Annotated in this window: 57 protein-coding genes and 6 pseudogenes (1 of these 63 running past the window's edge); 51 read left to right on the top strand and 12 right to left on the bottom strand. The window is 72.2% G+C overall.

Features of this window, described 5'->3' with window-relative positions; all coding sequences use genetic code 11:
• A protein-coding gene (locus tag ASG83_RS00305; RefSeq protein ID WP_055855700.1) for an aldo/keto reductase crosses the window boundary here: on the top strand, nucleotides 1–616 show its 3' portion. The gene continues 443 nt to the left of window position 1, outside the view; the window shows 616 of its 1,059 coding nt (coding positions 444–1,059); its start codon lies beyond the left edge, outside the window; it ends in the stop codon at nucleotides 614–616.
• Nucleotides 617–666: 50 nt separating this feature from the next.
• Here the strand turns inward: ASG83_RS00305 and ASG83_RS00300 are convergent, their stop codons facing one another.
• Nucleotides 667–1,260, bottom strand: coding sequence for a TetR/AcrR family transcriptional regulator (locus ASG83_RS00300; protein ID WP_055855697.1), 594 nt, complete (start codon nucleotides 1,258–1,260; stop codon nucleotides 667–669).
• Nucleotides 1,261–1,521: 261 nt separating this feature from the next.
• Between ASG83_RS00300 and ASG83_RS00295 the strand changes: the two genes are divergently transcribed.
• Nucleotides 1,522–2,124, top strand: coding sequence for a histidine phosphatase family protein (locus ASG83_RS00295; RefSeq protein ID WP_055855695.1), 603 nt, complete (start codon nucleotides 1,522–1,524; stop codon nucleotides 2,122–2,124).
• Nucleotides 2,125–2,148: 24 nt separating this feature from the next.
• Here the strand turns inward: ASG83_RS00295 and ASG83_RS00290 are convergent, their stop codons facing one another.
• Nucleotides 2,149–3,048 (bottom strand): oxygenase MpaB family protein, encoded by a 900-nt coding sequence (locus tag ASG83_RS00290; RefSeq protein WP_055855693.1) that lies wholly within the window; start codon nucleotides 3,046–3,048, stop codon nucleotides 2,149–2,151.
• A 91-nt stretch (nucleotides 3,049–3,139) separates the two neighbouring features.
• Between ASG83_RS00290 and ASG83_RS00285 the strand changes: the two genes are divergently transcribed.
• The 3 genes from ASG83_RS00285 to ASG83_RS00275 are packed head-to-tail and all read left to right on the top strand — an operon-like array spanning nucleotide 3,140 to nucleotide 5,383.
• Entirely contained in the window at nucleotides 3,140–4,804 is a 1,665-nt protein-coding gene (locus ASG83_RS00285) for an FAD-dependent oxidoreductase (RefSeq protein WP_055855690.1), read from the top strand.
• Nucleotides 4,797–5,117: a rhodanese-like domain-containing protein gene (locus ASG83_RS00280; RefSeq protein ID WP_055855687.1), complete on the top strand. Its 321-nt coding sequence runs from the start codon at nucleotides 4,797–4,799 to the stop codon at nucleotides 5,115–5,117. Before ASG83_RS00285 ends, ASG83_RS00280 begins: the two co-directional genes overlap by 8 nt.
• Nucleotides 5,114–5,383 carry a metal-sensitive transcriptional regulator gene (locus tag ASG83_RS00275; protein ID WP_055855684.1) on the top strand — a complete coding sequence of 90 codons (270 nt, stop codon included), beginning with the start codon at nucleotides 5,114–5,116 and terminating at the stop codon, nucleotides 5,381–5,383. The genes ASG83_RS00280 and ASG83_RS00275 overlap by 4 nt, the downstream gene beginning before the upstream one ends.
• A gap of 32 nt (nucleotides 5,384–5,415) precedes the next feature.
• Here the strand turns inward: ASG83_RS00275 and ASG83_RS00270 are convergent, their stop codons facing one another.
• Entirely contained in the window at nucleotides 5,416–5,910 is a 495-nt protein-coding gene (locus ASG83_RS00270) for a GNAT family N-acetyltransferase (protein WP_055855681.1), read from the bottom strand.
• Between the two features lie 60 nt (nucleotides 5,911–5,970).
• Here ASG83_RS00270 and dapB point away from each other — a divergent pair, with 60 nt between their 5' ends.
• Nucleotides 5,971–6,768: a 4-hydroxy-tetrahydrodipicolinate reductase gene (dapB, locus tag ASG83_RS00265; RefSeq protein WP_055855678.1), complete on the top strand. Its 798-nt coding sequence runs from the start codon at nucleotides 5,971–5,973 to the stop codon at nucleotides 6,766–6,768.
• Entirely contained in the window at nucleotides 6,765–7,220 is a 456-nt protein-coding gene (locus tag ASG83_RS00260; RefSeq protein ID WP_235451406.1) for a hypothetical protein, read from the top strand. The genes dapB and ASG83_RS00260 overlap by 4 nt, the downstream gene beginning before the upstream one ends.
• Here the strand turns inward: ASG83_RS00260 and ASG83_RS00255 are convergent.
• The 4 genes from ASG83_RS00255 to ASG83_RS12960 form a co-directional block, all read right to left on the bottom strand.
• A complete protein-coding gene (locus ASG83_RS00255) occupies nucleotides 7,217–8,221 on the bottom strand; it encodes a TIGR01777 family oxidoreductase (protein ID WP_255358241.1) in 1,005 nt (334 codons plus the stop codon). The two genes, ASG83_RS00260 and ASG83_RS00255, sit on opposite strands and share 4 nt — an antisense overlap.
• On the bottom strand, nucleotides 8,221–8,646 hold the full coding sequence (locus tag ASG83_RS00250; protein WP_055855673.1) for an OsmC family peroxiredoxin: 426 nt from the start codon (nucleotides 8,644–8,646) through the stop codon (nucleotides 8,221–8,223). The genes ASG83_RS00255 and ASG83_RS00250 overlap by 1 nt, the downstream gene beginning before the upstream one ends.
• A 96-nt stretch (nucleotides 8,647–8,742) precedes the next feature.
• Entirely contained in the window at nucleotides 8,743–9,228 is a 486-nt protein-coding gene (locus ASG83_RS12965) for a DUF4395 domain-containing protein (protein WP_055855671.1), read from the bottom strand.
• Nucleotides 9,225–9,653 carry a thioredoxin family protein gene (locus tag ASG83_RS12960; protein ID WP_055855666.1) on the bottom strand — a complete coding sequence of 143 codons (429 nt, stop codon included), beginning with the start codon at nucleotides 9,651–9,653 and terminating at the stop codon, nucleotides 9,225–9,227. Before ASG83_RS12960 ends, ASG83_RS12965 begins: the two co-directional genes overlap by 4 nt.
• 119 nt (nucleotides 9,654–9,772) lie before the next feature.
• On the opposite strand from ASG83_RS12960, the gene thyX reads away from it, so the two are divergent.
• From thyX to dapF, 15 genes and pseudogenes are all read left to right on the top strand, one after another.
• Nucleotides 9,773–10,507 carry an FAD-dependent thymidylate synthase gene (thyX, locus tag ASG83_RS00235; protein WP_369813364.1) on the top strand — a complete coding sequence of 245 codons (735 nt, stop codon included), beginning with the start codon at nucleotides 9,773–9,775 and terminating at the stop codon, nucleotides 10,505–10,507.
• Between the two features lie 50 nt (nucleotides 10,508–10,557).
• Complete coding sequence (gene dapA / locus ASG83_RS00230; RefSeq protein ID WP_082598955.1) at nucleotides 10,558–11,532, top strand: 4-hydroxy-tetrahydrodipicolinate synthase; 975 nt, start codon at nucleotides 10,558–10,560, stop codon at nucleotides 11,530–11,532.
• A 78-nt stretch (nucleotides 11,533–11,610) separates the two neighbouring features.
• Nucleotides 11,611–13,287 carry a ribonuclease J gene (locus ASG83_RS00225; protein WP_055855665.1) on the top strand — a complete coding sequence of 559 codons (1,677 nt, stop codon included), beginning with the start codon at nucleotides 11,611–11,613 and terminating at the stop codon, nucleotides 13,285–13,287.
• 63 nt (nucleotides 13,288–13,350) lie between these two features.
• On the top strand, nucleotides 13,351–14,094 hold the full coding sequence (locus tag ASG83_RS00220) for a hypothetical protein (RefSeq protein ID WP_156710887.1): 744 nt from the start codon (nucleotides 13,351–13,353) through the stop codon (nucleotides 14,092–14,094).
• Between the two features lie 68 nt (nucleotides 14,095–14,162).
• A complete protein-coding gene (locus ASG83_RS00215) occupies nucleotides 14,163–16,898 on the top strand; it encodes a DNA translocase FtsK (RefSeq protein ID WP_055855659.1) in 2,736 nt (911 codons plus the stop codon).
• Nucleotides 16,899–17,008: 110 nt separating this feature from the next.
• On the top strand, nucleotides 17,009–17,605 hold the full coding sequence (gene pgsA, locus ASG83_RS00210) for a CDP-diacylglycerol--glycerol-3-phosphate 3-phosphatidyltransferase (RefSeq protein ID WP_055858920.1): 597 nt from the start codon (nucleotides 17,009–17,011) through the stop codon (nucleotides 17,603–17,605).
• The gene (locus ASG83_RS00205) at nucleotides 17,602–18,123 is read left to right on the top strand and encodes a CinA family protein (protein ID WP_055855656.1); all 522 of its coding nucleotides are present in this window, start codon (nucleotides 17,602–17,604) and stop codon (nucleotides 18,121–18,123) included. The genes pgsA and ASG83_RS00205 overlap by 4 nt, the downstream gene beginning before the upstream one ends.
• Nucleotides 18,124–18,306: 183 nt before the next feature.
• Nucleotides 18,307–18,535 (top strand): annotated as a pseudogene (locus ASG83_RS00200) (helix-turn-helix domain-containing protein); the annotation flags it as partial.
• A gap of 119 nt (nucleotides 18,536–18,654) precedes the next feature.
• Nucleotides 18,655–18,879: a DUF3046 domain-containing protein gene (locus ASG83_RS00195; protein ID WP_055855653.1), complete on the top strand. Its 225-nt coding sequence runs from the start codon at nucleotides 18,655–18,657 to the stop codon at nucleotides 18,877–18,879.
• Nucleotides 18,880–19,175: 296 nt separating this feature from the next.
• Nucleotides 19,176–20,104: pseudogene (gene recA / locus ASG83_RS00190) on the top strand (recombinase RecA); the annotation flags it as partial.
• Between the two features lie 84 nt (nucleotides 20,105–20,188).
• Nucleotides 20,189–20,944, top strand: coding sequence for a regulatory protein RecX (locus ASG83_RS00185; RefSeq protein ID WP_055855651.1), 756 nt, complete (start codon nucleotides 20,189–20,191; stop codon nucleotides 20,942–20,944).
• Nucleotides 20,945–20,969: 25 nt separating this feature from the next.
• Nucleotides 20,970–22,278, top strand: a pseudogene (gene miaB, locus ASG83_RS00180) (tRNA (N6-isopentenyl adenosine(37)-C2)-methylthiotransferase MiaB); the annotation flags it as partial.
• A gap of 1 nt (nucleotide 22,279) precedes the next feature.
• A pseudogene (locus ASG83_RS12955) lies at nucleotides 22,280–22,511 on the top strand (hypothetical protein); the annotation flags it as partial.
• A complete protein-coding gene (gene miaA / locus ASG83_RS00175) occupies nucleotides 22,508–23,455 on the top strand; it encodes a tRNA (adenosine(37)-N6)-dimethylallyltransferase MiaA (RefSeq protein WP_200959248.1) in 948 nt (315 codons plus the stop codon). The pseudogene ASG83_RS12955 and the gene miaA, both read left to right, overlap by 4 nt.
• Nucleotides 23,456–23,475: 20 nt before the next feature.
• On the top strand, nucleotides 23,476–24,354 hold the full coding sequence (gene dapF, locus ASG83_RS00170; protein ID WP_055855644.1) for a diaminopimelate epimerase: 879 nt from the start codon (nucleotides 23,476–23,478) through the stop codon (nucleotides 24,352–24,354).
• Nucleotides 24,355–24,370: 16 nt separating this feature from the next.
• Here dapF and ASG83_RS00165 read toward each other — a convergent pair whose 3' ends face one another.
• A complete protein-coding gene (locus tag ASG83_RS00165; protein WP_055855641.1) occupies nucleotides 24,371–25,033 on the bottom strand; it encodes a class I SAM-dependent methyltransferase in 663 nt (220 codons plus the stop codon).
• A gap of 41 nt (nucleotides 25,034–25,074) precedes the next feature.
• Here ASG83_RS00165 and hflX point away from each other — a divergent pair, with 41 nt between their 5' ends.
• Entirely contained in the window at nucleotides 25,075–26,631 is a 1,557-nt protein-coding gene (gene hflX / locus ASG83_RS00160; RefSeq protein ID WP_055858912.1) for a GTPase HflX, read from the top strand.
• 18 nt (nucleotides 26,632–26,649) lie between these two features.
• Here the strand turns inward: hflX and lexA are convergent, their stop codons facing one another.
• Complete coding sequence (gene lexA / locus ASG83_RS00155) at nucleotides 26,650–27,339, bottom strand: transcriptional repressor LexA (protein ID WP_055855639.1); 690 nt, start codon at nucleotides 27,337–27,339, stop codon at nucleotides 26,650–26,652.
• 230 nt (nucleotides 27,340–27,569) lie between these two features.
• Between lexA and ASG83_RS00150 the strand changes: the two genes are divergently transcribed.
• From ASG83_RS00150 to ASG83_RS00125, 6 genes are all read left to right on the top strand, one after another.
• Complete coding sequence (locus tag ASG83_RS00150) at nucleotides 27,570–27,911, top strand: LysM peptidoglycan-binding domain-containing protein (RefSeq protein WP_055855636.1); 342 nt, start codon at nucleotides 27,570–27,572, stop codon at nucleotides 27,909–27,911.
• Between the two features lie 81 nt (nucleotides 27,912–27,992).
• A complete protein-coding gene (locus ASG83_RS00145; protein ID WP_055855631.1) occupies nucleotides 27,993–29,069 on the top strand; it encodes a histidinol-phosphate transaminase in 1,077 nt (358 codons plus the stop codon).
• Complete coding sequence (gene hisB, locus ASG83_RS00140; protein ID WP_055855628.1) at nucleotides 29,066–29,671, top strand: imidazoleglycerol-phosphate dehydratase HisB; 606 nt, start codon at nucleotides 29,066–29,068, stop codon at nucleotides 29,669–29,671. Before ASG83_RS00145 ends, hisB begins: the two co-directional genes overlap by 4 nt.
• A 2-nt stretch (nucleotides 29,672–29,673) precedes the next feature.
• Nucleotides 29,674–30,312, top strand: coding sequence for an imidazole glycerol phosphate synthase subunit HisH (gene hisH / locus ASG83_RS00135; RefSeq protein WP_055855625.1), 639 nt, complete (start codon nucleotides 29,674–29,676; stop codon nucleotides 30,310–30,312).
• A 99-nt stretch (nucleotides 30,313–30,411) separates the two neighbouring features.
• A complete protein-coding gene (gene priA / locus ASG83_RS00130) occupies nucleotides 30,412–31,161 on the top strand; it encodes a bifunctional 1-(5-phosphoribosyl)-5-((5-phosphoribosylamino)methylideneamino)imidazole-4-carboxamide isomerase/phosphoribosylanthranilate isomerase PriA (RefSeq protein WP_055855622.1) in 750 nt (249 codons plus the stop codon).
• 18 nt (nucleotides 31,162–31,179) lie between these two features.
• Nucleotides 31,180–31,944 carry an SseB family protein gene (locus ASG83_RS00125; protein WP_055855620.1) on the top strand — a complete coding sequence of 255 codons (765 nt, stop codon included), beginning with the start codon at nucleotides 31,180–31,182 and terminating at the stop codon, nucleotides 31,942–31,944.
• A 4-nt stretch (nucleotides 31,945–31,948) separates the two neighbouring features.
• On the opposite strand, the gene ASG83_RS00120 is transcribed toward ASG83_RS00125, so the two are convergent.
• Nucleotides 31,949–32,305, bottom strand: coding sequence for a DUF1844 domain-containing protein (locus ASG83_RS00120; RefSeq protein WP_055855614.1), 357 nt, complete (start codon nucleotides 32,303–32,305; stop codon nucleotides 31,949–31,951).
• Between the two features lie 186 nt (nucleotides 32,306–32,491).
• Between ASG83_RS00120 and infC the strand changes: the two genes are divergently transcribed.
• From infC to ASG83_RS00020, 21 genes and pseudogenes are all read left to right on the top strand, one after another.
• The gene (gene infC / locus ASG83_RS00115) at nucleotides 32,492–33,556 is read left to right on the top strand and encodes a translation initiation factor IF-3 (RefSeq protein ID WP_369813363.1); all 1,065 of its coding nucleotides are present in this window, start codon (nucleotides 32,492–32,494) and stop codon (nucleotides 33,554–33,556) included.
• A 26-nt stretch (nucleotides 33,557–33,582) separates the two neighbouring features.
• Complete coding sequence (rpmI, locus tag ASG83_RS00110) at nucleotides 33,583–33,780, top strand: 50S ribosomal protein L35 (protein WP_055855611.1); 198 nt, start codon at nucleotides 33,583–33,585, stop codon at nucleotides 33,778–33,780.
• Between the two features lie 30 nt (nucleotides 33,781–33,810).
• The gene (gene rplT, locus ASG83_RS00105) at nucleotides 33,811–34,197 is read left to right on the top strand and encodes a 50S ribosomal protein L20 (RefSeq protein ID WP_055855609.1); all 387 of its coding nucleotides are present in this window, start codon (nucleotides 33,811–33,813) and stop codon (nucleotides 34,195–34,197) included.
• Nucleotides 34,198–34,333: 136 nt separating this feature from the next.
• On the top strand, nucleotides 34,334–35,164 hold the full coding sequence (locus ASG83_RS00100; protein ID WP_055855606.1) for an RNA methyltransferase: 831 nt from the start codon (nucleotides 34,334–34,336) through the stop codon (nucleotides 35,162–35,164).
• 16 nt (nucleotides 35,165–35,180) lie between these two features.
• The gene (locus tag ASG83_RS00095) at nucleotides 35,181–35,852 is read left to right on the top strand and encodes a response regulator transcription factor (protein ID WP_055855603.1); all 672 of its coding nucleotides are present in this window, start codon (nucleotides 35,181–35,183) and stop codon (nucleotides 35,850–35,852) included.
• A gap of 2 nt (nucleotides 35,853–35,854) precedes the next feature.
• On the top strand, nucleotides 35,855–37,231 hold the full coding sequence (locus tag ASG83_RS12560) for a HAMP domain-containing sensor histidine kinase (protein WP_055855600.1): 1,377 nt from the start codon (nucleotides 35,855–35,857) through the stop codon (nucleotides 37,229–37,231).
• Nucleotides 37,228–38,184 carry a TAXI family TRAP transporter solute-binding subunit gene (locus ASG83_RS12555; RefSeq protein ID WP_055855596.1) on the top strand — a complete coding sequence of 319 codons (957 nt, stop codon included), beginning with the start codon at nucleotides 37,228–37,230 and terminating at the stop codon, nucleotides 38,182–38,184. Before ASG83_RS12560 ends, ASG83_RS12555 begins: the two co-directional genes overlap by 4 nt.
• Before the next feature lie 200 nt (nucleotides 38,185–38,384).
• Nucleotides 38,385–39,134: an amino acid ABC transporter ATP-binding protein gene (locus tag ASG83_RS00080; protein WP_055855593.1), complete on the top strand. Its 750-nt coding sequence runs from the start codon at nucleotides 38,385–38,387 to the stop codon at nucleotides 39,132–39,134.
• A gap of 62 nt (nucleotides 39,135–39,196) precedes the next feature.
• Nucleotides 39,197–40,129, top strand: a complete 933-nt coding sequence (locus ASG83_RS00075) for a glutamate ABC transporter substrate-binding protein (RefSeq protein WP_055855589.1) — start codon at nucleotides 39,197–39,199, stop codon at nucleotides 40,127–40,129.
• A gap of 81 nt (nucleotides 40,130–40,210) precedes the next feature.
• Nucleotides 40,211–40,858, top strand: coding sequence for an amino acid ABC transporter permease (locus ASG83_RS00070; protein WP_082598952.1), 648 nt, complete (start codon nucleotides 40,211–40,213; stop codon nucleotides 40,856–40,858).
• On the top strand, nucleotides 40,855–41,730 hold the full coding sequence (locus tag ASG83_RS00065; protein ID WP_082514921.1) for an amino acid ABC transporter permease: 876 nt from the start codon (nucleotides 40,855–40,857) through the stop codon (nucleotides 41,728–41,730). The genes ASG83_RS00070 and ASG83_RS00065 overlap by 4 nt, the downstream gene beginning before the upstream one ends.
• A 33-nt stretch (nucleotides 41,731–41,763) precedes the next feature.
• Entirely contained in the window at nucleotides 41,764–42,804 is a 1,041-nt protein-coding gene (gene pheS, locus ASG83_RS00060; protein WP_055855586.1) for a phenylalanine--tRNA ligase subunit alpha, read from the top strand.
• Entirely contained in the window at nucleotides 42,804–45,314 is a 2,511-nt protein-coding gene (gene pheT, locus ASG83_RS00055) for a phenylalanine--tRNA ligase subunit beta (RefSeq protein ID WP_055855580.1), read from the top strand. Before pheS ends, pheT begins: the two co-directional genes overlap by 1 nt.
• A 96-nt stretch (nucleotides 45,315–45,410) precedes the next feature.
• Complete coding sequence (gene argC / locus ASG83_RS00050) at nucleotides 45,411–46,457, top strand: N-acetyl-gamma-glutamyl-phosphate reductase (RefSeq protein WP_055855576.1); 1,047 nt, start codon at nucleotides 45,411–45,413, stop codon at nucleotides 46,455–46,457.
• Complete coding sequence (gene argJ / locus ASG83_RS00045; RefSeq protein ID WP_055855573.1) at nucleotides 46,454–47,605, top strand: bifunctional glutamate N-acetyltransferase/amino-acid acetyltransferase ArgJ; 1,152 nt, start codon at nucleotides 46,454–46,456, stop codon at nucleotides 47,603–47,605. The genes argC and argJ overlap by 4 nt, the downstream gene beginning before the upstream one ends.
• A 10-nt stretch (nucleotides 47,606–47,615) precedes the next feature.
• A pseudogene (argB, locus tag ASG83_RS12950) lies at nucleotides 47,616–48,057 on the top strand (acetylglutamate kinase); the annotation flags it as partial.
• A gap of 1 nt (nucleotide 48,058) precedes the next feature.
• Nucleotides 48,059–48,467 (top strand): annotated as a pseudogene (locus ASG83_RS12945) (acetylglutamate kinase); the annotation flags it as partial.
• On the top strand, nucleotides 48,464–49,687 hold the full coding sequence (locus ASG83_RS00035; RefSeq protein WP_255358240.1) for an acetylornithine transaminase: 1,224 nt from the start codon (nucleotides 48,464–48,466) through the stop codon (nucleotides 49,685–49,687). The pseudogene ASG83_RS12945 and the gene ASG83_RS00035, both read left to right, overlap by 4 nt.
• Entirely contained in the window at nucleotides 49,684–50,664 is a 981-nt protein-coding gene (gene argF, locus ASG83_RS00030; RefSeq protein WP_055855567.1) for an ornithine carbamoyltransferase, read from the top strand. Before ASG83_RS00035 ends, argF begins: the two co-directional genes overlap by 4 nt.
• Nucleotides 50,661–52,061, top strand: a complete 1,401-nt coding sequence (gene argH / locus ASG83_RS00025) for an argininosuccinate lyase (protein ID WP_055855563.1) — start codon at nucleotides 50,661–50,663, stop codon at nucleotides 52,059–52,061. Before argF ends, argH begins: the two co-directional genes overlap by 4 nt.
• Nucleotides 52,062–52,117: 56 nt before the next feature.
• A complete protein-coding gene (locus tag ASG83_RS00020) occupies nucleotides 52,118–52,774 on the top strand; it encodes a DNA-3-methyladenine glycosylase (protein ID WP_055858901.1) in 657 nt (218 codons plus the stop codon).
• A gap of 64 nt (nucleotides 52,775–52,838) precedes the next feature.
• On the opposite strand, the gene ASG83_RS12940 is transcribed toward ASG83_RS00020, so the two are convergent.
• Both ASG83_RS12940 and ASG83_RS00010 read right to left on the bottom strand, forming a co-directional pair.
• Nucleotides 52,839–53,408 carry a hypothetical protein gene (locus ASG83_RS12940; protein ID WP_055855560.1) on the bottom strand — a complete coding sequence of 190 codons (570 nt, stop codon included), beginning with the start codon at nucleotides 53,406–53,408 and terminating at the stop codon, nucleotides 52,839–52,841.
• Nucleotides 53,405–54,043 carry a SatD family protein gene (locus ASG83_RS00010; protein WP_055855556.1) on the bottom strand — a complete coding sequence of 213 codons (639 nt, stop codon included), beginning with the start codon at nucleotides 54,041–54,043 and terminating at the stop codon, nucleotides 53,405–53,407. The genes ASG83_RS12940 and ASG83_RS00010 overlap by 4 nt, the downstream gene beginning before the upstream one ends.
• Nucleotides 54,044–54,215: 172 nt before the next feature.
• Between ASG83_RS00010 and tyrS the strand changes: the two genes are divergently transcribed.
• On the top strand, nucleotides 54,216–55,526 hold the full coding sequence (gene tyrS / locus ASG83_RS00005) for a tyrosine--tRNA ligase (RefSeq protein WP_369813362.1): 1,311 nt from the start codon (nucleotides 54,216–54,218) through the stop codon (nucleotides 55,524–55,526).
• Nucleotides 55,527–55,898: the final 372 nt, after the last annotated feature.

Raw genomic sequence — 55,898 nt, 5'->3', positions numbered from 1 at the left:
GCTGGATCGGCTCGGCGTCAGCAGCATCGACGTGCTGTATCTGCACATCGACGACGAGTCGGTGCCCTTCGAGGAGACCCTGGCCGCGGTGGACGAGCTCATCCGTGACGGTCGGGTGCGCGCCTTCGGCGGCTCGCACCACACTCCCGACCGGCTGCTCGAGGCGCGGATCGCGGCCGGCCAGCTCGGGGTCGCGCCCATGATCGCGCTGCAGAACCACTACAACCTGCTGCACCGCACCGAGTTCGAGGGCGGCCTCGCGCGGGTCGCCGCCCAGCTCGACCTCGGCGTCATGCCGCGCTTCGCGCTCGAGGGCGGCTTCCTGACCGGGAAGTACCGCGGGCGCGCCGATCTCGAGCGGCACCGGCGCGGGTCGGCGGCGGCGAGGCACCTCACGCGCCGCGGGATCCGCATCCTCCACGCCCTGGATCGCGTCGCGGCCGACGTCGGAGCGCCCGTCGCGACCGTGTCGCTCGCCTGGCTGCTCAGTCGTCCGCGCGTCGTCGCCCCGGTCGTGTCGGTGAGCGGGGCGGAGCAGCTCGACGCGGTGATGGCCGCGCCGTCGCTCGTGCTCGGCCGGCACCATCTGACGGAGCTCGACCGCGCGAGCTCCTAGCCGCACGGTGTCCCGCTCGGCGGCCGCGACTGCCGGTGCGGAGGAGGCGGTCAGCGCGCGGTCTCGCCGATGACGCGGTCGAACACGCGGCGCAGGGCCGAGCTCGCGGCGATCACGTCGCCCACGTGGCTCCAGGCCATCGCGCCGTCGTAGGCGAGCATGAGCTCGTCGGCGGCCTCGCCCGGCAGCGGGTGGTCCATCCTCGAGAGCGTCGATTCGAAGATCTCGTGCAGCGACTCGTGGAACTCGGTGACGACGACGCGCACCGGGTGCGTCGGGTCGGGGAACTCCGCTGCGGCCTTCTGGAAGGGGCACCCGCGGTAGCCGGGGGCGTTCACCTGCGCGACCACGGCATCCGCCACCAGCCGGAGCCCGACGCGCGGGTCGGCGTGGGCGGCGACGAGGCCCTCGAACGACTCGATCGAAGCGTCGCGCCGCGTTGAGATGTACTCGAGCACGAGGCGGTCCTTCGAGCCGAAGTGCTTGTAGAACGTCGCCTTGGTGACCTTCGACTCCGAGATCAGCAGGTCGACGCCGACCTGGCGGATGCCGTCGTCGTAGAACCGGCGCATGGCGGTCTCGAGGATCCGGGCCTTCGCAGGGGCGACACGCCGTGCGGCCTCGAGGGGGGCGCTGACCGTCACGGTGTGTCTCCTCACTGCAGCGCTGCCGATGTCGTCGATCGGGGGTCGGGACGACAGGGGCGCTGCATCTGCTTCGCGAGGAGTGGGTAGCTCCTCCGACCGCTCCGGAGAACCGGCTCGATGCGATCACTGTAGCAGGGGACAGACCGGGTTGTCTGTCCGCATTTGAATTCCTTTCGTTCCCCAATCCGGGGGGTCGGCCGTTCACCGACCCGCACGAGCGCGATGACATAGGGTCGAGGGCGACGAAGGAGTGCGATCGTGTCCCGGTACGTGTACCTCGTGCGCCACGGCGAGCAGCAGGACGCCGAGCACGGGCTCCCCGACGGCCCGCTCAGCGGGCGCGGTCAGCGGCAGGCGACGGCGATCGCGGAGCGACTCAGCGGCGTGCCGTTCGCGAGCGTGCACACCTCGCCGCTCCAGCGGGCGGTCGAGACGGCGCGCACGATGACCGCGCGCATGCCCTCGATCGAACCCGTGCCGACCGCGCTGCTCATGGACTGCATCCCCTCAGGGCCCTCGCCCGACATGCCGCACGCCTTCGAGTCGTTCTTCGGGGGCGTGACCGAGGCCGAGATCGCGGCCGGTGAGGCGCAGATGGCCGACGCGACCGCCGAGTGGCTCTCGCCCTCGCGGGACGATCGCCACGACCTGCTCATCACCCACAACTTCGTCATCGCCTGGTTCGTGCGCGAGGTCTTCGACGCACCCGCCTGGCGATGGATGGGCGTCAACCAGGCCAACTGCGGCCTCACGATCATCCGCGTGCGCTCGGCGAAGCCGCCCGTGCTCGTCGCGCACAACGACCTGGGGCACCTGCCCGTGGAGCTGCGTACCGGACTCCCGGTCGACCAGCCCTTCTGAGCGGCCGCGAACGTCCGAGAGCGCTCAGGCGTTCTGGCCCGCGAGGCGCTCCAGACGCAGCTGGGTGAACCGCATGCTCGACGACTCGGTGCCGAGCACCGCGCGCATGACCGCGAGCATCAGGCGCGTGGCCGTGATCGCCGGCCACCACGGGCGACGCAGGCCGAGCATCCGCCGATAGCGATCGGGGAGGGAGGCGACCGCGCCGGCGAAGAGGATGCGGTACGCGGGCCCCACCGCGCGACCGAGCTGCGGCGACCGGAGCCAGCGCACGGCGTCGTCGACGCGCTCGTCGCGCCGCAGGACGGGGATGTAGGAGGCGATCGCGGCGTCGAGCTCGGCACGCGAGCGCGGCGGGTCGACCATGCCCATGAGCTCGCCCGCGATCGCCCACTCGCGCACGTACTGGTCGGAACCGCCGGGGATCGGTCCTCCCCAGGTCTCGTGCGAGCCGATGAAGGCGTCCGCGAAGACGCAGTGCACCCAGCCGATGAGGTCGGCGTCGTCGGCGCGGTAGGCGCGCGGGGCGCCGTCCGGGCCCGCGTACTCGCCGCGCACGCGCTCGTGGAGGCGCGACACCCATGCGCAGCCGGCCTCGGCCCGGGTGCGGTCGGCGAAGGTCGTCGTGAGCACCCAGCGCACCGTGCCGGCGAGGCGGCCGAGCGGGTCCTGCTGGTAGCGGCTGTGGTCGTGGACTCCGGCCATCGCGCCCGGGTGGAGGGTCTGCATGAGGAGGGCGCGGATCCCCGCCACGATGGTCGGGGTTCCGTTGTGCACGACCCACACCGCGGAGCCCGGCCCGAAGAAGCCCTCGTCGTCGCCGCTCTCGAGGGCGCTTACCCAGGCGGGGACGCCGTCGGGATCGCCCGAGAAGATGGTGAGGATGCGCGCCCTCGCACGACGGAGGACGGCGGGTCGCGGCATGAACGAGACTGTCGCACATCGCTCTGAGGGGCGATCGGGAGTCGGCTGGGAGCGCTTGCCAAAAATACCCCCGGGGGTATACTCTCGCACCATGACCCAGCCCCGAACCTATGTGATCGTCGGCGGAGTGGCGGGCGGCATGTCCGCCGCCACGCGCCTGCGCCGTCTGGACGAGACCGCCCGCATCATCGTCCTCGAGCGCGGCGAGCACGTCAGCTTCGCCAACTGCGGCCTGCCGTACCACGTGGGCGGCGTCATCGAGGATCGCTCCTCGCTCGTCCTGCAGACCCCCGCCGCCCTCGGAGCCCGGTTCGGGCTCGACGTGCGCGTGCGCACCGAGGCCGTCGCGATCGACCGCGAGGCCCGCACGGTGACCGCCCGATCGGTCGAGACCGGCGCGGAGGAGCGCATCGGCTACGACGCCCTCGTGCTGAGCACCGGCGCGAGCCCCGTGCGCATCCCCATCCCGGGCGTCGAGCGCGGTCTCGCGCTGCGCGACCTCGCCGACATGGACGCGATCATCGAGCGCGCCCGCGACGCGCGCCGCGTCGTCGTCGCCGGCGGCGGCTTCATCGGTCTCGAGCTCGCCGAGAACCTCCGCCACCGCGGCCTCGAGGTCACGGTCGTCGAGATGCTGCCGCAGCTGCTGCGCCCCTTCGACGTCGAGATGGCCCACCTGGTCGCTGAGCGGATGCGCGCCCACGGCGTCGACGTCCGTCTCGGAACCGCCCTGTCGGCCATCGAGCCCGACCTCGTGGTGCTCGACGGCGGCGCCGCGACCCTCGACGCCGACCTCGTCATCCTCTCCGTCGGCGTCCGCCCCGACACGGCGCTCGCCCGCGCGGCGGGGCTCGCGCTCGACGAGCGCGGCTACCTCGTCGTCGACGCGCAGCAGCGCACCTCAGACCCCTCCATCTGGGCCGTCGGCGACGCCGCGCTCAAGCAGCGCGCCGAGGGCGGCTCGGCTCCCGTCTGGCTCGCCGGGCTCGCGAACCGTCACGGCCGTCTCGCCGCCGACGCGATCGCCGGGCGCTCGCACGACGCGGTCCCCGCGTTCGGCACCGCCGTCATCGGCGTATTCGGCCTCACGGCCGCCGTCGTCGGCCGCACCGAGCGCGAGCTGCGCGAGGAGGGGCGGCGCATCCGCGTGATCCACACCCACCCGAGCGATCACGCCGGCTACTACCCGGGCGCGACCACGCTCTCGCTCAAGCTCATCGTCGACGCCGAGACCGACCGCATCCTCGGGGCGCAGGCGATCGGCGAGAACGGGGCGGACAAGCGCATCGACGTCATCGCCACGGCGATGGCGGGCGGCCTCACCGGTCGGCAGCTGGCCGACCTCGAGCTGGCCTACGCGCCGCAGTTCGCCTCGGCGAAGGACCCGATCAACATGCTCGGCTACGTCGACGACAACCTCATCGACGGGGAGGACAGCGTGCAGTGGCACGAGCTCGCCGACCGGCTCACCGAGGGCTGGCGTCTGATCGACGTGCGCACCACCGGCGAGAACGCGGCGGGCGCCATCCCCGGCGCCGAGCTCATGCCCCTCGATGAGCTGCGCGAGCACGCCGAGTCGCTGCGCGGCGAGCGCGTCATCGTGCACTGCAAGGTCGGGCAGCGCGGCCACACCGCGGCATCGCTCCTGCGGCAGTACGGTGTGACCGCGGCGAACCTCGACGGCGGCTACACGACGTGGCTCGCCGGCACGGCGGCGACCGCCGCCCCGACCCTGACTGGAGCATCCCGTGGCTGACGAGATCACCGTCGACGAGCTCGCGCAGCACCACGCGCAGGGCCCGATCGCCCTCATCGACGTGCGCGAGCCCGACGAGTACGCGGCGGCGCACGTGCCGGGAGCGCGGCTCGTCCCGCTCGGCACGGTGCCCGACGCGGTCGAGACGATGCCGCTCGACGAGCGCATCTACGTCATCTGCCACTCCGGCGCGCGCAGCCAGCGCGCCGCCGACTACCTGCTCGCGCGCGGCTTCGACGCCGTGTCCGTCGCGGGCGGGACCTCCGCGTGGGTGCAGCGCGGGCTCGACTACGAGACGGGGGCGCGACCGTGACGACCATCCCGGCGGCCGAGGCCAAGAAGATCTCCAATCGCCTGCGCCGCGCGCAGGGGCAGCTGACCGCGGTGCTCGCGATGATCGAGGAGGGGCGTGACTGCCGCGAGATCGTGACGCAGCTATCCGCGGCCTCGAGCGCGATCGACCGCGCCGGCTTCGCCCTCATCGCCTCGGCGATGAAGGAGTGCCTGCGCGACGACACCGGCGCCGACAACGACGTCGAGGTCGCCGACCTCGAGAAGCTCTTCCTCAGCCTCGCCTGACGACCCGGTCGTTCGCGCGCACCCGCTCGACGTCAGTCGGCGGGCGCGAGCGGCTTGCCGAGCCAGAGGGTCGCGTTCGGGTTGTCGTTGAACGGCTCCACCGGCGCGAACCCGAGGCTCGCGTAGAGCGCGCCCGCCGCCGTCTGAGCGTCGTGCGTGTCGAGCACGAGCTCGCGCGCGCCGCTCTCGCGAGCCCGGCGCTCGAGCTCGAGCATGAGCGAGCGCCCCGCGCCGATCCGCCGCGCGTGGGGCTGCACCCACACGTGCTTCACCTCGCGGCGCGACCCGAGGGGACCATCGGGGATCGTCCTGATGCCTCCGCAGCCCACATCGGCCGGCTCGCCCGCGAGATTCTCGCCCTCCAGGAGCAGGAACACCCCGCCCGGGGGCGCGAACTGCGCGGCGTCCACGGTCGGGCGCCGGTACGCGCGACCGGAGGGGAACCCGTCGGCGCGCGCGGCGAAGTACTGGTCGAGCAGCGCCGCCGCGGTCGGGTCGGTCGGCATCGCCTCGCGGAAGGTCACCATCCCTGAAGCCTACGAGCGCACGGCGGCGGACGCTCGGCATCCCGACAGTAGGCTGATCCCATGGTCATCCGGGTCGCCGTCGTGGGCGCGAGCGGGCGTCTGGGCTCCGTCGCGTGCCGCGTCATCGAGCAGCAGCCAGATCTCGAGCTCGTCGCGCGCCTCACCTCGCGCAGCTCCCTCGACGACATGCTCGGCGCTGACGTCGTGCTCGACGTCACCCACCCCGGCGTCTCGCCGACGGTCGTCGATCACGCGGTGCGCGCCGGCCTCGCGGTCGTCGTCGGAACGAGCGGCTGGAGCGAGGACCGCGTGCGGACGCTGCGCACCCTCCTCGCGGGCCGAGAGGATGCCGCGGTCGTCATCATCCCGAACTTCTCGGTCGGGTCGGTGCTCGCGACGCACTTCGCGACCATCGCCGCGCAGTTCTACGAGTCGGTCGAGATCGTCGAGGCGCACCACGCCGCCAAGGTCGACTCGCCGAGCGGCACGGCCGTGCGCACCGCGGAGCTCATCGGCCACGCGCGCGCCGAGCTCGGGCCCGTGGTCGCGCCGCACGTCGACCAGCGCGCGAGGGGTCAGCAGGTCGCGAGCGTGCCCATCCACTCGCTGCGACTGCAGGGCGTCGTCGCGAAGCAGGACGTCCACTTCGGCGGAACCGGCGAGGTGCTCACGCTCACCCACGAGACGCTGTCGCCCGCCGCGTACGAGCAGGGCATCGCGCTGTCGATCCGCGCCGCGGCGCACGTCCGCGGCCTCGTCGTCGGGCTCGACCGCCTCATCGGGCTCGGTGCTCCCGGTTCTCCGGGTGCGCCGGCGGATCCCTCCGCGCCGTCCGCGGCGACGGACGCTCCCGCGTGAGGAATCGCACGCGCTGGAGTGCGCTCGCGATGGGCGCACTCCTCCTCCTGTACCTGACGTTCACGGTCTTCTACGCCGTGCAGCTCATCACGGCTCCGCAGCCTCTCGCGCAGGTGATCGGCTGGGCGCTCCTCGCTCTGCCGCTGCTGGGAGCCGTGTTCGCCGTCGCCGAGTTCGTGTTCGGCTTCCGCACCGAGCGGCTGGGCCGTCGGCTCGAGGCCGATGGAGGGCTGCCGGCCGACGAGCTCCCGACGCGCGTGAGCGGTCGGGTCGAGCGCGCGGCGGCCGACGAGGTCTTCGCGCGCTACGCCGCCGAGGCCGAGGCGAACCCCGGCTCGTGGGCGCATTGGTTCCGCCTGTCGCTCGCGTACGACGGCGCGCGCGACCGTCGGCGCGCCCGGTGGGCGATGCGCGAGGCGATCCGGCTCGCGCGCGCGGACGGGATCCTCTAGGCCGCGGCGTCGGACGACGCGGCGGGGGAGCGCCCGCCCGTGACCGATGCGCGCGCCTCCGGATGCACGAGCTCCGCGATCGCCTGCTCGATCGTCTCGTGCCGGAACCGGAACCCGTCGGCGATCAGCTTGGCCGGCACCATCTTCTGGCTCGCGAGCAGCAGCTCGCGCCCCGCCTCGCCCATCCCGAGCGCGATGACCCTCTCCGGCAGCACGAGCGCGTTCGGGCGGTTCATCGCCGCCGCGAGCGCGCGCGTCACGCGGTCGCTCGTCGCGGGCGTCGGGCCGGCGAGGTTGACCGGTCCGCGGACGCCCGAGGTGAGCAGGTGCACGATCGCGCCCGCCTCGTCGTGCAGGCTGATCCACGGCCAGTGCTGGCCGCCGGAGGCGACGCGCGCGGCGAGTCCGAAGCGGGTCAGCAGGCGCAGCGGCGTCATCGCGCCGCCGGGGCCGATCACGAGGCCCGTGCGCGCCAGGACGACGCGCGTGCCCTCCGGCGCGAGCTGCGCGGCCTGCTCCCAGGCCTCGACGACGTCGGCGAGGAACCCTTCGCCCTTGCTCGACTCCTCCGTGAGCCGCACCGCGGGGCGGTCCCCGTAGTAGCCGACCGCGGATCCGCTGATGAACGTCGCGGGCGGCCGCTCGGCCATGCCCATCGCCTCGGCGAGGGCGCGCGTCGCGCCGATGCGCGAGTCGAGGATCTGCCTCTTCCAGCCCGGCGTCCACGGGATGCGGCTGATCGAGGCGCCCGACAGATTGACGACCGCATCCACCTCATCGAGGATGCGCGCGTCGAGAACGCGCGATTCCGGCGACCAGGCGAACTCGGTCTCCGATCGCGGCGGACGCCTCACGAGGGTGCGCACCGCGTGCCCCTGCGCGCGCAGCTGACGCTGCAGCTCCGAGCCGATCATGCCGGAGGCGCCGGCGATGAGCACCGTGAGCGGCCGGCCCGCTCCGTCGGAGCTCGCGCCGCGGCCGGTTCGGGGTGCGGGCGCCACTACGCGAGCGACGCTTCGAGCGTGATCCGCACGCCCGCGAGAGCGGCCGACACGGGGCAGTTCTTCTTCGCGTCCTCCGCGAAGGTCGCGAAGTCGTCGGCCGAGATGCCGGGGATCTTCGCGCTCACGAGCAGGTGGCTGCCCGTGATGCCCTCGCCGGGCACGAACGTGACGGCGGCGGTGACCTGCAGGCTCTCCGGGGCGTGCCCGGCACCGGTCAGCGCGTGCGAGAGCGCCATCGAGTAGCAGGCCGAGTGCGCGGCGCCCAGGAGCTCCTCCGGGTTCGTCTTGCCGGGGACGCCCTCGCTGCGGGCCGCCCACGTGACGGGGAACTCGGCCGCATCCGACGAGTCGAGGGATGTCGTGCCGTGCCCCTCGGTGAGGGATCCGAACCAGAGGGTGGTGGCTTCGCTCGTGACGGCCATGGGGGTCTCCTTCGTCCTGACGGGAGCTTCAGCCTACGGAAGTGATCCGACACGCGCGAGAGGCCGCCGCTCAGGCGCGTCGGCTACGGGAGCCCGCTACGCGCGTCGCGGCCGGATCGCTCCGGCGCGCACGAGCAGCACGTACAGCTGGCACCCGAGGCAGTAGTCGAAGACGGCGTTGAGGAAGGCCGCGACGAACGCCATGGAGGCGGCGACGACGAGGGCGCCCGGAACGCCGAGAAGGTGCAGCACGAGACCCGCTCCCGTGATGAGGAATCCGACGAGCTGCGCGAAGGTCGGCGCCGCCGGGTCCTCGCGGTGGGTCGGGGGAGCCAGGCGCGGAGCGACGAGCGTCGCGTACAGCCGACCCCACGGGTGGCGGCGGATGCCCGCGAACGCCCCCCAGGCGAAGATTGCGACGAGCGCGGCGAGAACCGCGGTCGCGGCGACGGCCGCGCCGCTGAGCGCGAGCCCCACGACCACGAGGAGCAGCACGGCGGTGATCGCGGCGCCGAACCGGGGGCCGCGCGGGTCGATCCCCGGCTGCGTGCCGGCCTCCGAGGACGTCCCGGCGGCGCTCACGCGGCGGCTCCGATGCTCTCGCGCACCGACTGCACGGCCGCGCGCACCTCGGCGGGCTTCGCCGCGCCGACGATGCGGCCGCGGACGATTCCGGCGGCGTCGATGAGCAGCGTGGTGGGCGTGCTCAGAACGTTGTGCGCGCTCGCGAGGTCGGGGTGCTCGGTCACGTCCAGCTCGCGGCGCGCGAGGCCGTCCTCCTGCGCGACGAGCTCCTCGCCCACGCGCCGCATGACCGCGCAGGCCGAGCAGACGGGGCTCGAGAGCTGGAGCAGGGTCACGTCGGCGCCCGCGACCGCGAGACGGGCATCCGCCGCCTGCGATGCATCGGCGACCACGACGCGAACCGACCGGGCGCGGATGACGAGACCGATCGCCGTGGCACCGATGATGAGCGCGGCGATCGCGAGGAGCGCGGGGGAGTCCATGAGATGAGGGAACCACGCACGGGGCTTCATCTATTCCCCGACCGGCCCGCATGTGACGTTCCATGACGCGCGAGCGCACCGGCGGTCGGATGCCCGCGGCCGCCGGTAGGGTTTCGAACGTGTCCGACGCAGCCGAGATCACCTTCCGCTCCGATGTGACCGTCGAGCTCGTGCGCGCGAGCGCCGCCGACTCCGACGTGCTCTTCGCCGCCCGCGTCTCGACGCAGGGGGAGCAGACGCTCGAGAGCGCGTCCTCCGGGCAGGACGCGACGGTGCGCGACCGCGGCCTCATCAACTACCTCATGCGCGACCGGCACGGCTCGCCGTTCGAGCACAACTCGATGACCTTCTACGTGCAGGCGCCGATCTTCGTGTTCCGCGAGTTCATGCGGCACCGCATCGCCTCCTACAACGAGGAGTCGGGCCGCTACCGCGAGCTGCGTCCCGTCTTCTACGTGCCCGGCGCCGACCGGAACCTCATCCAGGTCGGCAAGCCCGGCGCCTACGACTTCCTCCCCGGGACCCCCGAGCAGCACGCGATGGTCGATGCGGAGGTGCGCGGCGTCTGCGAGGCGGCGTACGCCTCCTATCAGCGGATGCTCGACGCGGGCATCGCGCGCGAGGTGGCCCGCACGGTCCTCCCGGTGACGATCTACAGCTCGATGTACGTGACGATGAACGCCCGCTCGCTCATGAACTTCCTGTCGCTGCGCACGAAGCGCGAGGGCACGCACTTCCCCTCCTTCCCGCAGCGCGAGATCGAGATGGTCGCCGAGCTCATGGAGCAGCGCTTCGCCGAGCTCATGCCCCTCACCTACGAGTCGTTCAACGCGAACGGCCGCGTCGCCCCGTAGCCGGGCGCACGGCGGCGCGGCGGCGGGCGCGAGCCGATACCCTGGGAGCTGTGAGCGAGCAGAACCCCTTCGGCCAGGTCCTGGTCGCCCTGGTGACCCCGATGACCGCCGACGGCGAGGTCGACTGGCCCGGGGTCGAGAAGCACATCGAGCACCTCATCACCCACGGCGCCGACGGCATCGTCGTCACCGGCACGACGGGCGAGACGAGCACCCTCACCGACGCCGAGAAGCTCAAGCTCGTCACGGTGGGCAAGGCGGTCAGCTCCGGCCGCGCGACGATCATCACGGGCGGCGGCTCGAACGAGACGGCGCACGCGATCGAGCTCTACAAGGCGAGCGAGAAGGCCGGCGCCGACGGCGTCATGATCGTCACGCCCTACTACAACAAGCCCACCCAGGCCGGTGTGCTCACGCACTTCCGCATGATCGCGGACGCGACCGATCTGCCGGTCATCCTCTACGACATCCCGGGACGTGCGGGCATCGAGATCAAGTACGAGACGATCCTCCGCGCCGCGAAGCACCCGAACATCCTCGCCGTGAAGGACGCCAAGGGCGACCTGAGCGAGGTCAGCCGCGTCATGAACCAGACCGACCTCATGTACTTCGCCGGCGACGACGCGAACGTCCTGCCGACGCTCGCGATCGGCGGAACGGGCCTGATCGGCGTCACCGCGAACGTCGCACCCGCGAGCTACCGCGCGATCGTCGACGCCGTCAACGCGAACGATCTCGCGTCGGCGACCGCCGAGCACCAGCGCCTCGAGCCGCTCGTGCGGGCGCTCATGACGCACGTCCCCGGCACGGTCGCGACGAAGTACGTGCTCCACGGGCTCGGCCGCATCGGGTCGCCCCGCGTGCGTCTGCCCCTCGTCGGCCCCGAGGACCACGAGGCGGCGATCATCGAGGACGAGATGGCGCTCGTGCACGACCTCGACGGCGTCGACCTGCGAACGTTCCGGCCCGATCGCAACGCCGCGGCCGGCGGTGCCCTGCCCAAGGTGGCCGGCACCACCCGATAACAGCCTCACCAGGGGGCACGAGGCCCCGCCATGATCAGGCCCGCCAGGGCCGAGCGAGACAGATACGAGGTTCCACCCGTGCCCCATGCCATCGAAGAGGCCCCCGCCCTCGAACCCGGAACCCTCCGCGTCACGCCGCTCGGCGGCCTCGGCGAGGTCGGCCGCAACATGGCCGTCTTCGAGATCGACGGCAAGCTGCTCATCGTCGACTGCGGCGTCCTCTTCCCCGAGGAGCATCAGCCCGGCGTCGACCTGATCCTCCCCGACTTCTCGCCCATCCGCGACCGTCTCGACGACGTCCTCGGCGTCGTCCTGACGCACGGCCACGAGGACCACATCGGAGCCGTCCCGTACCTGCTGCGACTCCGCAACGACATCCCCCTCATCGGCTCGACGCTCACGCTCGCCCTCATCGAGGCGAAGCTCAAGGAGCACCGCCTCCAGCCGTACACGCTCACCGTCACGGAGGGCCAGCAGGAGAAGCTCGGCCCCTTCGACCTCGAGTTCGTCGCCGTCAACCACTCCATCCCCGACGCTCTCGCCGTCGCCATCCGCACGGTCGCGGGCACCGTGCTGCACACGGGCGACTTCAAGATGGACCAGCTGCCGATGGATGGCCGCATCACCGACCTGCGGGCGTTCGCGCGCCTCGGCGAGGCAGGTGTCGACCTGTTCATGACCGACTCCACGAATGCGGATGTCCCCGGCTTCACCCCGAGGGAGCGCGACATCGGCGCGGTGCTCGAGACGGTCATCGCGAAGGCTCCCCGCCGGGTCATCGTCGCGAGCTTCTCCAGCCACGTGCACCGCGTCCAGCAGGTGCTCGACGCCGCGGCCGCGAACGGCCGCAAGGTGGCGCTCATGGGCCGGAGCATGGTCCGCAATATGGGCATCGCGGCCGAGCTCGGCTATCTGAAGGTGCCGGAGGGCATCCTCATCGACTACAAGAAGGCCGCCAACCTGCCCGACGACCAGATCGTCTACATGTCGACGGGGTCGCAGGGCGAGCCCATGGCGGTGCTCGCGCGCATGGCGAACCTCGACCACCAGGTCGAGGTCGGCAAGGGCGACACGGTCATCCTCGCCTCGAGCCTGATCCCGGGCAACGAGAACGCGGTCTACCGCGTCATCAACGGGCTCATCGCGCTCGGCGCGACGGTCGTGCACAAGGGCAACGCGAAGGTGCACGTGTCGGGGCACGCCGCCGCCGGCGAGCTGCTCTACTGCTACAACGTCGTCCGGCCTCGCAACGTCATGCCCGTGCACGGCGAGGCCCGCCACCTCGTCGCCAATCAGCAGCTCGCGATCGACACCGGAGTCCCGGAGGAGCGCACGATCCTGGCGGAGAACGGCACGATCGTCGACCTGCGCGACGGCGTAGCCCGCATCGTCGGTCAGCTCGATCTCGGCGAGGTGTACGTCGACGGCTCGACGGTCGGCCAGATCACCGACGCCGACCTGAAGGACCGCCGGATCCTCGCCGAGGAGGGCTTCATCTCCATCTTCGTGGCGGTGGATGCTCAGACCGGTCGTGTCGTCGTCGGCCCCGAGCTGCACGCTCGCGGGTTCGCCCCCGACGACAGCGTGTTCGACGCCGTCATCCCGCAGATCGAGAAGGCGCTCACGGAGGCGGCCGAGAACGGCACGCGCGACAGTCACGCCTTCAGCCAGGTCGTGCGCCGCGTCGTGGGCCGCTGGGTCAACACGCAGCACCGTCGTCGGCCGATGATCGTGCCGGTCGTCATCGTCGCCTGATCGATACCGGTTCGGGACCGACGACCCCTTATCGCGGCGAGGGGGCGGGAGTACGGTCTCCGCATGATCCGTCCTCAGTTCCGACGTCGGGCGATGGGCGGGGCGCTCGCAGGGGCGCTCCTCCTCGCCCTCGTGGGGTGCGGCCCGACCGCTGAGCCGGTCGCCTCGCCGAGCGCGAGCGTCGACGTCTCGCCGAGCGCCGAGCCCTCGGAGTCCCCGACTCCGACCCCGGACCCGACGCGACCGGCGCTCGCCGAGCTCGCCCTGAGCGCGGAGGGTCTCGGGCCACTAGCCCTGGGCGACCCGCCGGACGAGGACCCCGCCACGCGCATGGTGTCGTTCGAGCCGGATGCCTGCGTGAGCACCGAGGCCGAGATCGCCCCGGGAGGCCCCGGCGCCGACCTGTGGCGCACCGACCCGGCGTACGCGACGACGACCCCCGCGTACGGCCCAGGGACAGCGTTCGGCGTCGGCGTCGACCGCGACACCGGCATCGTCGATCGCATCGATCTGTACTCGGCCGACATCCCGACCGACGGGGGAGTCCGCATCGGCGACGCGGGGGCGAGCGTCGCCGCGGCGCACCCCGACGCGACTGTCGTCCCCGAGTACTTCACCGACATCCACGTGGTGACCGGCGCGATCGGCATCCTTCAGATCGAGGTCGCGAAGAACCCTCCCGACATGGAGGGCGACTACTGGGAGGGGCGCGCCGGGACCGTCGTCTACATCCACGCGGTGACGACCGACCTCGGCGTGTTCTCGGTGGCGGCGAGCGGCAACCTCGTCGGCGTCTGCGGCGCCTGAGCCGCGCCTCCCGCCCGCGCGAGCGTGTCGGGCCGGTCGGCGTCGGAGGTCGCGGGTACCGTGACTCCATGGCTTCGTCCAGTCGCACATCGTCGCGCCCGCGCACCTCGACGCCGCGCGGTTCTGCGGCGGCGAAGAAGCCGAGCGCCCGCACGCAGGCCACGAAGAGGCTGCCCGCTCCGCCGACCGAGCAGCCGGGCATCCTCTCGAGCGCCTGGATGGGTCTCGCGCACCTGACCGGCGGCGCCTTTCGAGTGCTCGGGAAGGAGACCCTCGCGAAGGAGGAGCGCCGCGACGGCGTGCCCTTCCTCATCGTCTTGCTCGCGGTCGTCGGAGCGATCGTCGAGTGGTTCACGCCCACCGATCCGGTCGCGCTCGCGCTCGACGCGTACACGTTCGGCGGGCTCGTCGGCCGCGTGGCCTACGCGCTCCCGGTGATCATGGTCCTGTTCGCGGCGTGGCTCTTCCGGCACCCGGCGAGCGTCCACGACAACACGCGCATCGGCATCGGGCTGGGCCTCCTGATCGCGAGCGTGAGCGGTCTCTGCCACATCGCCCTCGGCGCCCCTCAGCCCACGGAGGGCGCGCTCGTCCTCGCCCAGGCCGGCGGCGTCATCGGCTGGCTCCTCGGCGGGGCTCTGCTGCTCGCGACCGTCTGGGTGGCGATCCCCGCGCTCGTCGTGATCGCGTTCCTGTCGGTGCTGATCATGACGAAGACGCCGCCGAACCGCATCCGCGAGCGCCTCGGCGAGCTGTACGCCTACCTGTTCGGGGCCGAGCTGCCCGAGCGCGGCCGCGACAAGAGGCCCAGCGCCGACGACGCGATCGCCCCCGAGTTCGGCAGTTTCAGCGACCTCGGCCTCGACATGGAGGACACCTCCTCGATGCCGTGGTGGCGCAAGGGCCGCCCGCGGGCCGAGGTGCCCGCCTTCGACACGCCCGTCGAGCGCGACCAGCCCACCGATGTGATCGGGGCGGATGCCGTGGCCAGGGCCACGGGGGACCTCGCGGCCGTTCTCGACCAGGCCGAGCAGGCCATCCAGCGCGCGACGGGCGAGCAGCCGGCGCGCCCCTCCGGCGTCCGCGAGGACGCGGAGCCCGCGATCCTCCCGGGCTTCCCGACGACGGCGAGCGAGAAGGGCGAGGCCGGCGAGTTCGCGCCTCCGCCGATCGCGAAGACGAGCCCGCCCTACCGTCTGCCCGCGGCATCCGTGCTCGCCCCCGGCACGCCGCCGAAGGCGCGCAGCGCGGCGAACGACGCGGTCGTCGCGGCGATCACCGAGGTGCTCACGCAGTTCCAGGTCGACGCGCGCGTCACGGGGTTCAGCCGCGGCCCCTCGGTCACGCGCTACGAGATCGAGCTCGGTCCGGGCGTGAAGGTCGAGCGCTTCACGGCGCTCACGAAGAACATCTCGTACGCGGTCGCGAGCAACGAGGTCAACATCCTCTCGCCGATCCCGGGCAAGAGCGCGATCGGCGTCGAGATCCCGAACGTCGACCGCGAGGTCGTCTCCCTCGGTGACGTCCTGCGCTCGAGCGCGGCCGGCAAGGCCCTCCACCCCATGACGATCGGCGTCGGCAAGGACGTCGAGGGCGGCTACGTCGTGGCGAACCTCGCGAAGATGCCCCACCTCCTCGTGGCCGGATCGACCGGCTCGGGCAAGTCGAGCTTCATCAACTCGATGATCACGAGCCTCCTCATGCGCGCCAAGCCCGCCGAGGTGCGCATGGTCCTGATCGACCCGAAGCGCGTCGAGCTCGCGGCGTACCAGGGCGTGCCGCACCTCATCACTCCGATCATCACGAGCCCGAAGAAGGCGGCCGAAGCCCTGCAGTGGGTCGTGAAGGAGATGGACATGCGGTACGACGACCTCGCGTCGTTCGGCTTCCGCCACATCGACGACTTCAATCGCGCCGTGCTCGCCGACGAGATCGTCCTGCCGGAGGGCAGCAAGCGCCAGCTGCAGCCCTACCCGTACCTGCTCGTCGTCGTCGACGAGCTCGCCGACCTCATGATGGTCGCGCCGCGCGACGTCGAGGACTCGATCGTCCGCATCACCCAGCTCGCCCGCGCGAGCGGCATCCACCTCGTCCTCGCGACGCAGCGCCCGAGCGTCGACGTCGTCACGGGCCTCATCAAGGCGAACGTGCCGAGCCGTCTGGCCTTCGCGGTCTCGAGCATGACCGACAGTCGCGTGATCCTCGACCAGCCGGGCGCCGACAAGCTCATCGGCCAGGGCGACGGCCTGTTCCTGCCCATGGGGGCGAGCAAGGCGGTGCGCGTCCAGGGCGCGTGGGTCACCGAGCCTGAGATCGCCGCGGTCGTCGACCACGTCAAGAAGCAGGCCCGCCCCGAGTACCGCAACGACGTCGCCGTGGAGGCCGAGAAGAAGCAGATCGACGCCGACATCGGCGACGACCTCGAACTGCTGCTGGCCGCGACCGAGCTCATCGTCGGCACGCAGTTCGGCTCGACCTCGATGCTGCAGCGCAAGCTCCGCGTCGGGTTCGCGAAGGCCGGTCGTCTGATGGATCTCCTGGAGTCGCGCGACATCGTCGGCCCCTCCGAGGGGTCGAAGGCGCGCGACGTCCTCGTCAGCCCTGAGCAGCTGCCGGAGGTCCTCGCGCGGCTGCGCGGGGACGACGCGCCGAGCGGCTCCTCGGCCGCCGGCGGCTCGAGCGGCGCGGCGTCGGGCGCATCCGCCGCCCTCGGGAGCGATCCGGTCGACGAGATGACCCGGGGGTATCCTGAGGCCGAGGGCGATTCCGACGAGGACGCCTGGGGGCTCACCGGTCGCGACTGAGCCGCGCCCGGGCTCGACGAGAGGACACCATGCCGCGCTCCGACGCCGCAGGCGACGAGACGACCGCCGGCCCCGAGGCCGCCGCATCCGCCTCGAGCCGCTCGTTCCCGATGCGCGGGCGCGTCGTCAGCGCGGGGGAGACCCCCGCCTCGACCGGCAACGTGGCGAACATCATCACGGTCGTCCGCATCCTGCTCGCCCCGCTCTTCGTCGTCCTGCTCCTCCTCGACGGCGGTGCTGACGGGGCGTTCCGCGTGGCCGCTGCGCTGCTCTTCATCGTGGCGATCGCGACGGACAGCCTCGACGGCCATCTCGCGCGCAGCCGCAATCTCGTGACCGACCTGGGCGTGCTGCTCGATCCGATCGCCGACAAGGTGCTCACGGGCGCCGCCCTCGTCATGCTCGCGGTTCTCGCCGAGCTGCCGTGGTGGGTCGTCGCCGTGATCCTCGTGCGCGAGTGGGGCATCACGCTGTTCCGCTTCCTCATGCTGCGCGACCGCGTCATCCCGGCGTCGCGCGGCGGCAAGCTCAAGACCGTCGTGCAGTCGGTCGCCATCTCGTTCGCGCTTCTGCCGCTCTGGAACCTCCTCGGCGAGTGGGTGCACTGGCTCAACGGCGCTCTCATGACGGCGGCCGTCATCCTCACCGTGGTGACGGGTCTCGACTACCTCCGCCAGGCCCGCGTGCAGAACCGCCGGGTCGAGTGACCCCGACGCCGCGATCGGGCGGGGCGGATGCCGCTGCCGAGGTGATCCGCCGACTCACGGCCGCGCATCGCACCGTCGCGGTCGCCGAGTCGCTCACGGGCGGCCGGGTCGTGTCGGCCCTCGTCGACATCCCCGGAGCCTCCGCGGTCGTCCGCGGCGGCGTCGTCGCCTACGCGACGCCGCTCAAGTCGTCCCTGCTCGGCGTCCAGGCGCGCCTTCTCGACGCGCGCGGGCCGGTCGATCCTGATGTGGCCGCGGCGATGGCCGAGGGCGTGCGCCGCGCGGCCGCGGTCGAGGGCGCCCCCGCTGACGTCGGGCTCGCGACGACGGGCGTCGCCGGGCCCGATGCGCAGGACGCGGCTCCGGTCGGGCTCGTCTTCGTCGCGGTCGCCGACGACCGCGGCACGGAGGTGCGCGAGCTGCGGCTGGAGGGAGATCGCGAGGCCATCCGGGCGGCCGCCGCGGAGGCGGTTCTCGACCTGCTGGTCGAGCGACTGGTCGCCGCGTCGAAGAGCTGAGCCGCAGGGGCTCAACTTCGCCGCCTCGCGGGAATAGCTGTGGTGACGGTCGTGTTACAGACAGCAGACTGACACGCGTCATCCAGGCGCAGCCGGTTAGAGTCGACGCACTCGGCGGTGGGATACAGTGATCCACCCGGTGCCCGCACCGACCGCGAGTTCAGGCAGAAGAAGGAGGCACCCATGGTTCTCGTCCGACAGGAAATCGGTGAGGTCCTCCGCGATGTCCGCCTGCAGAAGGGCCGCACCCTCCGCCAGGTCGCCAGTCGCGCGAGCGTCGCTCTCGGCTACCTCAGCGAGGTCGAGCGCGGGCAGAAGGAGGCCAGCAGCGAGATCCTCGCCTCGGTCGCCGACGCCCTCGACACCCCGATCTCGGTCATCATGCGCGAGGTGGGCGACCGCCTCGCCGTCANCCTCGCGGTCCGCTAGTCGTCGTCCACGGGTTCTCAGCCCCGCCGGCTCGCCGGCGGGGCTTGTTCGTGTCCGCGACCGTGTCCGCAGCCCGTCGTCGTCCGTGACTAGGGTGGTCGGGTGACCCGCAGCGAGTTCTCCCGCGCCGTCGTCGACGAGTTCGGCGAGGCCTACGGGCGCACGCTCGTCCGCGATCTGGTCCTCACGCCGCTGGGCGAGCGCACGGCCGAGCAGGCTCTCTCGGCGGGCGTCGCACCCCGCGACATCTGGTTCGCGCTGTGCTCCGAGATGGATGTCCCGCGCGAGCGCTGGTACGGCGCCGGCCGACCCGAGCCGCGTCGCTGACGCCGTCCTCCGCCGCGCTGGGGGCGCAGTTTCTCCGGAGTTCCCGGGTGACACGCCGACCATCCGATCATTCGAACATTCGTTCGGTTCGCGCGTAGACTCCTCCACAGCGGCTCTCGAACACGAGTGGTGCACGGATCACGGACGGAACTCCCCGATGTCGGGGGTCGTGCGTACCGTCGTCCTCGTCGGCGATCGTCGTCACCGCCTTGTCGCAGAACGATCAGCCCGGCTCCATCGGCTCGTCGTCGCGCGGCAGCCGACAGGCAGCAGCTCACTACGCGAAGGAGACCGCAATGCCCTCACCTGCAGACCGCGAGAAGGCCCTTGAGACCGCTCTCGCCCAGATCGACCGACAGTTCGGCAAGGGCAGCGTCATGCGCCTCGGGTCGGACGAGCGCGCACCCGTCGCGGTCATCCCCACCGGGTCGATCGCCCTCGACGTCGCGCTCGGCATCGGCGGCCTCCCCAAGGGCCGCATCATCGAGATCTACGGCCCCGAGTCCTCGGGAAAGACCACGCTCACCCTCCACGCGATCGCGAACGTGCAGCGCGCCGGCGGCATCGCGGCGTTCATCGACGCCGAGCACGCCCTCGACCCCGACTACGCCAAGAAGCTCGGCGTCGACATCGACCAGCTCCTGGTATCGCAGCCCGACACGGGCGAGCAGGCGCTCGAGATCGCCGACATGCTCGTGCGCTCGGGCTCGATCGACCTCGTCGTCATCGACTCGGTCGCGGCCCTCGTGCCGCGGGCCGAGATCGAGGGCGAGATGGGCGACTCGCACGTCGGTCTCCAGGCCCGACTCATGTCGCAGGCTCTCCGCAAGCTCACCGGCGGTCTCAACCAGACGCAGACCTCGATGATCTTCATCAACCAGCTCCGCGAGAAGATCGGCGTGTTCTTCGGCAGCCCCGAGACGACCGCGGGCGGCAAGGCGCTGAAGTTCTACGCGTCGGTGCGACTCGACATCCGCCGCATCGAGACCCTGAAGGACGGCACCGAGGCGGTCGGCAACCGCACGCGCGTGAAGGTCGTGAAGAACAAGATGGCCCCGCCCTTCAAGCAGGCCGAGTTCGACATCCTCTACGGCATCGGCATCTCGCGCGAGGGCAGCCTGATCGACTTCGGCGTCGAGCACGAGATCGTCCGGAAATCGGGCGCCTGGTACACCTACGACGGCGACCAGCTCGGCCAGGGCAAGGAAAACGCGCGTCGCTACCTNGCGGCTCCGACCTCGGTCGACGCCGCCCCGGTCGATTCGATCCAGCAGAAGATCGCTCAGCGCAAGGCCGCGGGCGCCTGATCGTGCCCTCGACTCCCTCCGGCTCCGGGCAGGAGGCGACCGACAACGTCGCCTTCCTGCCCGGGGTCAGGGAGGCCGACGAGAAGCGGGCCGAGAACGTCAGTCTGCACGCTCTCGGCCGACGAGGCATGTCGCGGGCCGAGGTCGTCGACCTCCTCGCCCGCCGCGAGATCGACCCGATCGTCGTCCAGGCGGAGGTTCAGCGACTTGAGGGCGTCGGGCTCATCGACGACGCCGCTCTCGCTGCGACGCTCGTCGACCGGCTCGTGGACCGGAAGAAGCTCGGGCCGACGGCCCTGCGCGCCGAGCTCGTGCGGCGTCGCATCGATCCACAGGCGATCGAGTCGGCTCTCGCGCTGCAGGAGCCCGACGACGAGGGCGCGCTCATCGCGACGCTCGTCGAGGAACGCATGCGTCGCATCGGCGCGCTCGATCGGGAGACCGCCGAGCGGCGACTGCTGTCCTATCTCGCCCGCAAGGGTCATGGCGGTTCCGCGGCGCGCGAGGCCGTGAGATCCGCGCTCGACGAGGCGGGTCTCGAGCGCGCTCCGCGCTCGAGCGGGTTCGGCTCGCGCGGCGGCAGCGGGTTCGGCTCGCGCGGCGGCGGCAGCGGGGGATTCGGTTCGCGGAGCGGGAACAGCGGGTTCAGCTCGCGTGGCTCCAGCTCCAGCTCCAGCTCCAGCTCCAGCTCCAGCTCCAGCGCCGGCACGGGCCGCTCCTCCGCGAGCGACGGCCCCCGTCGCGTCGAGTTCGAGTGAGCCCCCGCCGTACACTCGAGACACCATGAGCACGACCCTCCCGCGCCCCGACCTCGGCACCGTCAGCGGTGACGACAGCGGCCGCGTCCGCACCTACGAGGTGCGCACGTACGGCTGCCAGATGAACGTCCACGACTCGGAGAGGCTCAGCGGGTCGCTCGAGGCGGCCGGCTACCGGCGGGCCGAGACGGGCGGCCCCGCCGACGTCGTCGTGATCAACACCTGCGCGGTGCGCGAGAACGCCGACAACAAGCTCTACGGCAATCTCGGCCACCTCGCGAGCGTCAAGCGCGAGCGCGGCGGCGACATGCAGATCGCCGTCGGGGGCTGCCTCGCCCAGAAGGACAGGGCCGTCATCCTCGAGAAGGCCCCGTACGTCGACGTCGTCTTCGGCACGCACAACATGGGGTCGCTCCCCGCCCTGCTCGAGCGGGCCCGTCACAACGGCGAGGCGCAGCTCGAGATCCTCGAATCGCTCGAGGTCTTCCCCTCCACGCTTCCGACCCGCCGCGAATCCAGTCACAGCGGCTGGGTGAGCATCTCCGTCGGCTGCAACAACACGTGCACCTTCTGCATCGTCCCGAGCCTCCGCGGCAAGGAGAAGGACCGCCGGCCCGGCGACATCCTCGCCGAGATCCAGGCGCTCGTCGATGACGGTGCGATCGAGGTCACGCTCCTCGGCCAGAACGTGAACTCCTACGGTGTCGAGTTCGGCGATCGCCTCGCGTTCGGCAAGCTCCTGCGCGCGGCCGGGGGGATCCCGGGCCTCGAGCGCATCCGCTTCACGAGCCCCCACCCCGCCGCCTTCACCGACGACGTCATCGACGCGATGGCGGAGACCCCGGCCGTCATGCCGCAGCTGCACATGCCGCTGCAGTCCGGGTCCGATCGCGTTCTCAAGGCGATGCGGCGCTCCTACCGCAGCGAGAAGTTCCTGGGGATCCTCGATCGCGTGCGCGCGCGCATCCCGAACGCCGCGATCAGCACCGACATCATCGTCGGCTTCCCCGGCGAGACCGAGGAGGACTTCGCCGACACCCTCCGGGTCGTCGAGCGGGCCCGCTTCGCGAGCGCCTTCACCTTCCAGTACTCCATCCGCGAGGGCACGCCCGCCGCGACGATGCCCGACCAGGTCCCCAAGGCGGTCGTCCAGGAGCGCTACGAGCGGCTCGTCGCCCTCCAGGAGCGCATCAGCCTCGAGGAGAACCATCGCCAGATCGGCCGCGAGGTGCAGGTGCTCGTGTCCGCGGGGGAGGGCCGGAAGGACTCGACGACCGAGCGGCTCTCCGGTCGCGCGGAGGACAGCAGGCTCGTCCACGTGGCACTCCCCCTCGNCCTCATCGCTGACGAGACCGAGCCGCTGCGCATCCGCCGCACCCGCGCCGGCGACGCGTGGGACCACCAGCAGGCCGAGAGCTGCGGCGTCCCCGCGAGCGGTCCCGCCACCGGCGCCCCCGGCACCACCGCCGGCGCTGCGCCGCGGGTCGCGCTCGGTCTGCCCGTCCTCCGGGTCGCGACGAGCCCGATCTACGACTCCGGCGACGGAGAGCGCGGCTCCCTGCTGTGATCGTCGCGGTCGTCGGCGCGACCGGCACCGGCAAGAGCGAGCTCGGCCTCGCCCTCGCTGAGCGGCTCGCCGCGCGCGGCGTGCGCGCCGAGATCGTCAACGGGGATGCGATGCAGCTCTACCGCGGGATGGACATCGGCACGGCGAAGCTCCTCCCTCCCGAGCGCCGCGGCATCCCGCACCATCTGCTCGACGTGCTCGACGTGACTGACGAGGCCTCCGTCGCGCGCTACCAGCGGGATGCCCGCCTCGTGATCGAGGGCATCCTCGCCCGCGGCGCCGTGCCCCTGCTCGTCGGCGGCTCGATGCTCTACGTCGCCGCCGTCCTCACCGACTTCCGGTTCCCCGGCACCGACGCGGAGATCCGCGGCAGGTGGGAGGCCCTCCACGTCGAGCGCGGTACGACCGAGCTCCACCTCGAGCTCGCGCGCCGCGACCCCGCCGCCGCCGCCGCGATCGGCCCGCACAACGCGCGTCGCATCATCCGCGCGCTCGAGGTCATCGAGCTCACCGGAGAGCCGTTCAGCGTCGGCCTCGCCGCGCGCGACAGCCCGTGGCGACCGTACCGGCAGCTCGGCCTGCAGCTTGAGCGGGCGGCGCTCACCCCGCGCCTGGACGAGCGGGTCGAGCGCATGTGGCGACTCGGGCTGATCGACGAGGTCCGCGAGCTCCGCGATCGCGGGCTCGAGCGCGGCGCCACCGCGAGCCGCGCGATCGGCTACGCGCAGGCGCTCGCCCAGCTGCGGGGCGACTGCGACGAGGCCGCGGCGATCGCCGAGACGGCGGCACTCACGCGGCGCTACGCGCGACGCCAGGTGAGCTGGTTCCGCCGCGACGGGACGATCGAGTGGCTCGACGCGCTCGACCCGGAGCTCGCGCAGCGCGCCGAGGAGCACGTGCTCGCCGCCCTCGTGGCCGGCGACGGGGCCGAGGGCGCGCCCTGACCGCGCCGTAGACTCGGGGAATGGCCGCGAGCATCCGATTCACGAAGGGGCACGGCACGGGCAACGACTTCGTGCTCTACTCCGACCCCGAGGGTGAGCACGGGCTGAGCGCCGCCCAGCTCGCCGCGATCGCCGACCGGCGCTTCGGCGTCGGAGCAGACGGGGTCATCCGAGCCGTGCGCTCCGCCCATCTGACCGATGGCGCCGTCGCTCTCGCGGAGGACCCGGACGCCGAGTGGTTCATGGACTACGTCAACAGCGACGGCAGCGTCAGCGAGATGTGCGGCAACGGCATCCGCGTCTTCGTGAGGTATCTGCTCGAGACCGGGCTCGCCGAGCTCGAGCCCGGGCAGTCGATCGCGATCGGCACCCGTGCCGGCGTTCGCGATGTGCAGCGGCTCTCCGACGGATTCGCGGTCGACCTCGGTCGCTGGCGCCTCGACGGAGGCGAGCCGCTGGTCCGCGCCCGTGAACTCCCGGTCGCGCGCCCCGGCCTCGGCATCAACGTGGGCAACCCGCACGTGGTGGTCGCCGTCGCGAGCGACGACGAGCTCGCCGCGATCGATCTGACCCGCGCCCCCGAGCTCGAGCCCGCGCCGCCCGCCGGGGCCAATGTCGAGTTCGTCGTCCCGCGCGACCCGCTGGTCGTGGACGGCATCGGGCGCATCCGGATGCGCGTGCACGAGCGGGGGAGCGGCGAGACTCTCTCGTGCGGCACCGGCGCGGTCGCCGCCGCGCTCGCGGTGCGCCACTGGGCGGGGCCGCACGCGCCGAGCGAGTGGCGCGTCGAGGTTCCCGGCGGCGCACTGGGCGTGCGGATGTTCGCGGCGGAGGACGGCGAGCACGTCGCCCTGAGCGGCCCCGCCGAGCTGGTCTTCGAGGGCGAGCTGCGCGTCTGACAGGCGCGGGGCCCGGTCAGGCGACCGGCGCCTCCGGCGTACCGACCACGGGGATCGCGCCGGTCGTCGCGCCCTTCCTGCGCACCCGCAGCACGCGGAAGCCCTTGCTCGTCGCGGCGCGCTGAACGCGCAGCATCTCGCCGTGCTCGGCCTCGATCCAGCGCTGCAGCGAGTCCGAGCCGAGGTTGCGCGCCACCACGAGCCACGCGTCGGACGCGGCTGCGATGCGCGGAAGCCAGATGCTGAGCATGCTGTGGAGCTCGTTCTTGCCGACGCGGATCGGCGGGTTCGACCAGATCGTGCGGAACGTCAGCTCGGCGGGAACATCCTCCGGCCGGACGGCGTTGACGTTCGTGAGGCCGAGGCTCTCGGCGTTGCGCCGCGTGAGGTCCAGCGCGCGCTCGTTCACGTCGACCGCCCACACGGTCGCGCGCGGCGACTCGAGGGCGAGCGACAGGGCGATGGGCCCCCAGCCGCACCCGAGGTCGAGGAGGTTGCCTCCCGGCGGAGGGGGAGGGACCGACCCGAGCAGCACGCGCGTCCCGATGTCGAGCCCGCCGGGGCTGAAGACTCCTCCGGCCGTCTGCACCTCGAGGGCCCGGCCCGCGAGCGTCACCGGAAGCGCCTTGACGACCATCTCACTACTCGGCTGCGCGCTGAAGTAGTGGTCGGAGGGCATGGGCAGAATCTACCGAATAGCAAGAGAGTATGGTGAAGCGGATGAGCGACCAGACCACCGCCCCCGGCGCTGACGAGCCCCGCGAGGTCCCGATCGGCGATGACGCCGAGGAGGATGCTGTGGCCCGCGTCCTCGCGCACGCCGACTCCCGCGCGCGCTCCGTCTCCCTCCACGGCGGCCGTGCGTCCGCCCTGCAGGACGACGACTCCTACCTCAGCGATCGCGACGGCGACCAGTTCGATCGCGAGGACCGCGCCGCGCTGCGCCGCGTCCGGGGCCTCTCGACCGAGCTCGACGACGTCACCGAGGTCGAGTACCGGCAGCTGCGACTCGAGAACGTCGTGCTCATCGGCGTGTACTCCGGCGGCTCGATCGCCGACGCCGAGAACTCGCTGCGCGAGCTCGCGGCCCTCGCCGAGACCGCGGGCGCCGTCGTGCTCGACGGCCTCCTGCAGCGTCGCCCGCATCCCGACCCCAGCACGTACCTCGGCAAGGGCAAGGCGGCCGAGCTCGCGCTCATCGTCGCGGAGCTCGGCGCCGACACCGTCATCGCCGACACCGAGCTCGCGCCGAGCCAGCGCCGCGCTCTGGAGGACGTCGTGAGGGTCAAGGTCATCGACCGCACGGCCGTCATCCTCGATATCTTCAGCCAGCACGCCAAGAGCCGGGAGGGCAAGGCGCAGGTCGAGCTCGCGCAGCTCGAGTACCTCCTGCCGCGCCTGCGCGGCTGGGGCGAGTCGATGTCGCGCCAGGCCGGTGGCCAGGTCGGCTCGGCGGGCGCCGGAATGGGCAGCCGCGGCCCGGGTGAGACGAAGATGGAGCTCGACCGCCGCCGCATCCACACCCGCATGGCGAAGCTGCGTAAGCAGATCAAGGGCTTCGCGCCCGCTCGTGCCGCCAAGCGCGCCAACCGCGACCGCTACACGGTGCCGAGCGTCGCGATCGCCGGTTACACCAACGCCGGCAAGTCGAGCCTGCTGAACCGCATCACGCGAGCGGGCGTCCTGGTGGAGAACGCCCTGTTCGCGACGCTCGACGCGACCGTGCGCAAGTCGTCGACGCCCGACGGCCGCCCGTTCACGCTCGCCGACACCGTCGGGTTCGTGCGCAACCTGCCGCACCAGCTCGTCGAGGCGTTCCGCTCGACGCTGGAGGAGATCGCCGAGTCGGACGTGATCGTGCACGTCGTCGACGGCGCCCACCCCGACCCTGCTGCGCAGATCGCGACGGTGCGCAACGTCATCGGCGAGGTCGAGGCGCGCCATCTGCCCGAGATCATCGCCTTCAACAAGGCCGATCTGCTCGACGACGACGCGCGGCTGGTGCTGCGCGGTCTCGAGCCGACGGCCGTATTCGTGTCGGCGAAGACGGGGGAGGGCATCGACGAGCTGCGCGCGCGCATCGCCGAGCTGCTGCCGAACCCCGAGGTCGAGCTAGAGCTGCTGATCCCGTTCGAGCGCGGCGAGCTCGTCGCGCTGCTGCACGAGCGCGGGCGCGTGATCTCGACCGACTACGACGAGCGCGGCACACGGGTGCACGCCTTCCTCGACCCGCAGTTCACGGGGCCGTTCGAGCCGTTCGTCGTCGTCGGCGCCTGAGCGCGGCGGCGCGGTCGATCAGACCGAGCGCAGCACCGCCACGACCTTGCCGAGGATCGTCGCGTAGTCGCCGACGATCGGCTCGAAGGCCGAGTTGCGCGGCAGCAGCCAGGTGTGGCTGTCGCGCTGCTTGAACACCTTGACGGTCGCCTCGTCGTCGAGCATCGCGGCGACGATCTCGCCGTTCTCCGCGGTGCTCTGCTGGCGGACGACGACCCAGTCGCCGTCGCAGATGGCGGCGTCGATCATCGACTCGCCGACGACCTTGAGCATGAAGAGCTCGCCCTTGCCGACGAGCTGGCGGGGGAGGGGGAAGACCTCCTCGACCTGCTGGTCGGCGGTGATCGGGATTCCCGCGGCGATCCGCCCGACGAGCGGCACCATCGCCGCGTCGCCCACGGCGGGCCCTGCGGGCGCGTCCGATGAGGGGGATGCCGTGCTCTCGAGATCGATGAGGACCTCCAGCGCGCGCGGCCGGTTCGGGTCGCGGCGCAGGTAGCCGCTCAGCTCGAGCTGACCCAGCTGGTGCGACACGCTCGACATCGACGATAGACCCACGGCGTCGCCGATCTCGCGCATCGACGGCGGGTATCCGCGGTTCGCGACGGAGGCCTGGATGACCCCGAGGATGGCGCGCTGCTTGTCGCTCAGCGTCGTGCGGCGACGCGTGGAGGGCGCGGACGCCCCGTCGGCGAGTTCGTCGGCCATGGAGGGCTCCGTTCCGAAGCGGTCGAGNGCCGCGTTCAAACACCCGTTCGAACGTGTCGCGCTCCATTCGGAGGAAAAGCGGGTCGAAGTCTTGAATCTCTGTTCGATCGAATGTATGTTCGGAACACAGGTTCGCAGAGCCCCTCCCGGCCGAGGGGCGCTGCATCCCCGGCGGTCCCCGCCGTCGGGGGCCTGTCGACATCCTCACCATGAGGGCCCAGGAGGACACCATGACCGCCATCGCACTCGCCGAGCTCGCAGCCCCCCGCACGCGCCTCCGCATCACGCGCCGCGGTCGCATCGTCCTCGCCGGCATCGTCGCCGCCCCGCTCGTCGTCGGCATCTTCGCCACGGCGCTCGGCGGGGCGGCGGCGACCGCCACCTCCACGAACGCCGCACCGGCGAGCATCACGGTCGAGGCGGGGCAGTCGCTCTGGCAGATCGCCGCGCTCGTCGCCCCCGAGGCGAACCCGGCCGACGTCGTCGCCGACATCATCGCGGTCAACGATCTCGCCGGCGGCTCGGTGCAGCCGGGCCAGTCGCTCGTGCTCCCCGCCGCCTACGCCGACTGAGCCGGGTCGGCGCGAGGCCCGCCAGGCAGACGGGGCCGAGCGCGACGCGACGGCTGATTCCGACCGCCTAGCATTGACGGAGTGACGTCCCTCGCCGACCTCCCCATCCGCGACGACCTGCGCGGTCTGACGCCCTACGGCGCCCCGCAGAAGCCCGTCCGCATCGCTCTCAACGTCAACGAGAACACCCACCCGGTTCCCCCGGAGGTCGTCGCGCACGTGACGGCAGCGGTCGAGCGCGAGATGCGCAGCATCAACCGCTACCCCGACCGAGAGTTCACCCTCCTCCGAGAGCACCTCGCGGGCTACCTCGGCGGCGGCATCGCCCCCGAGCAGATCTGGGCGGCGAACGGCTCCAACGAGGTCATCCAGCACATCCTGCAGGCGTTCGGCGGCCCCGGGCGGCGCGTGCTCGGCTTCCCGCCGACGTACTCGATGCACGCGATCATCGCCGCCGGCACAGGCACGCAGTGGGTCGAGGGCGCGCGGGATGACGACTACCGACTGAGCCCCGCGACCGCGGCCGCCGCCGTCGAGCGCACCGACCCCGACCTGGTGTTCCTGTGCGCGCCCAACAACCCGACCGGCACCCCGATCGGCCTCGACACGATCGCCGCCGTCTACGAGGCGAGCCGCGGCATCGTCATGGTCGACGAGGCGTACGCCGAGTTCATGCCGGAGGGGGAGGCCTCGGCCCTGAGTCTTCTCGAGGGGCGTCCGCGCCTGGTCGTCTCGCGCACGATGAGCAAGGCCTTCGCCTTCGCCGGCGGCCGGCTCGGCTACCTCGCCGCCGATCCCGCCGTGATCGACGCTCTGCGGCTCGTGCGTCTGCCGTACCACCTCTCCGCTCTCACGCAGGCGGCGGCCGTCGCCGCGCTCGAGCACGCCCCGGCGATGCTCGCGACGGTCGGGGCGATCCGCGAGCAGCGCGACCGCCTCGTCGTCGAGCTCGCCCGGCTCGGCTACGCGCCGCACGAGAGTTGGGCGAACTTCGTCCTGTTCGGCGGCGTGACCGATCCGCATGCGACCTTCGAGCGCCTGCTCGAGCACGACATCCTCATCCGCGACCTCGGGATCCCGCACCACCTCCGCGTGACCGCGGGCACCGAGGCCGAGACGACGGAGTTCCTCGAGGTGCTCGGTAGGATCGAGCGGTGACCTCACCCCGCACCGCCGACCTCCGCCGCGAGACGAGCGAGTCGAGCATCCGCCTCTCGATCGATCTGGACGGCAGCGGCCAGTCGTCGATCTCGACGACGGTGCCGTTCTTCGACCACATGCTGACGGCGTTTGCGAAGCACGCGCTCGTCGACCTGACCGTCGAGGCCCACGGCGACACCGCGATCGACGTGCACCACACGGTGGAGGACACGGGCATCGTGCTCGGCCAGGCGATCCGCAGCGCGCTCGGCGACAAGTCCGGCATCGCGCGCTTCGGCGATGCTCTCGTGCCGCTCGACGACGCGCTCGCGCAGGCCGTCGTCGACGTCTCAGGCCGCCCCTACCTCGTGCACTCCGGCGAGCCCGCCGGCTTCGAGCTGCACCTCATCGGCGGCCACTTCACCGGGTCGATGGTGCGCCACGTCTTCGAGGCCATCACGATGCACGCCGGGCTGACCGTCCATCTCACGGTGCTCGCCGGTCGAGACCCGCACCACATCGCCGAGGCCGAGTTCAAGGCCTTCGCCCGCGCGTTCCGCCAGGCCGTGCAGCTCGACGCGCGCGTGCAGGGCGTGCCGTCGACCAAGGGCGCGCTCTGACCGTGAGCGAGCGCCCCAGCGTCGTCGTCCTCGACTACGGCTCCGGAAACATCCACTCGGCGGCGAAGGCGCTCGAGGCCGCCGGCGCGCGCGTCGAGGTCTCGGCCGACCGCGCGCGCGTCCGCGAGGCCGACGGTCTGCTCGTGCCCGGCGTCGGGGCGTTCGGTGCGGTCATGACGGCCCTCCGCGCGGTCGGCGGCGACGAGATGATCGACCGCCGCCTCGCCGGGGGTCGACCCGTCCTGGGCATCTGCGTCGGCATGCAGGTGCTCTTCGAGCGCGGCGACGAGCGCGGCGTCGTGAGCGAGGGCCTCGGTCAGTGGCCCGGCACCGTCTCCGAGCTCGACGCGCCCGTGCTGCCCCACATGGGCTGGAACACGGTCGACGCCCCGGCCGACTCCCGGCTGTTCGCGAGCCTGCACGACGAGCGGTTCTACTTCGTGCACTCCTACGCCGCCCGTGACTGGACGCTCGAGATCACGAACCCGAAGATCCCCGCCCCGGCGGTCACCTGGGCGGATCACGGCGGTCGCTTCGTCGCCGCGGTCGAGAACGGTCCGCTGAGCGCGACGCAGTTCCACCCCGAGAAATCGGGGGAGGCCGGTCTCCGACTCCTCGGGAACTGGCTGAGCACTCTCTGAGCACGGGGGTCCGCGCGAAGGGGAGTACGATTCTGTGCTTGTGCCCGGGCCGACCCCGATGCCCCCCATCGCCGCACACGCACCCACAGAAAGACTGTCATGAGCGAGTTCTCTCGAATCCCCGCCCTCACCCTGCTCCCGGCGGTGGACGTCGCGAGCGGCAAGGCCGTGCGCCTGACCCAGGGCGAGGCCGGTACCGAGACGAGCTACGGCGACCCCGTGGACGCCGCCCTCGAGTGGGCGAACGACGGCGCCGAATGGATCCACCTCGTCGACCTCGACGCCGCCTTCGGACGCGGCAACAACCGCAAGATGATCCAGAAGGTCGTCAAGGCCGTCCCGCGCCACGTCAACATCGAGCTCTCGGGCGGCATCCGCGACGACAAGAGCCTCGAGGCCGCGCTCGCGACGGGCGCCAAGCGCATCAACCTCGGCACCGCCGCCCTCGAGAACCCCGAGTGGGCCGCTCACGTCATCGCCGAGTACGGCGAAGCGATCGCGGTCGGTCTCGACGTCCGCGGCACCACGCTCGCCGCCCGCGGCTGGACGGAGGAGGGCGGCGACCTCTGGCACGTCCTCGAGCGCCTCGAGGAGGCCGGCTGCGCCCGCTACGTGGTCACCGACGTCACGAAGGACGGCACCCTCAACGGCCCCAACCTCGAGCTGCTGCGCGACGTCATGGAGCGCACCCACCGCCCCGTCATCGCCTCCGGCGGCGTCTCGAGCCTCGATGACATCGCCGCGCTCCGCGAGCTCGTGCCGCTCGGCCTCGAGGGCGCGATCGTCGGCAAGGCCCTCTACGCGGGCGCGTTCACGCTGCCCGAAGCCCTCGACGTCGCCGGCAACTGACGCTGGCTCCGGCCGCGCATGCCGTCGACCGACTCCGCCGGCCAGCCCTGGGCCGGCCGCAGCTTCGCCCCGAACCCCGGCGCCGGTGACGATGGCTCGGCGCCCGCGGCCTTCGTCGAGGGGATGCGCGCCTTCCGCGCCGGCGAGCTGACCGCGAGCGGCCTCGTCTCCGCGATCGCCGACTGCCGCTTCCTCATCCCGCTCGTCGCCGTCGCCGGCGAGGAGGGCGAGAACGAGCACGGCGTCCGCGTCGACAAGACGCAGGAGCTCTCGATCATCACCGTCGCCGGCCCCGACGGGCGGCCGATCCTGCCCGTGTTCTCCTCGGTCGCGGCCATGACGAACTGGCGGCCGGATGCTCGTCCGGTGCCCGCGAGCGCGCAGCGGGTCGCTCTCGCCGCCGCGAGCGAGCAGACCGACCGCGTCGTGATCGACGCCCGCGGCGACGAGCTCGTGCTGCCGCGGCCCGCGGTCTGGGCGATCGCGCGCGGCACCGCGTGGGTGCCCGCGATCGACGACCCCGAGGTGGTCGAGGCGATCGCGCGCCCCGCCGAGGAGCACCCCGAGATCGTGGCCGTGGCGCCCATGCGCGGCGACCCCGAGCTGCGCGGAAGCGGGCCGGAGGTCGTCGTGCGCCTCGCCGTCGCGTCGGGGGTCGGGGCCGACCGCCTGCGGGAGGTCATCGGCGCGATGAGCGCGCGGTGGGCATCCGACCCGATCGTGGCGGAGCGCGTCGACGCGCTCTCCGTCCAGCCGGTGATGCTGCCGGCAGACGGCGACTAGAGGGCTACGAGACCGGGCCGGTCCACTTCTCGCCCGGGCCCTGGCCCGGCGCGTCGGGGAACGGGGATGCCTCGCGGAAGGCGAGCTGCACCGAGCGGAGCCCGTCGCGCAGCACGCGCGCGTGGTGGTCGCCGAGCTCGGGCGCCGAGGCGGTGATGAGACCCGCGAGCGCGGTGATGAGCTTGCGCGCCTCGGCGAGGTCGATCTCGTCCTCGCCCTGCTCGGAGAGCCCGCACTTCACGGCGGCGGCGCTCAGCAGGTGGACGGCGACGGTGTTGATGATCTCGACGGCGGGCACATCGGCGATGTCGCGCGAGGCGTCGGTGTCGGCATCGGGCGCGTCGTTCAGGGGCTCGGACATGAGGCCTTCCGGGTGGAGGAGGGGCCGCGACTTCTCGCAGCGGCGCAGTACTGCTATGGTTATGCGGGCTCCGGGGCCAGATCCCCGGTACGAAAGTGGAGGACTCCTCCCACCCGCGCTTGACCGCATCACTAGGTTACCGGGTCAGATCACCCCGCTCGTCGGCAGCAGCGCCGTGCGAGGGCCGTGGGTGAGCATGGCGTTGCGCCGTGCGGAGTCGCTCTCTCTCGACATCATCACGACATTCCCGTCACGACAGAGGAGACTCGCATCAGCGAACCGAGAACGAACGACCGCATCCGCGTCCCCGAGGTCCGACTCGTCGGTCCCGGAGGCGAGCAGGTCGGCGTCGTCAAGATCGAGGTGGCCCTGCGCCTGGCGCAGGAGGCCGACCTCGACCTCGTCGAGGTCGCCCCGAACTCGAAGCCCCCCGTGGTCAAGATCATGGACTACGGCAAGTTCAAGTACGAGGCGGCGCAGAAGGCCAAGGAGGCCCGACGCAATCAGGCGAACACCATCCTCAAGGAGGTGCGCTTCCGCCTGAAGATCGACAAGCACGACTACGAGACCAAGCGCAAGCGCGCCGAGAGCTTCCTGCAGGCCGGCGACAAGGTGAAGGCCATGATCCTGTTCCGCGGCCGCGAGCAGTCGCGCCCCGAGCAGGGCGTGCGTCTGCTGCAGCGCTTCGCGGAGGACGTCGCCGAGTTCGGCTCCGTCGAGTCGACGCCGACGATCGACGGCCGCAACATGGTCATGATCATCGGCCCGCTCAAGAACAAGGCCGACGCGAAGGCAGAGCAGAACGCCGCTCGCGCCCAGTCGAAGGCCGAGCGCAAGAGCGCCGAGGCCTCCGCGAAGAGCACGGATGCCGCGGCGGTTCCCGCCGCGGAGAAGCCGGCAGACTCGACGCCCGCCGCCGAGAAGCCGACCCCCGAGCGGGATGCGGCCGAGGCCGAGCTCGCGAAGGTCGCGCCCGCGAAGGCGGCGAAGACCGAGCCCGTGGCGACCGAGCCGGCGGCCGAGCCGGCGGCCGAGGAGCCCGCTGCGGCGGAGACGGAGCCGACTAAGGCCGAGCCGGCCAAGACCGCGAAGCCCGCGGCGAAGCCGGCGACGTCGAAGCCCTCGACCCGGACGGGCACGGCGAAGACGACCACGGTCAAGCCCGCGGCGGTCAAGCCCACTCCGGCCAACGCGCCCAAGCCGTCGGGCAAGCCCGCGGCCCCCACGACGCCCGCCCCTGCGGCGGACTAGTTCCAGCCCACGAAAGAGAGAAACGAATGCCTAAGCAGAAGACCCACTCGGGAGCGAAGAAGCGCTTCAAGCTGACCGGCTCCGGCAAGGTCATGAAGCAGGGCGCGGGTATGCGTCACAACCTGGAGAAGAAGTCGAGCGAGCTCACTCGCCGCCTCAACCAGGAGCAGGTGCTGGCTCCGGCCGACGCCAAGGTCATCAAGAAGCTCATCGGCAAGAAGTAGCCGGCACGGAAAGACTGAAGGACACCGAAAATGGCAAGAGTCAAGCGGGCCGTCAACGCCCACAAGAAGCGTCGCGTCATCCTCGAGCGCGCCGAGGGCTACCGCGGCCAGCGGTCGCGCCTCTACCGCAAGGCCAAGGAGCAGGTCACCCACTCCCTCGTCTACGCGTACCGTGACCGTCGCGCCAAGAAGGGCGAGTTCCGCCGCCTCTGGATCCAGCGCATCAACGCGGCCGCCCGTGCGAACGGCATGACCTACAACCGCCTCATCCAGGGCCTCGGCCTCGCGGGCGTCGAGGTCGACCGTCGCATGCTCGCCGAGCTCGCGGTCAACGAGCCCGCCGCGTTCACCGCGCTCGTGAAGGTCGCCAAGGAGGCCCTCCCGGCCGACACCTCGGCGCCGAAGACCGCCGCGTAACGCAGCACTCCTCGCACGAAGGCGCGCTCCCGATCGGGGGCGCGCCTTCGTCGTTCCCGGCGGCGCCGGCGCGGGATCGGGCGCGCGTCGGCGCGGGGCCGCTGATCGTCTCCCTGCCGTCCGTATCATGACGGCCATGATCGACAACCCGCGCTCGCCGCGCGTGCGGGCGGCCGCGAAGCTCGCGAAGCGCTCTCAGCGCGCCGAGACCGGGCTGTTCCTCGTCGAGGGTCCGCAGGCGGTCGACGAGGCGGTGCGCACACGCCCCGAGCTCATCCGCGAGATCTTCGTGACCCCCGCCGCCGACGACCGCCATCATGCGCTCCTCGGTACCGCTCGCGCCGCGGGCATCCGCGTCGAGCAGGTGAGCGAACCCGTGCTCGCGGTGATCGCCGACACCGTCACCCCGCAGGGCATGGTCGCCGTCTGCGCCCTCTTCCCGACCGCCCTCGACGACGTGATCGCGCGCGGGCCGCGCCTCGTGACCGTGCTGGAGGAGGTGCGGGATCCGGGCAACGCGGGAACGATCATCCGCGTCGCCGATGCCGCGGGCGCCGACGCCGTGATCCTCACGGGCTCGAGCGTCGACCCCTTCAACCCCAAGGCCGTCCGCGCGACGACCGGCTCGATCTTCCACATCCCCGTCGTCGTGGGGGTCTCGCTCGAGTCGGCGCTCGACCGACTGCGCGCGAGCGGCATCCGCGTGCTCGCCGCCGACGTGTCGGGGGAGGACCTGCTGGGCGTCCGCGCGGCGGGCGAGCTCGACGGCCCGACGGCGTGGCTCTTCGGCAACGAGGCCCGCGGGCTCACGGTCGAGCAGCTCGGGATGGCCGACCGCGCCGTCGTCGTGCCGATCTACGGCGCCGCCGAGTCCCTCAACCTCGCGACGGCCGCGGCCGTCTGCCTGTACGAGAGCGCCTTCGCGCAGCGGTCGCACGACGCTCACCGTCGTACGGCGGCCGAGTGACCGACCGGGCGCGGCCGTGACGGTGCTGATCGTCGAGGACGACGATCGACTGATGGATGCCCTCCGCGCGTTCCTGCGCAAAGCCGGCTACGACACGGTGAGCGCCGCCGATGGCGCGCAGGCCCTCGAGGCTCTGAGCTCCGACACCGAGGTCGTCCTCCTGGATCTCGGCCTGCCCGACGTCGACGGCATCGAGCTGTGCCGGAGGATCCGGGAGCGCTCGGGCGTGCCGATCATCATCGCCACGGCGCGCAGCCACGTCCAGGAGCGGATCCGCGGTCTTCGCGCCGGAGCGGACGACTTCCTGGTCAAGCCGTACAACGTGCTGGAGCTGGTCGCGCGGATCGAGGCGGTCACCCGGCGCGCGCGGGCGCTCGTGGCTGAGCCGACGCCCGAGCAGGTGATCGATGTCTCAGGAGTCCGCATCGACCTGTCGGGGCGCCAGGTGCTCGTCGCCGGCACGGCCGTCGACCTCACGCGGACGGAGTTCGACATCATCGCAGCGCTCGCGCGCTACCCCGGGGTCGTGGTGCCGCGAGAGCGCATCATCCGCGAGGTCTGGCAGACCGACTGGCACGCGTTCAGCCGCTCGCTCGAGGTGCACGTCGGGTCGATCCGGCGCAAGATCGGGCGCGGCGATCTGATCGAGACCGTCCGAGGCGTCGGCTACCGATTCGCGGGGCGGTAGCCGTGCGCAGGCGGCTCATCGTCGTGTTCCTCGTCCCGCTCGTGGGTGTCCTGCTCGTGCTCGGCGGGGCCTACGCATGGAGCGCCGCCCGCAGCATCCAGCAGGAGCAGATCTCGCAGCTGCTGGGCGACGTGGCCTACTTCGTGACGAGCGCGCGCCAGGCGCTCCGGTCCGGCAGCCCCGAGCTCGTGGCGAGCGAGGCGGGCCGCTACTACGAGCTCTACGGCACGCGCGTGCTCGTCATCGACCGGTCGGGCGCGCCGTGGGTCGACGGCGGCGGCGACCCGGGCGTGCTCGACGAGGCGACGACCGCGCAGATCCAGCTCGCCCTCGCGGGCCGTCGCGGCGAGGTGCCCGAGCCGGCGCCTCCGTGGGCCCTGAGCGACCTGATCATGGTCGAGCCCGTGATCGACAACGGCGAGGCCATCGGAGCGGTCGTCGTGACCGCCAGCGGAGACATCGCCCGAGAGACGATCCTGCGGCAGTGGGGGCTCCTGCTCGGCGGCGCCATCCTCGCCACCTCCGTCGGCATCTACGTGGTGTTCCGGCTCGCCAACTGGGTGCTCCGACCCATCCGCCGAGTCGACCGGGCGATGGAGGCGATCGAGCGCGGCGACGTGGAGGCGCGCATCGCCGACGAGACGGGCCCGCCGGAGCTGCGCAGCATGATCCTCATCTTCAACCGCATGGCGGAGGAGATCGAGCGCGTGATGTCGCGCCAGCAGGAGTTCGCGCTCAACGCCTCGCACGAGCTGCGGAACCCGCTCAACGCGCTCCTCGTGCGCGTGGAGTACCTCGCGACCGGGCTCGGCGACGAGTGGGGTCGCGACATCGAGGAGACGCGCGAGGAGGGGCGACGCATGACGCGCATCCTCGACACGCTCCTCAGCCTCGCCAGGAGCAGCGAGCGCGGCGCCGCTGCCGGCGTCGTGGACGTCGCGGAGGTCGGGAGGGCGCGGGTCGAGGCCTGGCGGCAGGCGGCCTCGCAGTCGGGCGTCGACCTCCTCGCGGACGGCGACGCACCGGTTCTCACGGTGACCGACCGGACGATCCTGGAGAGCGCGCTGGATGCGGTGATCGACAACGCGGTGAAGTTCTCCCCGTCCGGCACGCGGGTCGTGGTCTCGGTGACCGACTCCGTCGAGGGTGCCGAGATCGTGGTGCGCGACCACGGCCCCGGCGTCCGGGAGGACGAGCTCGCGCACCTGACCGAGCGCTTCTGGCGGAGCCCGCGCAACCGGAGCACGCCCGGCTCGGGCCTGGGGCTCGCGATCGCGACCGATCTGCTGCACTCGATCGGCGGCCGGCTCCGCGTGGAGTCGCCCGAGGACGGAGGGCTCGCGGTGCATCTGCGGCTCGGCAGGGGGGAGTCGTCGTGAGGGCACGAGCGCGGCGGAGCCTCCTGATCGCCCTCGGCGGGGTTCTCGCACTGGCGGCGCTGGGAGGATGCGGACCCGCGCCTGCGCCCGATCGCTTCTCCATCGCGGGCGGCGGCGTGACGGGGGTGTACTACTCCTTCGGGGGCCAGCTCGCGGAGGTGCTGTCGAGCAGGCTCGGGTCGGAGGTCTCGGTCGACGAGACGAACGGCTCGGTCGACAACCTCCTGCGCGTGGCCGAGGGGCGCGCGCTGTTCGGGTTCGCGCAGAGCGACGCCGCCGCCGATGCGGTCGCCGGCGTCGGGGCGTTCCCCGAGCCGCTCGACGTGCAGGCCGTGGCGCGGCTCTACGACGAGTACGTGCACGTCGTGGTGCGCTCCGACTCCGACATCCGGCGGATCGCCGATCTCGCCGGGCGCGGCGTCTCCCTCGGCGCGCCCAGCTCCGGGGTGAACATCGTCGCGACGAGGGTGCTGGACGCCGAGGGCGTCGCGCCGAGCGACGTCGAGGACGAGGCCCTCGGACTGGCGGAGTCGATCGACGCGTTCCGCGCCGGCGAGATCGAGGGGTTCTTCTGGGTGGGGGGTCTTCCGACCCCGGGACTGGCCGAGCTGTTCACCGACGCACCCGCGCGCCTGCTGCCGATCGAGCCGGCCACGGTCGACCGCGTGAACGCCCGGCACGGCGGCGCGTACCGTCTCGCCGAGTTCCCCATCGGCGCCTACGGCCGGACCCAGGCCACGGAGACGATGACGGTGCCCAACTACCTGATGGTCGCCGAGCGGGCCCCCGACGAGCTCGTCCGCGATGTGCTCGCCGTGCTGTTCGAATCGCGCTCGACGATCGCGGAGGAGGTGCCGGCCGCGGCTCTGCTCGACCGGCGGCAGGCCATCTTCACCGACCCCGTCGACCTGCACCCGGGGGCCGTCGCCTACTACAGCCAGTCGAGGCGCTGAGCCGCGCGTCCGGCCGCGACCGGACGCTCAAGAAACGCTCAAGGCCCGTGACGGTCGGAGGTCGGCGACCTACCGTGAACCCGTGCCACCGATGCCGATGCGCTCATTCCTCGTCGTGACCGATCCCTGTCGCCTCCGCGGCGCCGGTCTCTCGCGGCGGTCCGGATGCTCGACATCGACCATCGGCCGAACTGGAAGGGATGGCGCTCGTGTCTGAACCGCTCGTCGCGATCGAACGCATCAACAAGTCGTTCGGCGAGGTGCACGTCCTGAAGGACATCTCCACGACCGTTCAGAGGGGCGAGGTCGTCGTCGTCATCGGGCCCTCGGGCTCGGGCAAGTCGACCTTCTGCCGCGCGATCAACCGCCTCGAGACGATCGACAGCGGTCAGATCCGCATCGACGGCACGCCGCTGCCGGAGGAGGGCACCGCGCTCGCCGCGCTCCGGGCCGACGTCGGCATGGTCTTCCAGTCGTTCAACCTCTTCGCCCACAAGACCGTTCTCGAGAACGTGACGCTCGCCCCGATGCGCGTGCGCGGCACCTCGAAGGCCGAGGCCGAGAAGCGCGCGATGGAGCTCCTCGACCGCGTGGGCGTCGCCAACCAGGCCCAGAAGATGCCCGCGCAGCTCTCCGGCGGCCAGCAGCAGCGCGTCGCGATCGCCCGCGCCCTCGCGATGGACCCGAAGCTCATGCTCCTCGACGAGCCGACGAGCGCGCTCGACCCCGAGATGATCAACGAGGTCCTCGACGTCATGGTCCAGCTCGCGAAGGACGGCATGACGATGATCGTCGTCACGCACGAGATGGGCTTCGCCCGTCGCGCGGCCGATCGCGTCCTGTTCATGGCCGACGGCCGCATTCTCGAGGATGCCCCGCCCGCGTCGTTCTTCGACGACCCGAAGACCGACCGCGCGAAGGACTTCCTCTCCAAGATCCTCAGTCACTGAGGTCTCGTTCCACCAGCCCATCCGAAATGCATCACTCGATCCGACACCAAGGGGTACAGCACATGCGCATCACACGGAAGAGCACGATCCTCAGCGCGGCGGGCGCCGCGCTGCTCCTCGGCCTCACGGCCTGCGGTCCGGCCGGCAGCGCCGGCCCCGGCGGCGTGGAGGAGCCCGAGGAGGGCGGCGAGGCGGCCACCGGCAACGGCCCCTACAGCCTCGAGATCGCCGAGAATCCGGAGTTCGAGGCGGGCACGACGATGGCCGAGCTCGCCGAGGCCGGCTCGATCACCATCGGCACGAAGTTCGACCAGCCGCTGTTCGGTCTCCAGGGCCCTGACGGCTCGCCCGTCGGTTTCGACGTGGCCATCGGCGCCCTCGTCGCCGCCGAGCTGGGCATCCCGTTCGAGGACATCGAGTGGATCGAGGCTCAGTCGTCCGTCCGCGAGTCGTTCCTCGAGTCCGACCAGGTCGACATGGTCGTCGCGACCTACACGATCAACGACGCCCGCAAGGAGCGCATCGACTTCGCGGGCCCGTACTTCATCGCCGGTCAGGACATCCTCGTCGCCGCGGGCAACCCCGAGGGCATCGAGGGCCCTGAGGACCTCGAGGGTCTCCCGGTCTGCTCGGCGGAGGGCTCGACGCCCGCCGCGACCATCTCCGAGCAGTACGGCGCCGAGCTGCTCGCCGCGGGCGGCTACAGCGACTGCCTCGACCCGCTGCGCAACGGCCAGGTCGTCGCGGTCACGACCGACAACGTGATCCTCTCGGGCTTCGTCGACCAGAACCCCGGCGAGTTCGAGCTGCTCGGCGAGACCTTCACCGAGGAGCCCTACGGCATCGGCGTTCCGCTCGGAGACGACGCCTTCCGCACCTTCATCAACGACGTCCTCGAGGAGGCCTTCGAGGACGGCACGTGGGCTCGACTGTTCGAGGAGACCGCCGGCACGGTCATCGACGTCCCCGAGCCGCCGATGGTCGACCGCTACTAACCGATCGCCGCAGAACCCGGGTGCGGGGCGGCCCCGGCCGCCCCGCACCATCCCCCCTCTCCCTGACCCCTGGAGGCTCGCGTGCAGTTCCTCATCGAGAGCGGCGACGTGCTGCTCGAGGGCTTCCTCGCTACGCTCCGCATGCTCGCGCTGACGGTGCTCTTCGCGCTGCCGCTCGGCGTCGTGCTCGCAGCGATGCGCATCTCGCCCGTCCCGAGCCTGCGCTGGGTCGCGACCGGATTCACCGAGCTGCTGCGGAACACGCCGCTCACGCTCGTGTTCTTCCTGCTCGTCTTCGTGATCCCGCGCCTGGGGCCGATCATCGACTTCCAGATCAGCGCGATCATCGCGCTGACGCTCTACACGGCGCCGTTCTACGCCGAGGCGATCCGCTCCGGCGTCAACTCGGTGCCGGTCGGCCAGGCCGAGGCCGCACGTTCCGTGGGTCTCACCTTCAGTCAGACCGCCGTCCACGTGATCATCCCGCAGGCGGTGCGCTCGGTGATCCCGCCGCTCATCAACGTCACGATCGCCCTCACGAAGAACACCTCCGTGGCCGGCGGGTTCTTCGTCTTCGAGCTCTTCGCCTCCAGCAAGCGGCTCGCCAACAGCTACGCGGACGAGACGATCGCGATCTTCCTCGCCATCGCCGCGTGCTATCTGCTCGTCACGATCCCGCTCGGACGCATCGCCGACCGGCTCGAGAAGAAGGTCGCGGTGATGCGATGACCTCCGTCCTCTACGACGTGCCGGGCCCCAGGGCCCGCCGCCGCTCGCTCATCGCGTCGATCCTCACGGGAGTCGGTCTGGCTGCCGGTCTCGCGTGGGTCATCGCGACCCTCGCCGGGGAGGGTCTCTTCGACTACGAGCGCTGGGACATCTTCCAGGACCCGCTGGTCTGGGAGGGCCTCCTCGTCCGCGGCCTCCTCACGACGCTGCAGGTGGCGGCCCTCGCGAGCGTGCTCGCCATCCTGGTCGGAAGCGTGTTCGCGGTGCTGCGGCTGTCGTCCCTCGCGCTCGTCCGCATCCCCGTGACGATCGTGCTCGAGTTCTTCCGCGGCATGCCCGTGCTGCTCATGATGTTCTTCATCCTGATCCTGTTCGCGACGAGCCAGTACTGGGCCGTCGTGCTCGGCCTCGCCCTCTACAACGGGGCGATCATCGGCGAGGCGCTCCGCTCGGGCATCGTCGCGCTGCCGAAGGGTCAGCGCGAGGCCGGTCTCGCGCTCGGGCTCACGCCGCTCAAGGCCCGACTGCTCATCGAGTTCCCGCAGGCGTTCCGCGCCATGGCGCCGATCGTCGTCGCGCAGCTCGTCGTGCTGCTGAAGGACAGCTCGCTCGGCTACATCGTCGGCCTCCAGGAGCTCGTGCGCGAGCAGCGGCTGCAGGCGGAGTTCTTCGGGTTCTCCCAGTACGGCTTCTCGTTCTTCGTCATCACGCTCGGGCTGTTCCTGACGGTGAACCTGACGCTGTCGTGGTTCGCCCGACGCCTGGCGGCGCGCACGCCCGGCGGACGGGCATCCCGCCGGGCCGCACGACGGGCCATCGGCGAGAGCGCCGACACCACGGTCATCCGCACGGCGGGCGACGGGCGCGCATAGGGTCGACGCGGCCCGCGGCTAGACTCTCGTCTCGTGCCTGACACCCCCCAGATCTCGGAGTCGGCGGTGGAATCGGCGGTCGAGGCGGCCCTCGCCGCGATCGCCGCCGCACCCGACACCGCCGCCCTCAAGGCCGCGCGCTCCGCCCACACGGGCGAGGCCTCGACGCTCGCTCAGCTCAACGCGAGCCTGCGCGACGTGCCGAACGACCAGAAGGCCGCGCTCGGCAAGCTCGTCGGCCAGGCGCGCGGCCGGGTGCAGCAGGCCGTCGCCGCGCGCGAGGCCGAGCTCGCCGTCGCGGAGGAGCAGGCGCGGCTCGACGCCGAGACGATCGATGTGACGGGCATCCCCGCTCGTCAGGCGCACGGTGCGCGGCACCCGCTCACGACGATGATGGAGCAGATGAGCGACATCTTCCTCGCCATGGGGTGGGAGGTCGCGGAGGGCCCCGAGCTCGAGAACGAGTGGTTCAACTTCGACGCCCTCAACTTCGACCCCGACCACCCCGCGCGCGCGATGCAGGACACCTTCTTCATCGACCCCGTCGAGCGGCACCTCGTGCTGCGCACCCACACGAGCCCCGTTCAGGTGCGCTCGCTGCTCGAGCGCGAGCTGCCCGTCTACGTCGTCGCGCCCGGTCGCGTCTTCCGCACCGACGAGCTCGACGCGACGCATACGCCCGTGTTCCACCAGATGGAGGGCATCGCGATCGACAAGGGCCTCACGATGGCCCACCTGCGGGGCACGCTCGAGCACATCGCGCGGTCGATGTTCGGCGAGGGCGCCCGCATCCGCCTGCGCCCCAGCTACTTCCCCTTCACCGAGCCGAGCGCCGAGCTCGACGTCTGGCACCCGACGTTCACGGGCGGCGCGCGCTGGATCGAGTGGGGCGGCTGCGGCATGGTCAACCCGAACGTTCTCCGCGCCGCGGGCATCGACCCCGACGTCTACCAGGGCTTCGCCTTCGGCATGGGGATCGAGCGCACGCTCATGTTCCGCAACGACGTGAGCGACATGCGCGACATGGTCGAGGGCGACGTCCGCTTCTCGCAGCAGTTCGGAATGGTGGTCTGATGCGCGTCCCGCTGTCCTGGCTCCGCGAGTGGGTCGAGGTGCCCGCCTCGGGCGACTCCGCGGCGGATGCCGATCACGTCCACGCCGCGCTCGTGAAGGTCGGCCTCGAGGAGGAGGGCGTCCACGGCGGCGCCCTCACGGGCCCGGTCGTCGTCGGCGAGGTGCTCGACTTCGTCGAGGAGCCCCAGTCGAACGGCAAGACCATCCGCTGGTGCCAGGTCCGCACGGGCACGACGACCGAGGGCGAGCCCGAGGTGCGCGGCATCGTGTGCGGCGCGCGGAACTTCCATGTCGGGGACCTCGTCGTCGTGTCGCTGCCCGGCGCCGTCCTTCCCGGCCCGTTCCCGATCTCGGCCCGCAAGACCTACGGCCACGTCTCCGACGGCATGATCGCCTCGGCGCGCGAGCTCGGCCTCGGCGACGAGCACGACGGCATCCTCCGCCTCGCCGAGCTCGGCGTCGCCGCCGAGCCCGGCACCGACGCGATCGCCCTCCTGGGGCTGGATGACGTGGCCGTCGAGGTCAACGTCACCCCCGACCGCGGGTACACGCTCTCCATCCGCGGCATCGCCCGCGAGTACTCCCACTCGACCGGCGCGTCCTTCCGCGACCCCGCGAAGGCGCTCGAAGTGGGAGAGGGGCTCGGCTTCTCCGTCGTCGTCGACGACCAGGCGCCCGTCCGCGGTCGCCGCGGGTGCGACGTGTTCGTCACGCGCGTCGTGCGCGGCATCGACGCGACCGCGCCGACGCCGCAGTCGATGGTCTCGCGCCTGCAGCTCGCGGGCATCCGCTCGATCTCGATCGCCGTCGACATCACCAACTACGTGATGCTCGAGCTCGGCCAACCGATCCACGCCTACGACCTGACGAAGCTCTCCGGGGGCATCACGGTGCGCCGCGCGCTTCCGGGCGAGACGCTCGTGACGCTCGACGACCAGACTCGCGCCCTCGACGCGGAGGACCTCCTCATCATCGACGAGTCGGGCCCCATCGGCATCGCGGGCGTCATGGGCGGCGCGAGCACCGAGGTGAGCGACGCGACGACCGACGTGCTCATCGAGGCCGCGAACTTCGACCCCGTGTCGATCGCGCGCTCGGCCCGCCGGCACAAGCTCCCGAGCGAGGCGTCGAAGCGCTTCGCGCGCGGCGTCGACCCGCTCGTCGCCGAGCCGGCCGCCCAGCGCGTCGCCGACCTGCTCGTCGAGCACGCGGGCGGCACGATCGACGAGCTCGGCTCGGCGTGGATCGAGGCCAAGCGCCCCGAGTCGATCGCGCTCGCCGAGGGCTTCGTCGACCGCCTCATCGGCGTCGACTACTCCCTCGACGAGGTCACCGACTCGCTCGGCGCGGTCGGCTGCAGGCTCAAGCCCGAGGGTGACGGCTGGCTCGTCGAGCCGCCCAGCTGGCGCCCCGACCTCGTCGACGCCCCCTCGCTCGCCGAGGAGGTCGCGCGCATCGTCGGCTACGACCGCATCCCCTCCGTGCTCCCCGTGGCCCCGCCCGGGCGCGGCCTCACGCGCTCGCAGCAGGTCCGCCGAGGCGTCGGCCGCGCCCTCGCCGCCGCGGGTCTCACCGAGGTGCTCGCCTACCCGTTCGTCCGCAGCGCCGACAACGCGCTCATGGGCGGCGCCGATGCCGCGCAGGTCCGCGTCGCGAACGCGCTCGACGCCGAGCAGGGCATGCTCCGCGTGAGCCTCGTCCCCGGCCTCGCCGCGATCGCGCACCGCAACCTCTCCCGCGGCCTCACCGATCTCGCGCTGTTCGAGCTCGGGCACGTCTTCCGGCCCGAGGCGGGTCGCACCTACGGCGTCGATTCGGTGCCGTTCGGCACGGCGCGGCCGAGCGACCAGGCGATCACCGAGCTCGAGCAGAGCATCCCGCATCAGCCCTGGAGCATCGCCGCGCTCTTCGTCGGCGACCGGCGCGCCCGCGGCATCGGCCAGTCGGCCGAGGAGGCGGGCATCGCCGAGGCCCTCGACGCCGCCCGCCTCATCGCGAGCGTGGCGGGCGCGAACCTCCGCGTCGAGAGCGGGTCGCACCCCGCGCTGCATCCGGGACGCACGGCCGCGCTCCTCGTCGGCGACGAGACCGTCGGGTTCGCCGGAGAGCTGCTGCCCCAGGTGGCGCTCGACCGCGACCTGCCGCGCCGCGTGGGCGTCCTCGAGCTCGACCTCGACCGTCTGATCGCGCTCGGCGCGGGCGAGGTCGCGGCCCGCGCGCTGTCGACCTTCCCCGCCGCGACGCAGGATCTTTCCCTCGTCGTCCCCGTCGAGGTGCCCGCGGGCGACGTGCGCGACGCCGTCGTCGAGGGGGCAGGCGCGCTCCTCGAGTACGCCGAGCTCATCGACGACTACCGCGGCGCGGGCCTTGCGCCCGGCACGAAGTCGATCACGCTCGCCCTGCGCTTCCGCGCGCCCGACCGCACCCTCACGGCGGCCGAGGCGACCGAGGCGAAGAGCGCCGGACTCGCGCGCGCGGCCGAGCTGTTCGGGGCGACGCTCCGCGGGTGAGGATGCGCGGCGGGCCGCGACGGGTCGTCGCCGACGGGCGGCCCGCGGTGGACCGCGCGGTCAGCGGCGCGCGCGGCGGGCTCCTAAGCTAGAGCAATGCCGTATTCCGTTGCGGTCGCCGGCGCGAGCGGGTACGCCGGCGGCGAAGTCCTGCGACTCCTCTCCGCGCACCCCGAGCTTCAGGTGCGCACCGCGACCGCGCACTCGCACGCCGGTCAGCGTCTCATCGACGTGCACCCGCACCTGCGATCGCTCGCCTCGCTCGACCTCGTCGAGACGACCGCGTCGACCCTCGCCGGCCACGACATCGTCGTGCTCGCGCTGCCGCACGGCGCCTCCGGGGCGCTGGCCGCCGAGCTGCCCGACGACGTGCTCGTGCTCGACCTCGGCGCCGACCACCGCCTCACGAGCGAGGCCGACTGGGATCGCTTCTACGGCGGCGAGTGGCACGGCGCCTGGGCGTACGGCCTCCCCGAGCTCGTGCACGCCGGAAGCGGCCGTCAGCGCGACGCCCTCGCGGGCGCGCGCCGCATCGCCGTGCCCGGCTGCAACGTGACCGCGGTCACGCTGGGTCTCGCCCCGGGCATCCGCGCCGGCGTCATCGAGCCGGGCGACCTGACGGCCGCGCTCGCCGTCGGGCCGAGCGGCGCCGGCCGGTCGCTCAAGACCGAGCTGCTCGCGAGCGAGCTGCTGGGCTCGGCCTCCCCGTACGCCGTCGGGGGAGTCCATCGGCACATCCCCGAGATCCTCCAGAACCTCGCCGTCGCCGGCGCCGAGACGCCGACGATCTCGTTCACGCCCGTGCTCGTGCCGATGAGCCGCGGCATCCTCGCGACCCTCACCGCCCGACTCGTGCCCGGGACGAGCGGCGCGGCCGTGCGCGACGCGTGGGTCGACGCCTACGCGAGCGAGCACTTCGTGCACGTGCTCCCCGAGGGGCGCTTCCCGAAGACGGCCGACGCGCTCGGCGCGAACACGGCGCTCATGGGCGTCGCGGTCGACGCCGACGCCTGCCGCGTGGTGGTCGTCGTCGCGATCGACAACCTCGTGAAGGGCACCGCGGGAGCGGCCGTCCAGTCGCTCAACATCGCCCTCGGACTCGACGAGACCCTCGGCCTCCCCCTCGACGGGGTGGCCCCGTGACCGTCACCGCGCCGGCCGGGTTCGAGGCCGCCGGCGTCGCGTGCGGCCTGAAGTCCAGCGGCAGTGCCGACCTCGCCCTCGTCGTCAACCGCGGACCGCTCCGCGCCGCCGCCGCCGTCTTCACGAGCAACCGCGCGAAGGCGAACCCCATCATCTGGTCGCAGCAGGTCATCGCCGACGGTGAGGTGAGCGCGATCGTGCTCAACTCCGGCGGCGCGAACTGCTTCACCGGCGCGGAGGGCTTCCAGACGACGCACGCGACCGCCGAGGCCGTCGCCGAGGCGCTGCAGGTGGGCGCAGGCGACGTGCTCGTGTGCTCGACCGGCCTCATCGGCGAGCAGCTCGACCGCGCGAAGCTCGCGGCGGGCGTCGCCTCGGCCGCCGCCGCGCTCTCCGCCGGGGGCGGAGCGGATGCGGCGCGCGCCATCATGACGACCGACTCCGTCCCGAAGATGGCGCACGTCACGGGCGACGGCTGGAGCATCGGCGGCATGGCGAAGGGCGCGGGGATGCTCGCTCCGGGCCTCGCGACGATGCTCGTGGTCATCACGACCGACGCCGTGCTCGACGCCCCCGTGCTCGACGCCGCCCTGCGCGAGGCGACGCGGATGAGCTTCGACCGCCTCGACTCCGACGGCTGCATGTCGACCAACGACCAGGTGACGCTCATGGCGAGCGGAGCATCCGGCATCGAGCCCGACCGCGCCTCCTTCCAGGGCGCGCTCACCGCGCTCTGCCTCGACCTCGCCGAGCAGCTGCAGGGCGACGCCGAGGGTGCGAGCCACGACATCCGCATCGAGGTCGTCGGCGCGGCGCACGAGGCCGACGCCGTCGAGGTCGGCCGCTCGGTCGCGCGCAACAACCTCTTCAAGGCCGCTGTGTTCGGCAACGACCCCAACTGGGGCCGCGTGCTCGCCGCGATCGGTACGACGAGCGCCGCCTTCGACCCCTACGACGTCGACGTCAGCATGAACGGCGTGCGCGTCTGCCACGCCGGCGGACCCGACCGGCCCCGCCATGAGGTCGACCTCACCGGCCGAGCGGTGCACCTGCTCATCGACCTGCGCGCGGGCGAGGCGACCGCGACGATCCTCACGAACGACCTCACGCACGACTACGTGCACGAGAACAGCGCCTACTCGAGCTGACAGGGCCGGCATGAGCGAACTGAGAACCCCCGACGAGGTCGCGAGCGAGCACGCGCGCGCCGCCGCGAAGGCCGAGACGCTCATCGAGTCGCTGCCGTGGCTGCAGACCTTCCGCGACGCGATCGTCGTCGTGAAGTTCGGCGGCAACGCCATGGTGAGCGACGAGCTGCAGCGCGCCTTCGCCGAGGACATGGTCTACCTGCGCACGGTGGGCCTCCGCCCCGTCGTCGTCCATGGCGGCGGCCCGCAGATCTCGGCCATGCTCGAGCGGTTCGGCATCGAGAGCGAGTTCCGCGGCGGCTACCGCGTCACGAGCCCGGAGGCGATGGACGTCGTGCGCATGGTCCTCACCGGCCAGATCAGCCGCTCGCTCGTGAGCCTCATCAACCAGCACGGCCCGCTCGCGGCCGCGGTCTCCGGCGAGGATGCGGGCCTGTTCCGCGGCAAGCGGCNCCCCGCCGCTGTGCTCGCGCTCATCGACGCGGGGCGCATCCCCGTCGTCTCGTCGATCGCGCCCGACCTCGACGCCCCGGGGCAGTCGCTCAACGTCAATGCCGACTCGGCGGCGGCGGCGCTCGCGGCGGCGCTCGGCGCGCAGAAGCTCGTGATCCTGACCGACGTGGCCGGCCTCTACCGCGACTGGCCCGACCGCGACTCGCTCGTGTCGTCGATCGGCACCGACGAGCTGCGCGCGCTGCTGCCCCGGCTCGAGTCGGGCATGATCCCGAAGATGACGGCGTGCCTCGACGCCGTCGACGCGGGAGTCCCGAAGGCCGCGATCATCGACGGCCGCGTGCCGCACTCGATCCTGCTCGAGATCTTCACGCGCTCGGGCATCGGCACCGAGGTGGTCGCCTCGTGAGCGCCCCATCCTCGCCGGCGCTCCCCGCCGGCTTCGCCGCGGGTCCGCAGACGGATGCCCTCCGCGCGCGATTCGCGCACGTCGCGATGCGCTCCGCCCCGGCCCCGATGGCCGTCCTGAGCCACGGCGCGGGCGCGAGCGTGTGGGATGTCGACGGGCGCGAGTACCTCGACTTCCTCGCCGGCATCGCCGTCAACGCGCTCGGCCACGCGCACCCCGCGCTCGTCGCGGCCGTCAGTGAGCAGGCCGCGCGCCTCGTGCACGTGAGCAACTACTTCACCACCGAGCAGGCCGTCGGCTTCGCCGAGCGGCTCGTGCGCCTCACCGGCGCGGGGGAGTCGGGGCGCGTGTACCCGGCGAACTCCGGCGCCGAGGCGATCGAGGCCGCGGTGAAGCTCGCCCGCCGCACCGGCCGGCCGCGCATCCTCGCCTTCGAGCAGGCCTTCCACGGCCGCACGATGGGCTCGCTCGCCCTCACCGGCAAGCCCGCGCTGCGCGCGCCCTTCGAGCCGATGCTCCCGGGCGTCGAGCACCTGCCCACCGATCTCGACGCGCTCGAGGCGGCCATGGACGGCGACGTCGCGGCGCTCGTGCTCGAGCCCATCAAGGGCGAGGCGGGCGTCGTACCGCTGCCCGACGGCTTCCTCACCGCGGCGCGCGAGCTGACCCGCCGCCACGGCGCGCTGCTCATCGTCGACGAGATCCAGACCGGTGCGGGCCGCACGGGCGACTGGTTCGCCTTCCAGCACGAGGGCGTCGTGCCCGACGCGATCGCGCTCGCGAAGGGCATCGGCGGCGGCATGCCGATCGGCGCGCTCGTGACGATCGGCGAGGCGAGCGAGCTCTTCACGCTCGGCCAGCACGGGTCGACCTTCGGGGGCAATCCGCTCGCCACCGGGGTCGCCAGTGCCGTTCTCGACGAGATCGAGCGGTCGGATCTCGTGAGCAACGCGGCCCGACGCGGCGAGCAGCTGCGGGCGGGCATCCTCGCTCTCGCATCGCCTCTCGTGACCGAGGTGCGCGGGCGCGGGCTCCTGCTGGGCGTGGGTCTCGACCGGCCCATCGCGGGTGCGGTCGTCGCCGCCGCCCTCGACCGCGGGCTCATCGTCAACGCCGCGAACGACACGAGCATCCGCCTCGCGCCGCCGCTCATCATCGGCGACGGCGAGATCGAACGCTTCCTGACCATCTTCTCCGCGAGCCTGGAGGCTGCAGCGTGACCACCACCGCACCGAGCACCGTCCGCCACTTCCTGCGCGACGACGACCTCAGCCCCGCCGAGCAGGCCGAGATCCTCGATCTCGCCGACCGGCTCAAGGCCGACCGCTTCGCCGAGCGCCCCCTCGCGGGCCCCGAGACCGTCGCGGTGTACTTCGATAAGACCTCCACGCGCACGCGCGTGAGCTTCACGGTCGGCATCGCCGACCTCGGCGGGCAGCCGCTCGTCATCCAGTCCGGCGAGAGCCAGCTCGGCGCGAAGGAGTCGATCGCTGACACCGCGCGCGTGCTCGAGCGCATGGTCGCCGCGATCGTCTGGCGCACCTTCGCGCACGCCGGCCTGGAGGAGATGGCAGCGAACGCGAGCGTGCCGGTCGTCAACGCTCTCAGCGACGACTTCCACCCCTGCCAGCTGCTCGCCGACCTGCAGACGATCCGCGAGCACCGCGGCGCGCTCGCGGGCCTCACGGTCGCCTTCCTGGGTGACGGCGCGAGCAACATGGCGCACTCGTACCTGCTCGCGTGCGCGACCGCGGGCATGCACGTGCGCATCGCCGCACCCGCCGAGGCGTCGCCCGAGGCGCGCATCGTCGCCGATGCCGAACGCCGTGCGGCGGAGACGGGCGGCTCCGTCCTCGTCACGACCGACGCCGATGCGGCCGCCGCGGGCGCCGACGTCGTCGTGACCGACACCTGGGTGTCGATGGGCAAGGAGGACGAGAAGGAGGCCCGGGTCGCCCTCTTCGACGCCTATCGCGTGGATGCGCGGCTCATGGCCCTCGCCGACGACGACGCCCTCTTCCTCCACTGCCTGCCGGCCTACCGCGGGTACGAGGTGACGGCCGACGTGCTCGACGGCCCGCAGTCCGTCATCTGGGACGAGGCGGAGAACCGCCTGCACGCGCAGAAGGCGCTGCTGGTGTGGTTGCTGAGGCAGGCGCGAGGCGGCGCGGCGACCCAGTCGGGGGTCGCCCGATGAGCGGCGCGACGAACGAGGGCTCGCTCTGGGGCGGCCGCTTCGCCGACGGGCCGAGCCCCGAGCTCGTGCGCCTCAGCCGCTCGACCCACTTCGACTGGCAGCTCGCCCCCTACGACCTCGCCGGCAGCCGCGCGCACGCGAGCGCCCTCGCGGCGGCCGGCTACCTCGACGCCGACGAGCTGCGACGGATGCGCGACGCCCTCGACGCGCTCGAGTCACGCTGGCGAGACGGCAGCCTGCAGCCCCGCCCGGAGGACGAGGACGTGCACGGAGCCCTCGAGACCGCGCTCCTCGCCGAGGTCGGCCCCGAGCTCGGCGGGAAGCTGCGCGCCGGCCGCAGCCGCAACGACCAGATCGCCACGCTCATCCGGATGTACCTGCGCGACCACGGCCGCGCGATCGCGACGGAGGTGCGGCGCCTCATCGAGGCGCTCGCGCTGCAGGCCGACGCGCATCCCGATGCCGTCATGCCCGGCCGCACCCACCTGCAGCACGCGCAGCCGGTGCTGCTCGCGCACCACCTCCTCGCCCACGTCTGGCCGCTCGTGCGCGACCTCGAGCGCCTGCGCGACTGGGGGGCCCGCGCCGACCGCTCGCCGTACGGCTCCGGCGCGCTCGCAGGCTCGAGCCTCGGGCTCGACCCCGCCATCGTGGCCGCCGAGCTCGGCTTCGCCGGCCCCACCGAGAACTCGATCGACGCGACCGCGAGCCGCGACCTCGTCGCCGAGTTCGCCTACATCGCCGCGCAGATCGGCATCGACCTCTCGCGCCTGGCGGAGGAGATCATCTTCTGGAACACCCGCGAGGTCGCCTTCGTCACGCTGCATGACGGCTACTCGACGGGGTCGTCGATCATGCCGCAGAAGAAGAACCCCGACATAGCCGAGCTCGCGCGCGGCAAGGCGGGCCGGCTCATCGGAGACCTCACGGGGCTGCTCACGACTCTCAAGGGCCTGCCGCTCGCGTACAACCGCGACCTGCAGGAGGACAAGGAGCCGGTCTTCGACGCCGTCGAGACGCTCGAGGTGCTGCTGCCGGCATTCACGGGCATGGTCGCCACCCTGCGCTTCGACACCGCGCGCATGGCCGAGCTCGCTCCGCAGGGGTTCTCGCTCGCGACCGACGTCGCCGACTGGCTCGTGCGGCAGGGTGTGCCGTTCCGCGAGGCGCACGAGATCTCGGGCGCGCTCGTGGCGCACTGCGAGCGCGCGGGCCTCGAGCTCCACGAGCCGAGCGACGCCGACTACGCCGCGATCGATCCGCGCCTGACCGGCGAGGTGCGCGCGGTGCTCACCGTCGAGGGCTCGATCGCCTCCCGATCGGGAGCGGGCGGCACGGCCGCGGTCGCGGTCGCCGCGCAGCGCGCCCACCTCGGCGAGCGGCTCGCCGCGCTCTGATCGCCATGGTCGACGACGCTGGCGCGCCGCCCCCGGAGGGCATGACGCCGGAGGGAATGACGCCGGATCCGGCGACGGCGGCGCTCCTCGCCGGCGACCCGCTCGAGGTCGCCCCGCGCCTGCTCGGCTCCCTCCTGCACGGGCGCGGCGTGACAGTTCGGCTCACCGAGGTCGAGGCCTACCGCGGCGCGGACGACCCCGGCTCGCACGCCTTCCGGGGCGAGACGCCGCGCACGCGCCCGATGTTCCTCGGCGCCGGGCACGTGTACGCGTACTTCACCTACGGCATGCACACGTGCGTCAACCTCGTCTCGGGCGAGCCGGGCGTCGCCTCGGGCCTGCTCATCCGGGCGGGCGAGGTGGTCGAGGGCGCCGAGCTCGCGCTCGCCCGCCGGAGCGCGGACCGCCAGGGCCGCGTCATCCCGCATCGCGACCTCGCCCGGGGGCCTGCTCGGCTGGCGCGGGCGCTCGGCGTGGTCCTCGCCGATTCCGGGTCGCCGCTGCTGCCGCTCGATCGGCCCGACCTCGACGGTCTGCGGCTCGAGCCACGCGCTCCGCTGCCGGCCTCGCGCATCGCCTCCGGTCCGCGGGTGGGCGTCGCCGGTCCGGGCGGGGATGCCGCGGCGCACCCCTGGCGGTTCTGGATCGCCGACGACCCGACGGTCTCCGTCTACCGCCCCGCGGTCGCCCGTCGGCGCCGACCGCCCGGCTGATCGCCCGGCCGACCGCCCGGCCGACCGCCGTACCCCTCGCGACGGGGTGCGCTGCGTGGGGCGGTCAGGCGAGCACGATCAGGCCGGCGCAGGCGCCCGCCCACAGCAGGCTCACGAGCGTGCCGATGATGAAGCGCTCGGTCGCGGCGCCGGCGTCGAGGTCGCGGAAGCGCCCGAGACCCTTGATGGCGATGAGGGCGGCGAGCAGCTCCCATCGGCCGATGAGCACCGCGGCGACGATGATGGTGCGCTCGAGGAAGCCGATCGTCGTGCCGCCGCGCAGGACCTCGCGACCGACGCCGTCGCCGACGAGGATTCCGCCGTGCGCCCCCTCGGGGGCCGCGCTGCCGCGGGAGGCCGCGGCGAGGACGAGCGTCGCGACCGGTCCGCCTCCGGCGACGCCGAGGGCCGCCATGCCGAGCTGGGCGAGGAGCGCCGAGCCCGACGGCAGCGCATCGCTCGCGCCCGTGGCGACGGCGAGCCCGCCGACGAGCACGACGCCCACGCCGACGATGACGAGCCGCGGCTGCGCCTCGGTCGTCGCGAGCACGGCGAGCACGACGGCGAGCCAGACGATCCCGACGAGCCCCGACCAGGCGAGCGCGAGGGAGAGCTCGACGGGATCGATGATCATGCGGCGGAGTCCTCCGAGGTCGGGCCGATCGCGCTCTGGGAGCGGTCGGCGTCGGCGAGCAGGCGGCTGAGGGAGGCGCGGGCCTCCGCGTCGAGCTTCAGCCCGGCGGCGCGAGCGCGCTTGCTCGCGGCCTGGGGGGTGATGCCGATGCGCTCGGCGGCGTCGGCCTGCGTGTCGCCGCCCTCGAGCAGGTCGTGCATCTCCCAGCCCTGCTCGCTCCATCGTGCCCGCTGGGTGAGCAGCAGGTCGACGAGCGCCCCCAGGTCGGCGACGCGGTCCTCGTCGCCCGACGAGCCGCGCACCGCGCAGTGCGTCGGCCGCTTGTCGGCGGCCTCGACGGCCGCGCGCGCCGCGAGGAACGCGGGGCCGCGGGCCTCCCGGACGCTCTCGGGCAGGGGAGTGCGCACCGACCCGAGGCCGATGCCGACGCGCCAGTGCTCGTCGCGCAGCAGGCGCAGGGCGATCTCGAGCGCGGCCTCGGCGCTCGCGGTCAGCAGCTGCAGCTCGTCGCCGGCGGTCCGCTCGGGCGGCAGCGCGAGGTCGTCTCCGTGCTCGTGCTCGATCTCGGAGATGGCGCCGGCGACGCGGTCGTCGTCGTGGCGGCTGTCGATCTGGTCGGCGATGATGACGAACACGGGATGCTCCTCTCGCGAATTCGGCTCGCATCAAGTCTACGAGGCTGATCACCTCGCAAGCAACCATGCAGGGTTGATAACCGTGCACGCAACCGTTCAGGGTGGACAGATGCGCGAGCCCGCGCTGCCCCCTGCGACGGAGTCGCCGCGCGCCCGTTGGTACGCTGGCGCGGTGCCCGCCGCATCCGTGACCCTGACCGAGCCGCGCAACGACGACTCCTTCGAGACCCTGTGGGACGAGATCGTCTGGCGCGGCCTCGTCCACGTCTCGACCGACGAGACCGCGCTCACGGCGCTGCTCGACGGCCCGCCGATCACCTACTACTGCGGCTTCGACCCGACCGCGCCGAGCCTGCACCTGGGCAATCTCGTGCAGCTGCTGCTCATGCGCCGCCTGCAGCTCGCCGGCCATCGCCCGCTCGGTCTCGTCGGCGGGTCGACCGGCCTCATCGGCGACCCGAAGCCGACGGCCGAGCGCACGCTCAACGACGAGGCCGTCGTCGCCGAGTGGGTCGGCTATCTGCAGGCTCAGGTCTCCCGCTTCCTGTCCTTCGAGGGCGACAACGCGGCGCGCCTGGTCAACAATCTCGACTGGACGGCGCCGATGAGCGCGATCGAGTTCCTCCGCGACATCGGCAAGCACTACCGCGTGGGCACGATGCTCAAGAAGGACGCGGTGAGCGCGCGCCTGCACAGCGACGAGGGCATCAGCTACACCGAGTTCAGCTACCAGATCCTGCAGGGCCTCGACTTCCGGCGCCTGCACCTCGACTACGGCTGCGTGCTGCAGACGGGCGGCAGCGACCAGTGGGGCAACCTCACGAGCGGAGTCGACCTCGTGCGCCGTGCGGAGGGCAGGGTCGTCCATGCGATCGGCACCCCTCTCGTCACGAACGCCGACGGCCGCAAGTTCGGCAAGAGCGAGGGCAACGCGGTGTGGCTCGACCCCGAGCTCACGAGCCCCTACGCGATGTACCAGTTCTGGCTCAACACCGACGACGCGGACGTGATCGATCGGCTCAAGGTCTTCACGTTCCTCTCGCGCGCCGAGATCGAGGAGTACGCCCGCACGGTCGAGAACGAGCCCTTCCGCCGCGAGGCGCAGCGGCGTCTCGCGCTCGAGGTGACCGGTCTCGTCCACGGTGCCGACGCGGTGGCGATGGCGATGGATGCCACGGCCGCCCTGTTCGGAGGAGGCGACCTCCACGCGCTCGACGCCCCCACCCTGGCCGCGGCGGTGCACGAGCTCCCGTACGCGGAGCTCGACCCCGCGCAGACCGTGGCGCAGGCGCTCGTCGCCACGGGGCTGAGCGCGAGCCTCAGCGACGCTCGCCGCGCGATCGCCCAGGGCGGCGTGACGGTCAACAACGAGAGGGTCGCCTCCGACGAGGAGACCCTGGAGGGCCGTGCCCTCGCCGGGGGAGTGGCGGTCCTGCGCCGCGGGAAGAAGACCCTCGCCGGCGTCCGCATCGCGGGCGCCTGAGGCCTCCCGCGACGCGACACGCCCGGGATGCCCCGCTGATTGGCCCGGACGACCCGCGCCGCGTACATTTCTAACTCGTCGCCCCAAAGGCGCAGGAGAGCCGAAGAGCCTCCCGCCTCACGCGGAGACCACATCCCCGCCTGATCGTCACGACTTGTCGTGAGCCGGTCGGAGGCGTAGGATGGCGAATCCAGCCCAGGCAGGGTCCGAGTTCGTCGCCCGCGGTTCACCGCGGTAGCCGACTTGCGTCGAGACGCCGGGCCGGATAAGTTAGGACAGTTGCCCTGAAACAAGCGCCGAGAGGCGTGCGGTCAGGTGCGCCCGATCCTTGAGAACTCAACAGCGTGCACTAAGTCAATGCCAAATTATCCT

Origin of the sequence: Yonghaparkia sp. Soil809 (assembly GCF_001429705.1) — a bacterium.
Lineage (GTDB): Bacteria > Actinomycetota > Actinomycetes > Actinomycetales > Microbacteriaceae > Microcella.
The sequence above is the reverse complement of the archived record's forward strand: the minus strand, read 5'-3'. Positions and strand labels throughout refer to the sequence as shown.

Excerpts from the sequence above, each read along its gene's own strand:
- ASG83_RS00150 (WP_055855636.1), top strand. The coding sequence starts at position 27,570 with ATGACCGCCATCGCACTCGCCGAGCTCGCAGCCCCCCGCACGCGCCTC.
- lexA (WP_055855639.1), bottom strand. The coding sequence starts at position 27,339 with ATGGCCGACGAACTCGCCGACGGGGCGTCCGCGCCCTCCACGCGTCGC.
- ASG83_RS00215 (WP_055855659.1), top strand. The coding sequence starts at position 14,163 with ATGGCTTCGTCCAGTCGCACATCGTCGCGCCCGCGCACCTCGACGCCG.
- dapF (WP_055855644.1), top strand. The coding sequence starts at position 23,476 with ATGGCCGCGAGCATCCGATTCACGAAGGGGCACGGCACGGGCAACGAC.
- ASG83_RS00080 (WP_055855593.1), top strand. The coding sequence starts at position 38,385 with ATGGCGCTCGTGTCTGAACCGCTCGTCGCGATCGAACGCATCAACAAG.
- ASG83_RS12960 (WP_055855666.1), bottom strand. The coding sequence starts at position 9,653 with ATGGACTCCCCCGCGCTCCTCGCGATCGCCGCGCTCATCATCGGTGCC.
- rplT (WP_055855609.1), top strand. The coding sequence starts at position 33,811 with ATGGCAAGAGTCAAGCGGGCCGTCAACGCCCACAAGAAGCGTCGCGTC.
- ASG83_RS00220 (WP_156710887.1), top strand. The coding sequence starts at position 13,351 with ATGATCCGTCCTCAGTTCCGACGTCGGGCGATGGGCGGGGCGCTCGCA.
- pheT (WP_055855580.1), top strand. The coding sequence starts at position 42,804 with ATGCGCGTCCCGCTGTCCTGGCTCCGCGAGTGGGTCGAGGTGCCCGCC.
- pgsA (WP_055858920.1), top strand. The coding sequence starts at position 17,009 with ATGCGCGGGCGCGTCGTCAGCGCGGGGGAGACCCCCGCCTCGACCGGC.
- ASG83_RS00120 (WP_055855614.1), bottom strand. The coding sequence starts at position 32,305 with ATGTCCGAGCCCCTGAACGACGCGCCCGATGCCGACACCGACGCCTCG.
- ASG83_RS00290 (WP_055855693.1), bottom strand. The coding sequence starts at position 3,048 with ATGCCGCGACCCGCCGTCCTCCGTCGTGCGAGGGCGCGCATCCTCACC.
- priA (WP_055855622.1), top strand. The coding sequence starts at position 30,412 with ATGAGCGAGTTCTCTCGAATCCCCGCCCTCACCCTGCTCCCGGCGGTG.
- ASG83_RS00100 (WP_055855606.1), top strand. The coding sequence starts at position 34,334 with ATGATCGACAACCCGCGCTCGCCGCGCGTGCGGGCGGCCGCGAAGCTC.
- argC (WP_055855576.1), top strand. The coding sequence starts at position 45,411 with ATGCCGTATTCCGTTGCGGTCGCCGGCGCGAGCGGGTACGCCGGCGGC.
- hflX (WP_055858912.1), top strand. The coding sequence starts at position 25,075 with ATGAGCGACCAGACCACCGCCCCCGGCGCTGACGAGCCCCGCGAGGTC.
- ASG83_RS00165 (WP_055855641.1), bottom strand. The coding sequence starts at position 25,033 with ATGCCCTCCGACCACTACTTCAGCGCGCAGCCGAGTAGTGAGATGGTC.
- ASG83_RS00065 (WP_082514921.1), top strand. The coding sequence starts at position 40,855 with ATGACCTCCGTCCTCTACGACGTGCCGGGCCCCAGGGCCCGCCGCCGC.
- rpmI (WP_055855611.1), top strand. The coding sequence starts at position 33,583 with ATGCCTAAGCAGAAGACCCACTCGGGAGCGAAGAAGCGCTTCAAGCTG.
- ASG83_RS00285 (WP_055855690.1), top strand. The coding sequence starts at position 3,140 with ATGACCCAGCCCCGAACCTATGTGATCGTCGGCGGAGTGGCGGGCGGC.
- ASG83_RS00125 (WP_055855620.1), top strand. The coding sequence starts at position 31,180 with ATGCCGTCGACCGACTCCGCCGGCCAGCCCTGGGCCGGCCGCAGCTTC.
- ASG83_RS00270 (WP_055855681.1), bottom strand. The coding sequence starts at position 5,910 with ATGGTGACCTTCCGCGAGGCGATGCCGACCGACCCGACCGCGGCGGCG.
- ASG83_RS00250 (WP_055855673.1), bottom strand. The coding sequence starts at position 8,646 with ATGGCCGTCACGAGCGAAGCCACCACCCTCTGGTTCGGATCCCTCACC.
- dapB (WP_055855678.1), top strand. The coding sequence starts at position 5,971 with ATGGTCATCCGGGTCGCCGTCGTGGGCGCGAGCGGGCGTCTGGGCTCC.
- ASG83_RS12940 (WP_055855560.1), bottom strand. The coding sequence starts at position 53,408 with ATGATCATCGATCCCGTCGAGCTCTCCCTCGCGCTCGCCTGGTCGGGG.
- argH (WP_055855563.1), top strand. The coding sequence starts at position 50,661 with ATGAGCGGCGCGACGAACGAGGGCTCGCTCTGGGGCGGCCGCTTCGCC.
- ASG83_RS00020 (WP_055858901.1), top strand. The coding sequence starts at position 52,118 with ATGACGCCGGATCCGGCGACGGCGGCGCTCCTCGCCGGCGACCCGCTC.
- ASG83_RS00075 (WP_055855589.1), top strand. The coding sequence starts at position 39,197 with ATGCGCATCACACGGAAGAGCACGATCCTCAGCGCGGCGGGCGCCGCG.